Source organism: Streptomyces mauvecolor, assembly GCF_039532965.1.
Taxonomy (GTDB): Bacteria; Actinomycetota; Actinomycetes; order Streptomycetales; family Streptomycetaceae; genus Streptomyces; species Streptomyces violascens.
The window spans coordinates 398,165-455,110 of the sequence record NZ_BAAASQ010000023.1 but is presented as its reverse complement, the minus strand read 5'-3'; the positions used below and the strand labels follow the sequence as shown (position 1 = coordinate 455,110).

The window sequence follows — 56,946 nt, the reverse complement described above, 5'->3', positions numbered from 1 at the left end:
TCGACGGGGACCTCGATGGGCGCACCGCCCACGTACCAGCCCACGGAATCGGACCACTTGGACTTGACCCGGGTGTGGAAGGGGACGACGGCGCGGTAGACGGGCTGTCCGCCGATCTCGTTGACGATGAGGCTGGTGGCGGCCAGCATGCCGACGAGGCTGCCGCCGAAGGGCCGGCAGTAGGCCTCGAACGCCGCGACGGAGTCCGCGTCGACGAGCATCTCGCTCATGAGCTTCTGTGTGGGCAGCGGGCCACCGGGCTCCAGGCCGAGCGGGACGGGGAAGTTGGGCAGTTTCCCGTTGCACCGCTTGATGAACTCCCGCCAGCGGCCCACGATCGCGTGGTTGCCGTCGATCCGGTCCGCGTCCGCCCGCTCGATCTCGCAGAAGTCGACGTAACTGCTGACCGGCGACTGCTTGGCCGGGCGGCCCTCGACGGCGGCGGCATAGAGCTCGCTCATCTCGGCGGGGATGCGCTGGATGGAGTAGGAGTCGACGTTGCTGTGGTCGAAGGCGATGTACACGCTGGTGCAGTCGTCCCGGATGACCGCCGCATAGAGGAAGTTGGGCCAGCGCAGCGCGTTCGCGACGGTGTCGAAACGGTTCTGGAGATGCTCGACGAGCTGCTCCGCGTCGGGGAAGTCTCCGATGTCCTCGCGCTGGAGCGACACGGCCTCGGTGTCGAGCGTGAACCGGCGCATCTCGTCGCCGTCCCAGCGGAAGCCGCTGCGCAGCGTCTCGTGCCTCAGCGTCCAGCCGCGCAGCGCGTCCTGCAGCGCGTCGAGGTCGACCGTGCCCGGGATGTCGAATGCCGTACCGATCCAGGTCGGCACGAACAGGCCGTCCTCGTGCACCGATTGGGCGGTCCTGATGTGCGACTCCTGGAGGTACGCGGGGGGCCGCGGGTCCTCCGGAAGGTCCGCCGCCGCGGCGACGGTCGCCGGACTGAGCGCCCACTCGACGAGCCGTCCGGGCCGGACCTCGCAACGCTGGATGTCGGTGATTCGCACGGGCGTCTCCGTTCGCAGTTGGAGCCCGGATCGGGCGGACCCGTTCAAGGGAAAGCCGCGAGCGCGAACGGAGGCACCCGGAACATGATGTGTTACCACTTTTGAGTGGATTGAGTGATCGGCGGATGTGAGCCAATCGGTCCACCGGGCATCCGGCGGGACCGGCCGACAAGTCTCGGCCCAGGGGCGGTCCGGGGTCGACGGCGTCGCGTTGTTCGAGTGCACGCAGAGTCATTGTCGGCGAGAGGGCGCACCCTCTGGGGAGATGCATCGTTACTGTTTGTGTTCAACCGGTAACGGTGGGCAATCAACCTCGATGTACAGGCAATGGAGGACCGAGGTTCCATGCGTAAGTTTCAGCAGGCCATGATCGCAGCAGTGGCGGCGGCTGGCGGCCTGGCCGCAGTCGGCGCCGGCGCCGGTACCGCCTCCGCCAATGAAGGCGTGCACCAGAACGACCACTACCGCCCCTACCAGGAGTGCAGCCCGCAGGCGGGGGCCGAGGCCAACACCCCGCTCAGCGTGCTCGGTCTCTCCGACACCTTGGGCACCACCTGCGGCCAGTTCAACAACGCGTTCACCAGGTGAGGTCGGTGGCGTAAGCGAGCCCGACGCTTTCCGCGGGCCCCTTCGGGGTCACCCCCGAGGGGGCCCGTTCCTGTGCGGCCACCCGGAGCGTGAGGCCGCCGACTGCAGTAACCGTGCCTGCAATAGGCAAGCCCTTCACTTCGTAAGCGAAACGGACCCGAACGTCCCGGACATGGGTCGGACGCTGGAGCCCGGCTCTCCGGCCTGCCCAGGGCCCGGCGCGGACGGTTCGCGGCGCCCCGGCGCCCCTCACAAAGGAAAACGCATCACATGTTCAGTGCGAAGAAGATCGCGGCCGTCTCGGGGCTTCTCGGCGGCCTCGTCGTGACCTGCGCCGGCGCCACTCAGGCGTACGCCGCGGAGGGGGCGGGCGTGTGCAGCCACGACTCCCAGGGCAGCACCACCTGCATCCAGCGGTTCGTCGGCAGCGCGCCCGACGGTGGCGGGTACATCCTCCGCCAGGCGCAGGGCTGCGTGCCGACCGAGCCCCTGTCGCTGCCCGTCGTGGGCCTGCTGAACCGCGGGAACATGCAGATCGGCCCCCAGGTGACCTGTTCCCCCAACAACCCGGGGCCCGAAAGGGGCGAGGAGCCGGGCATCAATCCCCTTGGCCTGATGAGCTGAGTGCGGAGTCGGAATCCTCCGACGCCTTCCTCGCTTTCTCGACAGCTTTTCGACGGCGGATGGCCGGACCGGGCGACCGGGTCCGGCCATCCGCCGTTTCCGGTCCGGCGGGCAAACGAGTGACCGTCCTCCGCTGCCCGTGACTCACCCCCGGGGAAATGTCGTTTCCCGGGGGAGCGGTGAGCGCGACCGAGCTCCCTCAATTCCCTTCGTCCGGGGTGGACGAAGGGCGCCTTGCCATGGCCGACACGGCTCACAGAAAGGGGCCAAAGATCCCAGATGACCACACTCCGTGTGTATATGCTCACATTAAGTAGTCCGGTCAGGGCTTCACACCCAGATAAGGAAGAGTCGAATTATGCGCAAGTTTCAGCGGGCTGCGGCCGTAGCCGCAGCGGTAGCGGGGCTGTCCATCCTCGGTGCCGGCGTCAGCTTCGCCCACGACGGCGGGGTCACCGCGGTCGCTTCCTCGCAGGCCAATGCGGTGGCCAACAACGGTGGCGGCGGCTGGGACGGCGACGAGCACCACGGCCGGGGCAGCGGGCCGGTGTTCGCCCCGGAGAACGGTGCCGGCGTCAGCTACGGCCAGGACCACGGCGACCACGGTGGGGACCACGACGGTGGCGACCACGGCCCGGACGGCGAAGGTCAGTAAAGAAATTCCCCGAGCTCGGTGCGCACATTTCGGGGAGCTGCGGCCGTAGCCGCAGCGGTGGCGGGTCGGGACATTCCCTGCCCCGCGCCGCACTGAGCCCCACAAGGCGTATCGATATCCGGCAGAACACCGCAATGCGGGTCGCGCGATTCGAATGTCCGTCTCCTGGACCGGCTCGAATTGCTCGACGGTGTGCCGGACAACACCCTCAACGGCAAGGGCAGCCCGGACGCGCAACAAACCCACCAGGGTGCGCGCCCGGGCTGCACCGCTGCCGTCGCCGCATTTCGAATTCCCCCAAGGCTCGGGTGCACGCCACATCCATGGCGCAGGCGCCCGGGCCTCGACTGCAAAGGAACGCAGCACATGTTCAGTCGGCAGAAGATCGCAACCGTCTCGGGGCTCATCGGAAGTCTCGCCGTGATCTGCGTCGGAGCCACGCAGGCGCACGCCGAGCCGCCCAAGCCCAAGGGTGAGTGCAAGACCTCCCCCGCGGGTGAGACCACCTGCATCCACAAGAGCGAGACCGTTCACATCGACAAGAAGAACGGCAGCTACAGCATCAAGCAGACGCAGGAATGCTCGACGACCGACCGGCCGAACGTGGTGATGCCCGGGGACGCCAAGGTGAACCAGGCCACCATGCAGGTCGGGCCGACCGTGGACTGCTCCAACAACGTGAAGCTGCCCAAGGGCGTCAAGGTGCCGCACTTCGAGTTCTGAGGCGCCGCCGGTGAAGGGTGCGGCTCCGCTGCGAGGGAGCGGACGCGGACGTCGGTTCCCCTCGCACCGGCAACCGCCCGGTAGGAGGGGTTCCGGGGGAGGCCCCGGGCGGGCACTCTGGGGGGTGGCACTCACCGGTAACCCCCTAGGCGGTGACAGGCGCATGGTGCGGTTCGATCCGGGGCGGATCTGTCTGGATCTGCTGGCGACCGGGGCGTACGAGAGGGAACAGCTCGACAGCACCGCACAGTTGGGCCAGTGGCTGCTCCGCTCCGGTCTGGTCCCGTGCGGCACACCGCTCACCGGGCTGGGCCGCGACTGGCCGGTCCGATTCATCGAACTCCGGTGCTGCATCAGCCGGTTGATCCACGCCGAACTCGGCGGCCCCGCCGACGGCGCGCCCGCTGCCCTCGACCGCGTCAACGCACTAGCGGCCGCCGCGCCCCCGGGCGTCCGCGCGATCCGGGGCGCCGACGGCGGACTCGTACGCACCCTGAACCGCGCCCCCGAATGCGGCGCACTGCTCGCCGCGGTCGCCCGGGACGCCGTCGACCTGCTCACCGACCCCGAGGCCCGGGCCCGGCTCCGCCAGTGCGAGGGCGACAACTGCCGGCTGCTCTACCTCGACACCTCGCGCGGGCGCCGGCGCCGCTGGTGCTCCAGCGAGGTGTGCGGAAACCGCGAGCGGGTGGCCCGGCACCGGCGCCGCGTCGCCGCGCCTTGAGGGACCCGCGCGAAGAAAGTCGTCCCGCGTTTGAATGGATCCCGACAACCGCCCGTATGGAGAGATGAACCGGCTCGCAGCCGCGCGCCGGGATGGTCTCGACCTGGAGGTGCCGGTTGCGCAAGGATGCCGCCGTGGCCGATGACCGTCCTCGCGGGGCCAAGCACCGCTCCGTGCCCGACGAGGAGCTGATGCGGGCGCTGTACCGCGAGCACGCGGGGCCGCTGCTCGGGTACGTCATGCGCCTCGTCGCCGGCGACCGGCAGCGGGCCGAGGACGTCGTGCAGGAGACGCTCATCCGTGCCTGGAAGAACGCCGGTCAGCTCAATCGGGCCACCGGTTCGGTCCGCCCCTGGCTGGTGACGGTCGCGCGCCGCATCGTCATCGACGGCCACCGCAGCCGGCAGGCCCGGCCGCAGGAGGTCGATCCGTCGCCGCTGGAGGTCATGCCCGCGGAGGACGAGATCGACAAGGCGTTGTGGCTGATGACCCTCTCCGATGCGCTCGACGACCTCACCCCGGCCCACCGGGAGGCCCTCGTCGAGACGTACTTCAAGGGACGTACGGTCAATGAGGCGGCCCAGGCGCTCGGCGTACCCAGCGGGACCGTGCGGTCCCGCGTCTTCTACGCCCTGCGCTCCATGAAACTCGCACTGGAGGAACGGGGGGTGACGACATGACGACCGGGGACTACGCGGAAGGCTCGCTGCACGAGGCTGTCGGCGCGTACGCGCTCGGCATCCTGGACGACGCCGAGGCCACCGCCTTCGAAGCGCACCTCGCGGGCTGCGACCTGTGTGCCGCGGAACTCGACGGCCTGGCCGGCATGGAGCCGATGCTGGCCACCCTCAAGGAGTTCCCGGGCCCCGCCGCCCAGCCGCTGCGCCCGGCGCCGCCCAGCATGACCACGACCCTGATCAACGAGGTCGCGGCCCAGCGCGCCAAGCGCCGCCGGCGCACCACGTACCTGGTGGCGGCCGCGGCCGCGCTGATCGTCGGCGGCCCGGCGATCGCGGTGGTGGCGACCTCCGGCGACACCGGCACCCACCAGAGCGCCGAGGCGCACCCGACCAGCCCGGCCGAGGACGCCTTCTTCAACCACATGACCCAGAAGGTCTCCGCGACCGACCCGAAGACCGACGTCACCGCGACCGTCGGCACCGAGGCGAAGGCGTGGGGCACCCACACCGTCCTGGAGCTCAAGAACGTCAAGGGCCCGCTCAAGTGCAGCCTGATCGCGGTCGGCAAGAACGGAGACCAGGAGACCGTCACGTCCTGGGCGGTGCCCAACTGGGGCTACGGGATCAAGGACAGCCCGCACGAGTCGGCGAAGTATCCGCTGTATGTGCACGGCGGCACCGCGATGAACCGCGACCAGATCGACCACTTCGAGGTCCGTACGTTCGACGGGAAGGCGCTCGTGGACGTCCCGGCCTGAGCCGTGCGGCGGGACGACCGTCCCGACATGCGGTTCGGCACCAAATTGTGGCCTGACATCGGGTCCCCCTTCGCGTACGGTTGACGGCTGCCCAATGCACGTCAGAAGGGGGCCTCGGTGGCCGCGCAGGATGCCGCTGTCGATACCGCTTCCGGTACCGCCGAATCCGCTGTGGATTCGGTCCGGGAACGCGAGATCGCTGGGGAACAGGTACATCTCGACCAGGTGTACCGCCGCCTGGAGGAGAAGATCCACGAGGCGGAGTTCCTGATGAACGACGCCGCCAAGCGCGGGCAGGTCGGCACGCCCGGCGCGCTCGCCGAACGCGATGCCCAGGTCTTCCGGGCGGGGGTCCACCTCAACCGGCTCAACAACGAGTTCGAGGACTTCCTCTTCGGCCGGATCGACCTGCTGCTCGGCAAGGACGGCAAGAAGGGCCCGGACGGCGCGTACACCTCGGTCGACCCGGCCGAGGACGCCGTGCGCCCCGACGGCACGGCCGACATCGCCGAGACCCTGCACATCGGCCGGATCGGCGTCCTGGACGCCGACTACTCGCCGCTGGTGATCGACTGGCGGGCGCCGGCCGCGGCGCCCTTCTACCGCTCGACGCCGGTCGACCCGGGCCGTGTCGTACGCCGCCGGGTCATCCGCTCCAAGGGCCGCAAGGTGCTCGGCGTCGAGGACGACCTGATGCGCCCGGAGCTCAGGGCGACCCTGAACGGCGCCGAGCTGCCCGTGATCGGCGACGGCGCCCTGATGGCCGCGCTCGGCCAGGCCCGCAGCCACACCATGCGGGACATCGTCGCCTCCATCCAGGCCGAGCAGGACCTGGTCATCCGCGCGCCCGCCGCTTCGGTGACGTACGTCGAGGGCGGTCCCGGCACCGGCAAGACGGCGGTCGCGCTGCACCGCGCGGCCTACCTCCTCTACCAGGACCGGCGCCGCTACGCGGGCGGCATCCTGATCGTCTCGCCGACGCCGCTGCTCGTCGCCTACACCGAGGGCGTGCTGCCCTCGCTCGGCGAGGAGGGCCAGGTCGCGATCCGCGCGGTCGGCAACCTCGTGGACGGCGCGGAGGCCACCGAGTACGACGACCCGGCGGTTGCCAGGATCAAGGGCTCGTCCCGCATGCTCCACGTCCTGCGCAGGGCCGCCAGGGGCGCCCTGGAAGGGCAGGGGGAGCAGCCCAGGCGCTCCCGTCGCCGCGGCGGGGAGCAGCTCGCTCTCGGTGGTGACGAGGCGCCCGCCCAGCAGCCCGCCCAGCGGCTGCGCGTCGTCGCCTTCGGTGCGCGCATCGAGCTGGAGGGCGAGGAGCTGCGGCGCATCCGCCAGAACGTGCTCGGCGGCACCGCTCCCGTCAACCTGCTGCGCCCGCGCGCCCGCAGGCTGCTGCTCGACGCCCTGTGGTCGAAGTCGGGCGCGAACGGACGGCACACGGACCCCGAGCTGGCCGCCGAGCTGCGCTCCTCCTTCGACGACGACATCGCCTCCGAGGACTCCTTCGTCACCTTCCTCGACGCGTGGTGGCCCGAGCTCACCCCGCGCGGGGTGCTCGCCGCGATGGCCGACGAGAAGCGCCTGTCGCGCTGGGCCCGCCGGGTCCTCAACCAGGGCGAGGTGCGGCGCCTGGCCCGCTCGCTCGCGCGCACCGCCGACGGTGCCTTCTCCGTGCACGACGTGGCCCTGCTCGACGAGCTGGAGACGCTGCTCGGCGCCCCGGCCCGGCCGAAGAAGAAGCGCGAGTACGACCCGCTCGACGCGCTCACCGGCCTCGAAGAGCTGATGCCGCACCGCGAGGAGACCCAGCGCGAACGCGCCGAGCGGCTCGCCCAGGAACGTACCGAGTACGCGCACGTCATCGTCGACGAGGCGCAGGACCTGACCCCCATGCAGTGGCGGATGGTCGGCCGGCGCGGGCGCACCGCCACCTGGACGGTCGTGGGCGACCCGGCGCAGTCCTCGTGGTCCGACCCGGACGAGGCCGCCGAGGCCCGCGACGAGGCGCTGGGCAGCCGCCCGCGCCGCCGTTTCGAGTTGACCGTCAACTACCGCAATCCGGCCGAGATCGCCGAACTGGCCGCCAAGGTGCTGGCGTTGGCGATGCCCGGCATGAAGTCCCCGGCCGCCGTCCGCTCGACGGGAGTCCAGCCGCGGTTCGCGGTCGTACGCGACGGGGACCTCGCCCGCTCCGTGCGGGAGGAGGCGGCGCGGCTGCTCGACCAGGTGGACGGAACGGTCGGCGTGGTCGTCGCGATGCGCCGCCGCGAACAGGCCGCGCGCTGGCTCGCGGGGCTCGGCGACAGGGTGGTGGCGCTGGGCAGCCTGGAGGCCAAGGGCCTGGAGTACGACGCCACGGTGGTCGTCTCCCCGGCCGAGATCGCGGACGAGTCCCCGGCCGGACTGCGGGTGCTGTACGTGGCGTTGACCCGGGCGACGCAGCAGCTCACGGTCGTCTCCGGCGAGCGGGACGAGCCCGACACGGACGGGGTGCCCGACCTGCTCCGGGATTAAATTCGGGGTCAACTCGCGATGCGGGGATCACTTGCCGGGGTGGTTTGTTAGCCTGGGTGTGGCACCGGCTCGATCCAAGCCCCCGGGCCCAACCTTAGTCGCTCAGAGCGACCACTTGCCGCGAGGCGAGCATGGCGGGTCGGTGTCATTAACGTGAGCGACAGGCCCACGTCATCTTCGGATGGCGTGGGCCTGTTGTCGTTGGTGCGGGCGCCCGCAGGTCTCCGGAAGGGTCTTCCGCCGGACCGTGACTTTCTCGTATGGTGGAAACAACTTTCCGAAAGGGGTCGTCCATTATCGGCTACCAGCCAGTAGGTGCGACCATCGGATGGCACCGCCGCGCCACAGCCGGGGCGGTGCTAGCAACGAAGCTAGGGAAAGCAGAGGAACACGGTCATGGCAACGGCGCCCAGCGTCTCGTACTCGATGACGGTCCGTCTTGAGGTGCCCGCCAGCGGCACGGCGGTCTCCCAGCTCACCACCGCCGTGGAGTCCTCCGGCGGGTCGGTGACCGGCCTCGACGTGACCGCCTCCGGCCACGAGAAGCTGCGGATCGACGTCACCATCGCGGCCACCTCCACCGCGCACGCCGACGAGATCGTCGAGGAGTTGCGCGGCATCGAGGGCGTCACCCTCGGCAAGGTCTCCGACCGTACGTTCCTGATGCACCTCGGCGGCAAGATCGAGATGCAGTCGAAGCACCCCATCCGCAACCGTGACGACCTCTCCATGATCTACACCCCGGGCGTGGCCCGCGTGTGCATGGCGATCGCCGAGAACCCCGAGGACGCCCGGCGCCTCACCATCAAGCGCAACTCCGTCGCAGTCGTGACGGACGGCTCCGCGGTACTCGGCCTCGGCAACATCGGCCCGATGGCCGCGCTGCCCGTCATGGAGGGCAAGGCGGCCCTCTTCAAGCGCTTCGCCGGCATCGACGCGTGGCCCATCTGCCTGGACACCCAGGACACCGACGCCATCGTCGAGATCGTCAAGGCGATCGCCCCCGGCTTCGCGGGCATCAACCTCGAAGACATCTCCGCGCCCCGCTGCTTCGAGATCGAGGCCCGCCTGCGCGAGGCCCTCGACATCCCCGTCTTCCACGACGACCAGCACGGCACCGCGATCGTGGTGCTCGCCTCGCTGACCAACGCACTTCGCGTGGTGGGCAAGGGAATTGGCGACGTACGCGTCGTCATGTCCGGCGCCGGCGCGGCCGGTACCGCCATCCTCAAGCTGCTGCTCGCGGCCGGTGTCAAGAACGCCGTCGTCGCCGACATCCACGGCGTGGTGCACGCCGGGCGCGACGATCTGATCAGCGCGAGCCCCGAGTCCGCGCTGCGCTGGATCGCCGACAACACCAACCCCGAGGGCCTGACCGGCACGCTCAAGGAGGCCGTGGTCGGCGCCGACGTCTTCATCGGCGTCTCCGCCCCCAACGTCCTTGGCGGGGACGACGTCGCGGCGATGGCCGACGGCGCGATCGTGTTCGCGCTCGCGAACCCGGACCCGGAGGTCGACCCAGCGATCGCCCGCCAGAGCGCGGCAGTTGTGGCCACCGGCCGCTCGGACTTCCCCAACCAGATCAACAACGTGCTGGTCTTCCCGGGCGTCTTCCGGGGCCTCCTGGACGCCCAGTCCCGCACGGTCAACACCGAGATGATGCTGGCCGCGGCCGGCGCGCTCGCGGACGTCGTCGCCGAGGACGAGCTCAACGCGAACTACATCATCCCGTCGGTCTTCAACGACAAGGTCGCCGGAGCGGTCGCGGGAGCCGTCCGCAACGCCGCCAAGGCCGCCGGGGGCGCTGTGACGGCGCCCACGTCGGCCTGAGCTCCGGCGCGTCGCGGGATGCGGGCCAAGTAACGCCCCCTTAGGGTGACGGACCATGACCCGCATCCGCACCGGCCCCGGCCCGGGAGTTCTCACCCTGTCGACGGAGCGTCACCTCGATGAGGCAGTGGCGCTTTTCGTGTGACTCAGGGTGACTCGGGAGGGTGCCGGATTGGCTTTCCCGCCGTAGGTGGGGGCAGGATGCTTCCCCAAGGACTTCGTCCAGGGGGGACCCCCATGGACGCGAGGGTCGTGACCCGGGTGCGGGGACTGTCCGAGGGCCCTGGCAGCATCGGCTTCGCTGTACCCAACATGCGGCTTCCGCCGCGTGGCACGCCTCACAGGCAAGAAGAACACGGGAGTAAGAACATGAACCGCAGTGAGCTGGTGGCCGCGCTGGCCGACCGCGCCGAGGTGACCCGCAAGGACGCCGACGCCGTGCTGGCCGCTCTCGCCGAGACCGTCGGCGAGATCGTCGCCAAGGGCGACGAGAAGGTCACCATCCCCGGCTTCCTGACCTTCGAGCGCACCCACCGTGCCGCTCGTACCGCTCGTAACCCGCAGACCGGCGACCCGATCAACATCCCGGCCGGCTACAGCGTGAAGGTCTCCGCGGGCTCGAAGCTCAAGGAAGCCGCCAAGGGCAAGTAAGCGTTCCTTGCTCTGCAAGGCCGCTTGGCAGCAACGCTGAGGGCGGCCACCCTGGGAACAGGGTGGCCGCCCTTTTGCGTGCGTATCGCTCCGCGGGAAGCGAGGGGTTTCGACCGCGGGCCGTCGGTGGCTGGTCGCGCAGTTCCCCGCGCCCCTGGCGGGATGCACCCTGCCAGGGGCGATACGGGGCCTGGGGCAATCCCCGGGCGGAGATCAGACCAGCGAACCGTTGGGGAGCTCGACCTTTGCCCCGAGACTCTCCAGCTTCTCCATGAAGTTCTCGTAGCCGCGGTTGATCAGGTCGATGCCATGGACGCGGGACGTGCCCTGGGCCGCCAGGGCGGCGATGAGGTACGAGAAGCCGCCCCGGAGGTCCGGGATGATCAGGTCGGCGCCCTGGAGCTTCGTGGGGCCGCTCACGACCGCGGAGTGCAGGAAGTTGCGCTGGCCGAAGCGGCAGTCCGAGCCGCCCAGGCACTCGCGGTACAGCTGGATGTGCGCGCCCATCTGGTTCAGCGCCGAGGTGAAGCCGAGCCGCGACTCGTACACCGTCTCGTGGACGATGGACAGGCCGGTGGCCTGGGTGAGGGCGACGACCAGCGGCTGCTGCCAGTCGGTCTGGAAGCCGGGGTGCACGTCCGTTTCGAGGGCGATGGACTTGAGCGAGCCGCCGGGGTGCCAGAAGCGGATGCCCTCGTCGTCGATCTCGAAGGCGCCGCCGACCTTCCGGTAGGTGTTCAGGAACGTCATCATCGAGCGCTGCTGGGCGCCGCGGACGTAGATGTTGCCCTCGGTCGCCAGCGCGGCGGACGCCCACGAGGCGGCCTCCAGGCGGTCCGAGAGGGCGCGGTGGGTGTAGCCGCCGAGCTTGTCGACACCGGTGACGCGGATGGTCCGGTCGGTGTCCATGGCGATGATCGCGCCCATCTTCTGCAGGACGCAGATGAGGTCCTCGATCTCCGGCTCGACCGCGGCGTTGGAGAGCTCGGTCACACCCTCCGCGAGCACCGCGGTGAGCAGCACCTGCTCGGTCGCGCCGACCGAGGGGTAGGGCAGCCGGATCTTGCAGCCGCGAAGGCGCTGGGGGGCCTCCAGGTACTGGCCGTCCGCGCGCTTCTCGATGGTCGCGCCGAACTGGCGCAGCACCTCGAAGTGGAAGTCGATGGGCCGGCCGCCGATGTCGCAGCCGCCGAGGCCCGGGATGAAGGCGTGGCCCAGCCGGTGCAGAAGCGGGCCGCACAGCAGGATCGGGATCCGCGAGGAACCCGCGTGCGCGTCGATGTCGGCGACGTTGGCGGACTCGACGTGGGACGGGTCGAGGATCAGCTCGCCCGGCTCGTCGCCTGGGCGGACGGTGACGCCGTGCAGCTGCAGCAGGCCCCGTACGACGCGCACGTCGCGGATGTCGGGCACATTGCGCAGTCTGCTCGGGCCGCTGCCGAGAAGGGCGGCGACCATCGCCTTCGGCACGAGGTTCTTCGCGCCGCGGACGCGGATCTCGCCCTCGAGCGGGGTTCCGCCGTGGACAAGCAGTACATCGTCTGTGCCGGTCATGAATCTCGCGTTCCGGAGTGGTCGGGCAAGGGGCAGGGATAAAGGGTAAGGGGCTTTCACCCCTGCCCCGTAAGGCCGAGGAGGGTTCACGAAGGTAATGAATTCGCTACAGCACGCTCCGCGCAGGGAGTTCAGCGCAGCGTCACCTGTCCCGGTGCTCTTCCGGGGGCGCACGAGGGAAGACGCCCTCCTGCTGCCGTGCGCCCTCGTGTCACCCGGCCGCTGCCCCTCAACGTCGCGCTTCGCCCGGCGCCTTCCTATCCGAACGGCCCACTTATGCGGGATCATGTCCGCATGACCGAGGTGTCCTCGCTCACCGGGCGGCTGCTCGTCGCGACCCCCGCGCTCGCGGATCCGAACTTCGACCGCGCGGTGGTGCTGCTCCTCGACCACGACGAGGAGGGCACGCTCGGCGTGGTCCTGAACCGGCCGACCCCGGTCGGCGTCGGCGACATCCTGGAGCCCTGGGCGGGACTGGCCGGCGAGCCCGGTGTGGTCTTCCAGGGCGGCCCGGTCTCGCTCGACTCGGCCCTCGGCGTGGCCGTCATCCCCGGCGACGAGGGCCCGCTGGGCTGGCGGCGGGTGTACGGGGCGATCGGCCTGGTCGACCTGGAGGCGCCGCCCGAACTGCTCGCCGCCGCCCTCGGCTCGCTGCGGATCTTCGCCGGGTACGCGGGCTGGGGCCCCGGCCAGCTGGAGGACGAGCTCACCGACGGCGCCTGGTACGTGGTCGAGTCGGAGCCCGGTGACGTCTCGTCCCCGGAACCCGAGAGCCTGTGGCGGGCGGTGCTGCGCCGCCAGCGCAGCGAGCTCGCGATGATCGCCACCTATCCGGACGATCCCTCACTCAATTGACGCCCCGGCGACGCGCCTCCACTCAATCCGGTTGCCTTCAGTACCCTTGGTGGTTATGAGCACTCTTGAGCCCGAGCGCGGGGCAGGTACGGGGACCCTCGTAGAGCCGACACCCCAGGTGTCGAACGGCGACGGCGACCACGAGCGCTTCGCCCACTACGTCCAGAAGGACAAGATCATGGCGAGCGCGCTGGACGGCACGCCCGTCGTCGCGCTCTGCGGCAAGGTCTGGGTGCCGGGGCGCGACCCGAAGAAGTACCCGGTCTGCCCGATGTGCAAGGAGATCTACGAGTCCATGGGCGCCGGTGGCGACAAGGACAAGGGCGGCAAGGACAAGAAGTAGCCTCCGGACCGGATGGCCTCAGCGGCCCCCTGGGTGTGCGTGACGCACACCCAGGGGGCCGTTTTGTGTGTGCCGGGTTGTCCAGACCTCTTGCCGGGGGCTTTGCCTCCGCCATAACCTCCTCCCTGTTGTGCAGTATGCGAAACGCGCGTTGCGTATGTTGCAACGGCCATGGGGAGGATCTCTGCCGTGAAGCTCACTGCCCGAACCGCCCGAACCACCCGAGCCGCTCTGACCGCCCTGCCAGTGGCGGCACTCGCCCTCGCCGGCCTGGCCGCCTGCGCCCCGCAGACGTCCGACAACAGCGCCAGGAGCGACGACAAGAGCGGCACCCTGCGGGTCTGGCTCTTCCAGGAGGTGAGCAACGGCCCCAAACAACAGGTGGTGGACAAGGCCGTGGCCGCCTTCGAAAAGGCGCACAAGGGCGCCGACGTGCAGGTCGAGTACATACCCGTCGACACCCGCGCCCAGAAGATCAAGGCCGCCTTCAACGACCCCGCCTCCGCGCCCGACCTGATCGAGTACGGCAACACCGACACGGCCGGCTATGTGAAGGACGGCGGACTCGCCGATGTGAGCGCCGAGTTCGCCGCCTGGACCGAGGCGAAGGACACCGACCCGACGGCGAAGCAGTCCGTCACCGTGGGCGGAAAGGTCTACGGTGCCCCGCTGTTCGTGGGCGTACGCGCCCTCTACTACCGCACCGACGTCCTCAAGGACCTCGGCCTCGCCGTGCCCGGAACCCAGGACGAACTGATCGCGACCGCGAAGAAGATCCACCAGGCGAAGCCCGACCTCTACGGGCTGGCGGTGGGCGGCGCCTACACGTACGGCGCGCTGCCGTTCCTGTGGGCCGACGGTGGCGAACTGGCCACCGAGAACGGCGGAAAATACACCTCGGCGATCGACGGCGAAGCCTCCCGCAAGGGCATCGCGGCCTACACCTCGCTCTTCGGCGACGCCAACTGCCCCGCCGCCAAGTGCGCGCAGATGGGCGGCAACGCCACCGTCACCGCCTTCGCGAACGGCAAGGCGGCCATGGCGATCGGCGGCGACTTCAACCACGCGGCCGTCGAGGCGGGCACCGTCAAGGGCAAATACGCGGTCGTGCCGCTGCCGGGCATCGCGCCGGGCTCGGTCGCCCCGGCCTTCGCGGGCGGCAACAACATCGGCGTACTGAAGAGCAGTTCGCACCGCACGCTCGCGGTCGGGCTCATGGAGCAGCTCGCCGGCAAGGCCACCCAGCGCGAGCTGTTCGACGCGATGGGCTTCCTGCCGACGTACACCGACGTACGGGCGGAGGTCGCGAAGAAGCAGCCGTTCGTCGAGCCGTTCGTACGCAGCCTGGCGGCGGGCGCCAAGTTCGTTCCCGCGTCGCCCGGTTGGGGCCAGATCGACTCCTCGCTCGTGCTGCCGACGATGTTCCAGGAGATCGTCAGCGGCAAGAAGGACGTCGCGAAGGCGTCGGCGGACGCGGCGAAGAAGATGAACGACGTGTTCGGGGCGGCGGGTTGAGCCCCGCGACCGCCACCCGGGACGCCGTACGGATGCCGGTGGCGAAGTCGGCGCCGGGCCGCCGCTCGCACCGGCAGGCGGGTTGGACCCCATGGCTCTACCTGGCCCCGGCCCTCGCCGTCCTCGGCGCGCTGCTCGTCTACCCGATCTACCAACTCGGCCTGATCTCCTTCCTGGAGTACACCCAGGCCCAGGTCAGCGGCGGTGAGCCGACCAGCTTCCAGGGCCTTGGCAACTACTCCGCGCTCTTCTCGGACAGCCAGTTCTGGTCGGTGCTGCTCGCCACGGTCGTCTTCGCGGCGGCCTGCGTGCTGAGCACTCTCGCGGTGGGCTGCGCGCTCGCGGTGCTGCTCACACGCGTACGGGCGCTGCCCCGGCTCGCGCTGATGCTGGCCGCGCTCGGCGCGTGGGCGACGCCCGCGATCACCGGCTCGACGGTGTGGATGTTCCTGTTCGACCCGGACTTCGGCCCGGTCAACCGGGTCCTGGGCCTCGGCGACCACTCGTGGACGTACGGCCGCTACAGCGCGTTCCTGCTCGTGCTGCTCGAAGTGGTGTGGTGCTCCTTCCCGTTCGTGATGGTCACGGTGTACGCCGGGATCCGCGCGATCCCGGGCGAGGTCCTGGAGGCGGCCGCGCTCGACGGGGCCTCGCAGTGGCGGATCTGGCGGTCCGTCATGGTCCCGATGCTGCGACCGATCCTCACGGTCGTCACGATCCAGTCCGTGATCTGGGACTTCAAGGTGTTCACGCAGATCTACGTCATGACGAACGGGGGCGGGATCGCGGGCCAGAACCTGGTCCTGAACGTGTACGCGTACCAGAAGGCGTTCGCGTCCTCGCAGTACAGCCTCGGCTCGGCGATCGGCGTGGTGATGCTGCTCATCCTGCTGGCGGCGACGCTGGTGTATCTGCGGGTGCTGCGCGGGCGGGGGGAGGAGCTGTGAGCTTCGTACGTGTTCAACGTGTGCGACGTGTGTCAAGTGCCCGCAGTGCGCGCTGTCTTCCACGGGCTCCGCGTGCTCTACGTGTTCGCCGGCCGGGGCGGCTGGCTGCCGAGGCGGTGGCGCTGGTGGCGGCCGTGGTGGTCGCCTTCCCCCTGTACTGGATGGTGCTGTCGGCCTTCAAACCGGCGGGGGAGGTGCAGTCGGCGCACCCCAGGCCCTGGACGCTGTCCCCCTCCCTCGACTCCTTCCGCCGGGTCTTCACGCAGCAGGACTTCGGGCGGTACTTCCTCAACAGCCTGGTGGTGGCGGGCTCGGTGGTGCTGCTCTCGGCCCTGATCGCCTTCCTGGCGGCGACGGCGGTGACGCGCTTCCGGTTCAGGTTCCGCACCACGCTGCTGATCATGTTCCTGGTGGCGCAGATGGTGCCGGTCGAGGCGCTGACGATCCCGCTGTTCTTCCTGATGCGGGACCTGGGCCAGCTCAACACCCTCGGCTCGCTGATCCTGCCGCACCTGGCCTTCTCGCTGCCCTTCGCGATCTGGATGCTGCGGGGGTTCGTGAAGGGGGTGCCGGTGGCGCTGGAGGAGGCGGCGGCGCTGGACGGGGCGAGCCGGACGCGGTTCCTCTGGCAGATCCTGTTCCCGCTGGTTTTTCCGGGGCTGGTGGCGACGAGCGTTTTCTCCTTCATCTCCGCCTGGAACGACTTCCTGTTCGCGAAGTCGTTCATCATCAGCGACACGTCGCAGTCCACGCTGCCCATGGCGCTGCTCGTCTTCTTCAAGCCGGACGAGAACGACTGGGGCGGGATCATGGCGGCGTCGACGGTGATGACGCTGCCGGTGCTGGTGTTCTTCGTGCTGGTGCAGCGGAGGCTGGTTTCGGGGGTGGGGGGTGCGGTCAAGTGACGCTTGGCTCCGCCGGTTTCGGAGGATGGGCGGGTCGGGCTGGGCCCCCGTTGCCCAGCGTGGAAGGTGCTGGCTTTCTGGGGCTGCGCCCCGGGCCCCCGGGGTTTGCCCGCCCGCCCGTGCCCCGGCCCTGGAAGGCCCGGCTCCGCGGGGCTCCGCCCCGGACCCCGGGGGCGCTGGCCCACCCACCCGGCCGTGCAGGGGATTGGACGGTCCGGCTCCTGGGGCTGCGCCCCGGACCCCCGCGGGGACTTCGTCCCCTGCACCCCTTTCGCGGACTCCGCCCCGGACCCCAGGGTGCGCTGACCCACCGCCTGTGGCAGGGGAGAGGCTGAGTCTCCTGGGGGTTGCGCCCCAGAGCCCTGCGGGGGACTCCGCCCCTTGCCCCCACTCGGAGGCTCTGGCTCACCGGCTCAGGTGTGACGAGGGTGGAGAGCGTTCAGCTCTGGGGCTGTGCCTCAGGCCCAGATTCCGCCGTAACGGCGCGTTCGTCCTCGCCTGCCGGACAGGCTGGGTATGCCGCCATGGGCAGCGCGAGATGGGCTGGGAGGGGGCGAGGTGGGTGCGCCTGTGTCGGGCTGGTGACCTCGTCCCGCCAGGGGCGCGGGGAACTGCGCGACCAGGGCCCCACGAGCCGCCGCCCATGAACTCACCCAGCCCCTCCCGCGTTTGAGGAGCAGGGCCGCCGGCCTGTCAGCCACGCTGAATCCCCCCGGGAGGGTCTCGGGAAGGGGCGGGGTGGGGAAGGACAAAAGCCGCACCGTACGCACAACGCATGCACCGCATCGCCCCGCACTACACCGCACCACACCCGCACGAAAGGAACCCCATGGACAGCGCCCCGGACACGGACAGCCCCGACAGCCCCCACTGCCTCATCCCCGCCCCCACCAGTACCAGCACCCCCCACACGCCCCAAGGCCCCCCCACCCGCCACCCCCTGCACCCCCACACCACCCTCCACACCACCCCCGGCACCGAACCCCTCGCCGCCCTTCTGCGAGGGGGTATCGGGGCCGCCACCGGGCTGGCGCTCCCCGACGGCTCCGTCGGGCGGGACCGCATCGTGCTGCGGACCAGCCCGGAGGTCGCGGGGCGGCACGGCCCGGAGGGATACCGGCTCTCCACGGACCGATCCGTCGACGACGTCGCCGTACTCATCGAGGGCGGCAGCGCGGCCGGCGTGTTCCGGGGGATGCAGACGCTCCGTCAGCTGCTCGGGCCGGACGCCTTTCGCCGGGCCCCACTGGAGAGCACCCGGCAGTGGGACCTCCCCGGGGTCACCGTCGAAGACGGGCCCCGCTTCGCCTGGCGCGGGCTCATGCTCGACGTCTCGCGGCACTTCATGCCCAAGGACGGCGTGCTGCGCTACCTCGATCTCATCGCCGCCCACAAGCTCAATGTCTTCCACTTCCACCTGACGGACGATCAGGGGTGGCGGATCGAGATCAAGCGGTATCCGCGGCTCACCGACGTCGGAGCCTGGCGCAGTCGTACCAAGTGGGGGCATCGCGCATCGCCCCTGTGGGACGAGAAGCCGCACGGGGGCTACTACACCCAGGAGGACATCCGCGAGATCGTCGCGTACGCCGCCGAGCGGCATATCCGCGTGGTCCCCGAGATCGACATCCCGGGACACTCGCAGGCCGCCATCGCCGCGTACCCCGAACTCGGCAACACCGACGTCATCGACACCGCCTCCCTCTCCGTCTGGGACACCTGGGGCGTCAATCCGAACGTACTCGCCCCCACTGACAACACCCTCCGCTTCTACGAAGGGGTGCTGGAGGAGGTCCTCGAGATGTTCCCCGAGGAGACCTCGCCGTTCATTCACATCGGCGGGGACGAGTGCCCCAAGGAGCAGTGGCAGAAGTCCGACCTCGTACAGGAGCGGATCCGCGAGCTCGGGCTCGCCGGTGAGAACGAGCTCCAGTCCTGGCTCATCCGGCACTTCGACAGCTGGCTGAGCGCGCGCGGGCGGCGGCTCATCGGGTGGGACGAGATCCTGGAGGGCGGCCTCGCGCCCGGCGCCGCCGTGTCGTCCTGGCGGGGCTACGGCGCCGGGATCGCGGCCGCCGAGGCCGGCCACGACGTCGTGATGTGCCCCGAGCAGCACGTCTACCTGGACCACCGCCAGGCCGGCGGCGAGGACGAGCCCATGCCCATCGGATACGTACGCACCCTGGAGGACGTCTACCGGTTCGAGCCCGTGCCGCCGCAGCTCGGCGCCGAGGCCGCCGCCCACATCCTCGGCACCCAGGCCAACGTGTGGACCGAGGTGATGGAGAACCAGTCGCGCGTCGACTACCAGGTGTTCCCCCGGCTCGCCGCCTTCGCCGAGGTGGCCTGGAGCGCCCTGCCCGCCCCCGCCGACCGCGACTTCGCCGATTTCGATCGGCGAATGACCGCCCACTACAAGCGACTTGACGCGCTCGGCGTCGACTACCGTCCGCCCACCGGCCCGTTGCCGTGGCAACAGCGCCCAGGTGTGCTCGGACGCCCGATCGAGGGGGCGCCCCCAAACAGGTGAGCCCTGGCCCAAGGGGGTGCTCGGAGGCCGTGTCCCTGGGAGCGTGACCCCAGGTCACGGCCGCCCCGGCCGCGTCCGGCTGCGAGGAAGACCGCTGTGACGAACACCCGGCGTGCGGAACAAGGCGTACCGCATAAGTCGTACAAGGCTTTCCAAACCGGAACATTCCCCAGGTCGGGGACGGAAGCGTGCTTCGCGGACCCTCCCGTCGGCCGGTCCGGAAGATGTGCCAGAGTTGCCACGTCCGGGCTGTGAGCACGTACGGTACGGCCATCAGCAGGTGGCTACAGACGGCACAGTCGGTACGGCCGGGACACCGGGAAGGGGCAGCTGGGTTGACCACGCACGCACCGCAGGCGGCGCAGTCCGTGACGCTGCCTGCCTCACTGGACGAGGCCGTGGCGGCGCTCGCGGCCATGCCTGCCGCCGTGCCCGTCGCGGGCGGCACCGATCTGATGGCGGCCGTGAACCGGGGCCTGCTGCGCCCCGCGGGCCTGGTCGGACTCGGCCGGATCAACGAGATCCGCGGCTGGCAGTACCAGGACGGCCACGCCCTGCTCGGCGCCGGTCTCACCCACGCCCGTATGGGGCGCCCGGACTTCGCGGCGCTCATTCCGGCGCTCGCCGCGGCCGCGCGCGCCGCGGGCCCCCCGCAGATCCGCAACGCGGGCACCCTGGGCGGCAACATCGCCTCCGCCGCCCCGACCGGTGACGCGCTGCCCGTGCTCGCCGCGCTCGAAGCCACCCTCGTCATCGCGGGCCCGGACGGCGCCCGGCGGGAAATCCCCGTGTCGCACCTGCTGGCCGGCCGGGACATGCTCGCCCCGGCCGAGTTGATCGGATATGTCCGGGTGCCGCTGCTGCACGCTCCCCAAGTTTTCCTCAAGGCGACCGGCCGCACCGGCCCCGGCCGCGCCACCGCCTCGGTCGCCGTCGTCCTGGACCCGGCCCGGCGCGGGGTGCGCTGCGCGGTCGGCGCCATCGCGCCGATGCCGCTGCGGCCCCTGGAGGCCGAGCGCTGGATCGCCTCGCTCATCGACTGGGACGGCGAGCGCGCGGCGCTGGCCCCGGAGGCGCTCGGCGCGTTCGGCGAGTACGTGGCCGCCGCCTGCATCCCGGACCCGGCGCCATCCGAGGACGGCACACCGCCACCGCCCCTCTCGCCGGCCGTACTGCATCTGCGGCGCACCGTCGCCGCGTTGGCCCGACGAGCACTGGGGAGGGCGCTGTCGTGACCGACCAGAACAACGAGCACGAGCCCGAGCGCGGACACGAGCACGGCTACGGCCAGGTGCCCCGGCACGGCGGCTGGGAGCCCGTTCCGCACGGCGGCGAGTACGAGCCCGACGCCACGGCCTTCGTCCAGCTCCCCCCGGACATGGACATGATGGGCGCCCCGCTGGCCGCCCCCGGCCACGGCTACGTACCGCCGATGATCGTGCCGCTCACCCCGGCCGCCGCGACGGACCCGGGCGCGACCGGCGTCTGGCGCATCCCGACCGAGCTCACCGGGCAGCCCACCCCCGACGCCGACCCCGCGCCGGGTGCGCAGACCGTGGTGTGGCCGGAGCCCGCCGCGCCCGCCCCCGCGCCCGCGACCCCGACGGGGCCCGCCCACGACCCGGCCGCCACGGCCCAGTGGAACTTCGCCGACGAGCCCTCCCTCGCGGGCACCGGCCAGTGGACCATCCCGGTCGCCGAGGGCGAACTCCCGGAAGAATCAGGTGAGTTCACGACCTCCTCGCTGATCGAGCAGTGGGGCTCGACCCCGCCCGCCACCCTCCCCGGCGGCGCGCCCGCCCCCTGGGCGAACCAGCTGCCCGAGGCCCGGCAGCCCGAGCGCCGGCCCGAGATCCAGGAGCCCGCGGCCCAGGAGCCCCCGCCGCCCGCCGCTGACATTCCGGATGTACGGGACGTATCGGATGTCGCCGGGCCGGCGGGCGGCGCCGCCCGGCAGCCGCACCCGCAGTCGCATCCGGAACCGCAGCCGCAGTCGCATCCGGAACCGCAGCCGCGGCCGGAACCGGAAGCCGTGCGAGCGCCCGAGCCCCTGCCGGAAGCATCCGCCGCCGAGCCCGTACCCGAAACGGCCGAAGCGCCCGGAACGCCTGAAGCGGCCAAGTCGCTCGAAGCGCCTGAAACGCGCGAAGCGCTCGAAGTGCCCGAATCGGCCGAACTCCCCGCGCCCCAGACCGAAGCCGAGCCCGAGCCGGGTTCCCGGCTCGCGCCCGAGGCCGCCGCCGACCCCGGGACCGTCGCCGACCCCGCCCCCGAGCCCGTCGTGGAAGCGGCGCCCGCGCCCGACCTCGAACACCCCCGCGCCTCCTACGTGCTGCGCGTCAACGGTGCCGACCGGCCCGTCACCGAGGCCTGGGTCGGGGAGTCGCTGCTCTACGTGCTGCGCGAGCGGCTCGGGCTCGCCGGGGCCAAGGACGGGTGCTCACAGGGCGAGTGCGGGGCCTGCAACGTCCAGGTGGACGGGCGGCTCGTCGCCTCCTGCCTGGTGCCCGCGGCGACCACCGCCGGCAGCGAGGTCCGTACCGTCGAGGGGCTCGCCACCAACGGCGAACCCTCCGACGTCCAGCGGGCCCTCGCCGAGAGCCGCGCCGTGCAGTGCGGCTTCTGCATCCCCGGCATGGCCATGACCGTGCATGACCTGCTCGAAGGCAACCACGCCCCCACCGAGCTCGAAACCCGCCAGGCGCTCTGCGGCAACCTGTGCCGCTGTTCCGGCTACCGTGGCGTCCTCGATGCGGTGAAGGATGTCGTGGCGGGCCGCGAGGCGGCCGGTGCGGCCCCCGCCGAAGAGGCCCGCATCCCGCACCAGGCACCCCCCGGGGCCGGCAGCGCCAAGCCCCCGCACACGCACGACGGAGGCATGGCGTGAGCAACGACGCAGCCACCGCGACGGTCGACGGCGCCATCCCGGCGGCGGCGCCGGAGCAGCAGGCGCCCGCGCACGGGATCGGCGCGTCGCTCGCGCCCGTCGACGCGCGCGCCAAGACCGAGGGCACCTTCCCCTACGCGGCCGACCTGTGGGCCGAGGGCCTGCTGTGGGCGGCCGTGCTGCGCGCCCCGCACGCCTGCGCCCGCATCGTCTCGATCGACACCTCGGCCGCCGTCGCCATGCCGGGCGTACGGTCCGTGGTGACCCACGCCGACGTGCCGGGCGACCCGGCGTTCGGCCGACGCGTCGCCGACCGGCCCGTCTTCGCCGCCGAGTTCGTACGCCACCACGGCGAGCCCATCGCCGCCGTGGCCGCCGACCACCCGGACACCGCGCGCCTCGCGGCCGCCGCGATCGCCGTCGAGTACGAGGTGCTCGAACCGGTCACCGACCCGGAGAAGGCGTTCGCGGCCGAACCGCTGCACCCCGACGGCAACCTGATCCGGCACATCCCGCTCCAGTACGGCGACCCCGAGGTCACCGGCGACGTCGTCGTCGAGGGCCTGTACCGGATCGGCCGCCAGGACCCGGCCCCGATCGGCGCCGAGGCGGGCCTCGCGGTGCCCCGGCCCGACGGCGGCGTCGAGCTGTACACCGCCTCGACCGACCCGCACAGCGACCGCGATCTGGCCGCCGCCTGCTTCGGCCTGGAGCCGGACCGCGTCAAGGTCGTCGTCACCGGCGTGCCCGGCGCGACCGGCGACCGCGAGGACCTCGGCTTCCAACTGCCGCTGGGGCTCCTGGCGTTGAGGACGGGCTGCCCGGTCAAGCTGACCGCGACCCGTGAGGAGTCCTTCCTCGGCCACGCCCACCGCCACCCCACCCTCCTCCGCTACCGCCACCACGCGGACACCGAGGGCCGCCTCGTCAAGGTCGAGGCGCAGATCCTGCTCGACGCGGGCGCGTACGCCGAGGCCTCCTCCGAATCCCTGGCCGCCGCCGTCGCGTTCGCGTGCGGCCCGTACGTCGTGCCGCACGCCTTCGTCGAGGGCTGGGCGGTGCGCACCAACAACCCGCCGTCCGGACACGTCCGGGGCGAGGGCGCCATGCAGGTGTGCGCGGCGTACGAGGGCCAAATGGACAAGCTGGCAGCGAAGCTGGGCCTCGACCCGGCCGAGCTGCGCATGCGCAACGCGCTGGCGACCGGCGACCTGCTGCCCACCGGCCAGACGGTCACCTGTCCGGCCCCGGTGGCCGAACTCCTCGCCGCCGTACGGGACTTCCCGCTCCCGACCCTCCCCAAGGACGCCCCCGAGGACGACTGGCTGCTGCCGGGCGGACCCGAGGGCGCGGGCGAGCCGGACGCGGTCCGGCGCGGCGTCGGCTACGCGCTGGGCATGGTCCACATGCTCGGCGCGGAGGGCACCGACGAGGTCTCCACGGCCACCGTCAAGGTCCAGGACGGCGTCGCCACGGTCATCTGCGCGGCCGTCGAGACCGGCCAGGGCTTCACCACACTCGCCCGCCAGATCGTCCAGGAGACCCTGGGCATCGACGAGGTCCACGTCGCCCCCGTCGACACCGACCAGCCCCCGGCGGGCCCCGCCACCCACGGCCGCCACACCTGGGTGTCCGGCGGCGCGGTCGAGCGGGCGGCCAAGATGGTCCGCACCCAGCTGCTCCAGCCCCTTGCGCACAAGTTCGGCATGTCCACGGAGCTGCTCCAGATCGCCGACGGCAAGATCACCTCGTACGACGGCGTGCTGTCCACGACGGTGACCGAGGCGATGGACGGCAAGGAACTCTGGGCCACCGCCCAGTGCCGCCCGCACCCCACCGAGCCGCTGGACGAGACGGGCCAGGGCGACGCGTTCGTGGGCCTCGCGTTCTGCGCGATCCGCGCGGTGGTCGACGTCGACATCGAGCTCGGCTCGGTCCGCGTCGTCGAACTCGCCGTGGCCCAGGACGTCGGCCGCATCCTCAACCCCCGCCAGCTCGCGGCCCGGATCGAGGCCGGTGTGACCCAGGGCGTGGGCGCGGCCCTCACCGAGAACCTCCGTACGGTACGCGGCCAGATCCGCCACCCCGACCTCACGGGCTACGCCCTGCCGACCGCGCTCGACGCCCCCGACATCCGCATCGTGAAACTGGTCGAGGAGCGCGACGTGGTGGCCCCCTTCGGCGCGAAGGCGGCGAGTGCCGTCCCGGTGGTCACCTCGCCGGCCGCGATCGCCTCCGCGGTCCGCGCCGCGACCGGCCGCCCGGTCAACCGCCTCCCGATCCGCCCCCAGGCGGCGGTGGTCCAGCAGGGCTAGCGGGTTCGGTCAGCGCGCGAGGAGGTCGACGACGCCGGTCAGGTCCTCATCGCCGCCGCCTTCGTCGAGGCGCCGTCGCATCAACGCGAAGTACGGAACGAGCAGTTCGGGGCTGACGCCCTGCTGCTCGGCGGTGTCGAGGAAGGTCGGGGTGCCGGCCACCTGCATGCCGAGGTTGGAGACGACCCCCTTGGTGTAGTCGCCGCTCTTCAGGTGGTCGGCCGTCCGGTGCACCGACGGCGCCATCGCGACGAGCCAGTCGGCGAGCAGTGTGGCGAGCGAGGCGGGGTCGATGTCCTCGTTACGGATCAGGGCGAAGGCGTGCGCGGCCCCCGCGAACATCCCGTACATGGCGCTGAGCAGCGCCACGTCGTGCAGCGCGGCGAAGCCCGCGTCCTCGCCGACGTAGGTGGTGCCGGCCGGAACGGCCAGTGTCTCCCGGTGCCGCTCGAACAGCTCGGGCGAGCCGCTGTAGAAGACGTAACCGCCCGCTTCGGGTACGCCGATCATCGGCGGTACGGCCATGATCGTGCCGTCCAGGTAGCGCCCGCCGCGCTCGCGCGCCCACGCGGCGCGAGCCCGGGCCTGGGCCGGGGTGCTGGTGGTCAGATTGACGAGGTCCTTGCCGTCCAGATCGGTTCCGGCGAGCGCCTCACCGACGGAGTCGTCGTCCAACAGGCAGGCAATGACAAGGGAGTTGGCCGCCAAGGCCTCGGCGGCGCTGCCGGCGACCCGCGCGCCTTCGGCGGCGAGCGCGGCGGCGCGGGCGGGGCTGCGGTTCCAGACGGTGAGCGGGTGACCGGCGGCCAGCCAGGTGCGGGCGAGCGCGGAGCCCATGGCGCCGAGGCCGAGGAGCGCGAGGGAGGGCTTCTCGGGGTGATGGGGGTGATCGGGGTGCTGTGTCATGCGGTTCAGGCTCGTCGTGGCCTGACGCATGATCAAGTACGCACTTGCAAGTGGGTGGTTACCCTGGGGTGAGTGAGCAGGTCGGGGCTTTCGCAAGGGGGTGGGTCGGGGCATGGCGACGCTGAACCGGCCGGGCGCGCCGGACGGGCACATCTGCGGGATCGACACCGCGATGGAGGTGATCGGCGGCAAGTGGAAGGTGCTGATCCTCTGGGCCCTCCATGAACACCCCTGTCGCCGCTTCGGCGAGCTGCGCCGACTGCTGCCCGGGATCACCGAGAAGGTCCTCGCCTCGCACCTGCGCGAGATGGAGGCGGACGGCGTGGTGAGCCGCATCTCGTACGACGAGGTGCCGCCCCGCGTCGAGTACGCGCTGACCGAGGACGGGGCGCGCCTCAACGAGGCGCTCGAGCCGCTGGCGGCGTGGGGCCGCGAGCGGGCGACCGGCCCGGCCGAGGTGAGTCCCGGGACATGAGTACGGCCGCCGATTCACCCCTGGGTGCCCGCTGACGCGGAATCCGTGCGGCTCCTTCCCGTACGCTGACGGCAAAGATTCCGTAATGCGCGTGCACAGAACGGGAGTTGGGGATGGCGTTAGGGGCGGCGGCGCAGGGTTCGGGCGGCGGGGATCTCGTCGCGCACGCCGATGATCTCGGGGTGATCGGCTCGGACGCGTACAAGCTGTACGACGGATTCCGGCGCGACGGCGACCATGCGAGAGCGGCCACGTTCGAGGCGGCGCGGGCGCTCGGCGCGGACAACTTCACCAGTGGCGCCGCCCTGATGAAGGTCCACGACACCTGGCAGAGTCAGTACACGACGCTCCGCGACGCCTGCGCGCAGATCTCGAACCACCTCGACTATTCGGCCGCCCGGCACGGGAAGGACGACGCGCGCGTGCAGGGCGACCTGGCGGCCGTCTCCGTGATCAGTAACTACATCAACTAGTCGACGGGGGACGGCAGTTGCTGAAATACGCGGATGTGGTGAACGCCCCGGTCGACAAGCTCAAAACGGCGGTGGACGACTGGTCGGACATGGCGCGCAGGCTGAAGAGGCTGTCCGACGAGGCGCACGACGGCATGCGGGTGCACGCCGAGACGGCCAGGTGGGCCGGGGTGAACGCGGGGGTCACCCGCGAGTTCGTCCGCAAGACGGTGAAGGAGTTCGCGGACGCCGAGCAGGAGGCAGAGGGTGTGCACCGGCTCCTGCTCGACGCGTACACGGAGTTCAAGAAGGCGAAGGACGGGCTGCGGGCCATCCTCGACGGCGCGGAGCAGAACGGCATCGCGGTCGACGCGAAGGGCCGGGTCGTGGCCCGCCACCCGGTCGTGGACGACGCTGCCAGGCGCCACGACCCCGCGTACGCCGACCTGGCGAAGGACATGAAGGCCGAGCAGGAGCATGTCGCGGCCTGGCAGCGCAGGGTGGACGCGCTGATCGCCGCGTGTGACGCGGCGGACGAGTCGCTGCGCCTGGCCCTGACGGCGAACGTCCCGCACGAACACGACTTCAGCGCGCCGCGGTTCGCCTCCCTGGACGACGAGGAGGCCGCGCGGGCGGTCGACCTGGCGAAGCGCGTCACGGGCGAGGGCGGCACGGCCCGCAACGTGGAGGAGCTCAAGCGGCTCCAGACCCTGCTGGACGCGAACGCCCAGGACCCCGAGTTCTCGACGTCCTTCTACCGGCGGCTCGGCCCGCAGGGAACGCTGGAGTTCTACACCCGGCTCTCCCTCGACGCGACGGGCCTCGGCCCGGCGGGCCTGGACCGGGCGGCGATGGTCCGCCACGTCCAGGACGACCTGGGCCCGATGCTGGGCCTCGCCACGAACCGGCACACCCCCGGCCACCTCGACGGCCCCTGGACGACCGACCTGATGCGGGCGGGCCGCCGCCCGATCGACGTCAGCGGTTTCGCGGGCGCGGGGGCGAAGGTGTACGGGTACCAGGCGCTGGGGGCGATGCTGCGGCACGGCACGTACGACAAGGAGTTCCTGCTGCCGGTCGCCCGCGACATGGTGGGGTTCGAGCACCAGAACCCGAAGATCTTCGAGCAGGGCGTACCGCAGGTCCCGGGCATGGCCCTGAACCTCGACCCGTCGGGCGGCCGGGGCTTCGACCCGCTGACCGGCCTCATGTCGGCGATGTCCAACAACCCTGAGTCGTCAGCGCAGTTCTTCAACGAGCCGGTCCGTGCGGACAGCGACGGCAACGGCCTGGTGACGGCGGACGACGTGGCGGTCCGGGCCCCCGGGGGCGGCGAGCTCAGCATGGTCGACCACCTCCTGGACAAGCCCCCCACGGACGACCGCTACGACACCCTCCCCGACGCCCGCACCCCCTACCAGTCCGCCCTGGGCAACGCCCTGGAAGCAGCGGCCACGGGCCGCGTCCCGGGCGACGATTCGGCGAAGCCGGTGGAGCACACGGCGGCGATGGCGAGCGTGATGGAAAAGGTGGTCGCGAAGATCGGCGCGGATCCGTCGTTGATCCTGGGCGAGGACGACGCACCGGGGAAGCTGGAGGGGCTTTCGGGGAACTTTGGGAATATGGCTGCGGAGTATATGGCCGACATTCAGGCGCGGGTCGAGAACGGGGCGGATCAGGCCAAGCCCTTCGGGGTGCTGGCGAAGTTCGCCGACGCCGGCCAGCTGGTCCACTTCCTGGGAGCCGTGGCCCAGGACCCTGATGCGTATGGCGCGATCACGAATGCGCAACAGGCTTACACCACGCTGCTGGTACGCGACGTGTTCGCCCACCCAGAGAACCACGGCTCCGATGTGGGGGAGGCCATTCGCAATGCGGTGTACCCGGGGGGTGAGATCGCGGGGATTATGACCCAGGCGCGCGTCGAGGCGATTTATGAGAAGCATTCGGCAGCGGATGCCCAGTTCAACACCGCTGTCGAGGAGAACGTCGAATGGACGAACCGTATCATCGACGCGGTGGGCGCGAAATACGTGGAGATGATTCCGGTCGGGGGCGACGCCGTGGAATGGCTAAAGGAGGAAATCTCCAAGTCTTCCCTTGAGAACGCTCAGCAGGACTCCTCGGCGTTGGCGGCCCAAGAGGCGGCGACCGCGTACTCGCAGGCTGAGGAGAAGGTCAAGCGATCCGCGGCGGACGCCGTGTCGACCGCCGGCAGGAGCGCGGGTGTTGCGGGGCATGACGTCCAGGAGTACCGGGGCACGGCTTCCACCGGTGCCGCGGCGGGCCATGTCGTGGGCCGCAGCGTCATGGCCAGCTCGACCGCCCCCGGCGGAGGAAAATGACCCGCCGTCAGCGGGGCTCGCGTTCCGTGGGCCTCACCCGTGGAGGCAGGAAGATCAGGACGGCAGCGATATCGCTCGCCTTCGCGCTGATCGCGATACCGGCGCTCGGCGGATGCTCGGGCGGTTCGGAGGCGGGCGACCACGTCATAGCCGCGCTGCCGCCGAAGGTCTGCTGGCGAGCGTTCGACGGGACCGCGGTTGCCGCTCTGCTGCCGAAGGCCAAAGACCCGAACGCGGAGATCAAGGGTGACCCGGTCTTCGACCTCTACGGGCGCTTCAAGTCCGTCGGCTGTCAGATCCATGTCGACGGGGAATCTCGGTTCACCGCTTGGGGAGACCGCTCGTGGTCGGCGGGAAGCGATCTGGAGAAGCACGTCTGGAGCTCGCTGACACAGCTCGGGCCAACGCCCATTGCGGCGGGGGACAAGGGCATTGTCTTCCGCGGCGGCGCCAGGGCCTACTTCCGCTGCGAGCGCCCCGGCCTGCCACCGTCACCGAGCAATGTCTCCTCGGCAGAGATCGAGATCGTCGAGCTGGGCTTGAGCGCGAACAGTGCACCCAGCACGCAGCATGTCACGGTCGGACTGACCACCCTGATGAAGCAGTACGTCCAGTTCGCCAAGCGAGAGCTCAAGTGCCGGAAGTGATCCGGCTGTTGGAGGCCGTGACCGGAATCGAACCGGCGTAACTCGCTTTGCAGGCGAGCCCCTCAACCACTCGGGCACACGGCCATGTGCTGGTGCGTTGTGACGACCGTAGGGGCGGGGAAGCGGGGAGGGGAAGGGGAGGGCGGGGGCTGCAATGTGACTGCCATGTGGTGTTCACGGGGGTTCATGGGACTACGACCATCGACGTAGCCGCACTCCCTTCTTTTGACAGGGGTCAGTGCGCGGTACGCCTCTTACTCTGGGCGGATGAGTGCCCTTGAATCCTCCGAACCCCGTACGGATGCCCCGACCGCCGACCTCCCCGGCGGGGGCGCCGAAGGGGGGATTCTGGGGCGCGAGTACCGCGCGCTGAGCTTCGGGATCGTCACTGTCGTGCTGCTCATCGCCTTCGAGGCGACCGCCGTGGGGACGGCCATGCCTGTCGCGGCGCGGGAGCTCGACGGGGTTTCGCTGTACGCCTTCGCCTTCTCCGCGTACTTCACGACGAGCCTGTTCGGGATGGTCGTCGCGGGGCAGTGGGCCGACCGGCGCGGGCCGCTCGGGGCGCTCGGGGTCGGGATGTCGGGGTTCGCGGCGGGGCTGCTGATGTCCGGGACCGCGCTGAACATGTGGACGTTCATCGCGGGGCGGGCTGTGCAGGGGCTCGGCGGCGGGCTTGTGATCGTCGCGCTGTACGTCGTCATCGGGCGGGCCTACCCCGCACGGCTCCAGCCGACGATCATGGCGGCGTTCGCGGCGGGCTGGGTGGTGCCCTCGGTGGTGGGCCCGCTCGTGGCGGGGACGGCCACCGAACAGCTGGGCTGGCGCTGGGTGTTCATCGGGATTCCGGCGCTCGTCGTGTTCCCGCTGGCACTGGCGCTGCCCGCGACGCGGCGGATGGCGTCGGGGCCCGCCGATCCGGCGGCGCCCGTCGAGCCCTTCGACCGGCGCCGGATCAAGCTGGCGCTGGGGATCTCGGTCGGCGCCGGGCTGCTGCAGTACGCGGGGCAGGAGCTGAGGTGGCTGTCCGTGCTGCCGTTCGTGGCAGGCGTGGCCCTGCTCGCCCCGGCGGTCGCGGGACGGCGCGCCCTGCTGCCGCACGGCACCTGGCGGGCGGCGCGCGGGCTGCCCGCGGTGGTGCTGCTGCGCGGGGTGGCGGCGGGGTCGTTCATCGCGGCGGAGTCGTTCGTGCCGCTGATGCTGGTCACCCAGCGCGGGCTCACGCCGACGATGGCCGGGCTCTCGCTGGCCGTGGGAGGGGCGACCTGGGCGCTGGGTTCGTATGTGCAGGCCCGGCCCCGGATGGAGGCGTACCGGGAGCGGCTGATGGTGGCCGGGATGGTCCTTGTGGCCCTCGCGATCGCCGCCGCGCCGAGCGTGCTCGTCGCGGCGGTGCCGGTGTGGGTGGTCGGCGTCGCATGGGGCGTGGGCTGCTTCGGCATGGGCATGGTGATCGCCTCGACCAGCGTGCTGCTCCTGAAACTGTCGGCCCCCAAGGAGGCCGGCGCGAACTCCGCCGCCCTTCAGATCTCGGACGGCCTGTCCAACGTGCTGCTGCTCGCGGCGGGCGGGGCGGGGTTCGCGGCGCTGGGCGGCGGCGCCGTCTCGGGTGCGACGGCCTCGCACCCGGGGGCGTTCCTGGTGGTGTTCCTGCCGATGGCGGTGGTGGCGCTGAGCGGGGCGTTCGTGGCGGGGCGGGTGGGGGAGCGCGGCTGAGCGGGGGAGGGAGGGGCCCCACCCCTCCTGTGAGGCGGGTCTCAACCCCGGCCCGCCGGGAGGCATTCCGCCGGGGTCCGCCGGCCCGCGCCGGTAAGGTGGCCCGGTTGTCGTACGTAAGCGCCGGTGTCCGAACCCGCCCCGGCCCGCCGATCCGGACGGAGTTCAGCCTCAGCCCCAAGCCGGCCGGTGCCGATCCGGACGGAGCCCAGCCCCGAACCCGCCCGAACCATGCTCGGGCGCCCGCTCACAAGCCAGCTCCCCCGGGCTCCGCCCCGGATGCCCCTGACCCCGTACCACCGAGAGCCCCGAACCGGAGACCGTGACTACTACCGCCTCCCACCACCTCTCACCCGCCTTCCCCGGCCGCGCCCCCTGGGGCACCGCCAACAAGCTGCGTGCCTGGCAGCAGGGTGCCCTGGAGAGGTACGTCCAGGAGCAGCCGCGCGACTTCCTCGCCGTCGCGACGCCCGGCGCCGGCAAGACGACCTTCGCGCTGACGCTCGCGTCGTGGCTGCTGCACCACCACGTGGTCCAGCAGATCACCGTCGTCGCGCCGACCGAGCACCTCAAGAAGCAGTGGGCGGACGCGGCGGCCCGCGTCGGCATCAAGCTCGACCCGGACTACAGCGCCGGGCCGCTGAGCCGCGAGTACCACGGCGTCGCCGTCACCTACGCCGGTGTCGGCGTGCGCCCCATGCTGCACCGCAACCGCTGCGAGCAGCGCAAGACCCTGGTGATTCTGGACGAGATCCACCACGCGGGGGACAGCAAGTCGTGGGGCGAGGCCTGCCTCGAAGCCTTCGACCCCGCCACCCGGCGGCTCGCGCTCACCGGTACGCCCTTCCGGTCCGACACCAACCCCATCCCGTTCGTCACGTACGAGGAGGGGAACGACGGCATCCGGCGGTCCTCCGCCGACTACACGTACGGATACGGCAACGCGCTCGCCGACGGGGTCGTGCGGCCCGTCATATTCATGAGCTACAGCGGCAACATGCGCTGGCGCACCAAGGCCGGTGACGAGATCGCGGCCCGGCTCGGCGAGCCCATGACGAAGGACGCCGTCTCGCAGGCCTGGCGCACCGCGCTCGACCCGCGCGGCGACTGGATGCCCAACGTGCTGCGGGCCGCCGACCAGCGGCTCACCGAGGTCAGGAAGGCCATTCCGGACGCCGGGGCGCTCGTCATCGCCTCCGATCAGGACTCCGCCCGCGCCTACGCCAAGCTGATCCGCGAGATCACCGGTACGAAGGCCACCGTCGTGCTCTCCGACGACACCGGCGCCTCCAAGCGGATCGACGAGTTCAGCGAGGGCGACTCCCGGTGGATGGTCGCCGTCCGCATGGTGTCCGAGGGCGTCGACGTGCCGCGCCTGGCCGTCGGCGTGTACGCCACCACCATCTCCACCCCCCTCTTCTTCGCCCAGGCCGTCGGCCGTTTCGTGCGATCAAGGCGGCGCGGTGAGACCGCTTCCGTTTTCCTCCCCACCATTCCGATGCTCCTCGGCTTCGCCAATGAGATGGAGGTCGAGCGCGACCACGTGCTCGACAAGCCGAAGAAGGACGGCGAGGAAGAAGACCCGTACGCCGAGTCCGAACAGGAAATGGACGACGCGAACAAGCAGCAGGACGAGGACACCGGGGACGACATGCTCCCCTTCGAGGCCCTCGAATCCGATGCCGTCTTCGACCGGGTCATGTACAACGGCGCCGAATTCGGCATGCAGGCCCACCCGGGAAGCGAGGAGGAGCAGGACTATCTCGGGATTCCCGGGCTCCTCGAACCCGACCAGGTGCAGATGCTGCTGCAGAAGCGGCAGGCCCGGCAGATCGCGCACAGCCGCCAGAAGCCGGCCGAGCAGGCCGATCTCCTCGAAATGCCCGCCGAGCGGCGCCCCGTCGTCTCGCACAAGGAGCTGCTCGAACTGCGCAAGTCGCTGAACACGATGGTCGGCGCGTACGTCCATCAGAGCGGCAAGCCGCACGGTGTCATCCACACCGAGCTGCGCCGGGTGTGCGGCGGGCCGCCGAGCGCGGAGGCCACGGCCGGCCAGCTCCGCGAGCGGATCAAGAAGGTCCAGGAGTGGGCGACCCGCATGAAGTAGCGGGTGCACACAGCGAACGGGGCCCGGCGTGCGTTGCCGGGCCCCGTTCGATCCCATGGATACGGGATGCGTACGAGGACCGGCCCCCACGGACGCCCCTCGGACGACTGCCACAGTAATGTCCCGGTAAATCCATTCCGGTCGCCCAAGGTCCTCGCCAAGACGGACTTAGGTCCTGAACGTGATCGAACGGGGATCAAATTCGTCCTCCGCGGACGCCCACGGACATTATTTGTCCATCTGTTGGGGATGGTTCGCCCATTCCATGGGGCTCGGAATTCTGATCGCGCCCGGATTCTGGACGAGGTCTTCCGCTGAGCGGTGTCCGCTCGCTACTGTCCCGGCCATGCAAACGCCCCGTGGCAGCGTCGCCGCGGAGCGCAGCCGGTGCCTTGGCCTCGCCGGCGGGCTCTGCGCGCGATGCCGATGGGACCGGCGCCGCGAACCACGTGAGAGTGCCGCCGCGACTCACCACTTAAGGAGTGGGTGTCGTGACCGCGGAGACCTCCCAGACGCTCGACCGGGGACTACGCGTCCTCAAGCTGCTCGCCGACACCGACCACGGTCTGACGGTCACCGAGTTGTCCAACAAACTCGGCGTCAACCGCACGGTCGTCTACCGCCTGCTCGCCACCCTGGAGCAGCACGCCCTGGTCCGACGTGACCTGGGCGGCCGCGCCCGGGTCGGGCTCGGGGTGCTGCGCCTGGGCCGCCAGGTGCATCCCCTGGTCCGCGAGGCCGCGCTGCCCGCGCTGCGCTCGCTCGCCGAGGACATAGGCGCCACCGCCCACCTCACCCTCGTCGACGGTTCGGACGCGCTCGCGGTCGCCGTGGTCGAGCCGACCTGGACCGACTACCACGTGGCCTACCGGGCCGGGTTCCGTCACCCCCTCGACAAGGGCGCCGCGGGCCGGGCGATCCTCGCGGCCCGCCAGGCCGGGGGCCTCGCCGAGCCCGGATTCACCCTCACCCACGGCGAGCTGGAGGCAGGCGCGAGCGGGGCCGCGGCGCCGCTGGTCGGGGTCACCGGGATAGAGGGGAGCGTCGGCGTGGTGATGCTCGCCGACGCCGTGCCCGAACGGGTCGGGCCCCGCGTCGTGGACGCGGCGAGGGAAGTCGCCGACGCCCTGCGCTGAGCCGACGCCCTGCGCCGAGCGGAACCCTGCGCCGGGCCGGGAGCCCCGTGCCGAGCCGACGCCCCGGCCCCTTGTGCGGACCCGGCCGCCCGGGCCCGTGCCCGGGGCCGGCGGGTGGGTACGGATAGATTGGGGCCGTGCTCACTCGTCACCCCCGCCTCCGCAACCTCGCCATCGGCGCCGCTCCGGTCGTGGCGCTGCTCGCCGTCGCCTGCTTCGCGCCGCTGCCGTTCGCGGTGGCGCAGCCGGGGCCGACCGCGAACGTACTCGGCGACGACGAGGGCAAGCCGGTGATCACCATCTCCGGCGCGCCCACCCGCCCCACCAGCGGGCAGCTGCGGATGACCACCATCGTGGCGACCGGGCCCAACGCGGACGTCGGCATCTCCGACGTCGTCGACGGCTGGTTCCGTACCGACCGGGCCGTGATGCCGCGCGACTCGGTCTATCCGGGCGGCGGCAGCGAGAAGGAGATCTCCGAGCACAACCAGGCCCAGATGAAGCAGTCGCAGGACGCCGCGTCCGTCGCGGCCCTCGGCTACCTCGGCCTCAGCCCCGACAGGGTCAAGGTCGACCTCCACCTCGCCGACGTCGGCGGGCCGAGCGCGGGCCTGCTCTTCACGCTCGGCATCATCGACAAGCTGAACGGCAACGGCTCCGGCGGCGACCTCACCGGCGGCCGCACCATCGCCGGTACGGGGACGATCACGGGCGACGGTGACGTCGGCGCGGTCGGCGGGGTCGCGCTCAAGACGCAGGCCGCGGCCCGGGACGGGGCGACCGTCTTCCTCGTACCGAAGGCGGAGTGCTCGGACGCGCAGTCCGAACTGCCCAAGGGGCTGCGCCTGATCCCCGTGACTACGCTGAAGGGTGCGGTGTCCGCGCTCCAGGCGCTGCAGAAGGGCGCCCCGGTTCCGTCCTGCTGACGGCGCCCGCGTCCATGTCCTTCCACGCCGGGAACACCAGCGGGCTCAGCGTCGCGAGCAGATAGACCCCGCCGACCGCGAGCAGCGCGCCGCGCACCCCGGCCGCCTCCACGAGGAAGCCGGCGGCGAGCCCGCCGAGCGGCATCGCCAGTTCGCAGCCCGCCGTGAGCACCCCGGCGACCCGGCTGCGCAGCTCGTCCGGCACCTTTTCGTAGATCACCGTGGTCAGGATCGGGTTGAGCGCGCCGCTCGCCAGCCCGGCGACCAGCATCGTGACGGCCAGCGGCAGGGTGGTGCCGGTCAGCGCGGCGACCGCGTACCGGGGCGCCCCGCACAGCAGCACGCAGACCGTGAAGACCGTACGGCGCGAGAAGCGGTGGCCGACCAGGCCGTACAGGAGCGCGCCGGACAGGCCGCCCGCCCCGAACAGGGCGGCGAGCAGGCCGAGTCGGGTCGCGCCGCCCAGCTCCTGCTCGGCGTGGACGGGGAGCAGTACGGCGGTCCAGCCCTGGTCGGTGCCGTTCATCAGCATCACCATGGTGACCACCGCGAGCAGCAGCCGGGTACGCGCCAAGTAGCCGTATCCCTCGCGGAGTTCGGCCTTGTAGGTGCGCAGGGAGACCGGTGGCGCGTCGCGCCGGGGGCGGCCCTCGCGAACCCCGCGCAGGCCGGTGGCGACCAGCACCGCCGAGACGGCGAAGGTCGCGCCGTCGATGAGGAGTACGTCGCCGGCGCCGGTGAGCGCGATGAGCACGCCGGCCAGGGCCGCGCCGGTCATCCGGGAGCCGCGCGCGACGGCGTCGTACACGCTGGCCGCGCGCGCCAGGGTCGTACCCGACTGGCGGGCGAGGTCCGGGAGCAGGACGTAGCGGGCGGTGACGCCCGGGGTGTGGGCGAGGCCGCCGAGCGCCATCAGGGCGCACAGCATCCAGAACGCGAGGAGCCCGGTGTGGTGCAGGAGCGGGATCGCGGCGACCGCGAGCCCGCAGACGACATCGGAGCCGACCGAGACCCGGCGGCGGCCGATGCGGTCGATGACCGGGCCGCCGATCAGGGCCGAGACCACGATCGGCAGCGTCGCACAGAAGGCGACGACCCCGGCCCGGCCCGCGCTGCCGGTGGTCTCAAGGACGAACCACGGCACCCCGATCAGGGTGAGTGAACTGCCGGCCGCCGAAACGGCGTTGGCGGTCAGTACGGCCGCGAGCGGCCTTCTGTCGCGGTGTCCCCCCGGCCCGCTCATGCGAGGCGGGCTTGCCGGTGCGGCGCCTGCTGGGTCAGGCGGAGGCCCAACTCGACCAATATCCAGCCCAGTTGGGCCCGGAGGGCGCGGGGCTCGCGGGGGAGCGCGGTGCGGGACTCGGCCGCCAGCTCGGCGGCGCGCAGGTGGTGCAGCAGGAGGTGGGTGTCGCTGTGCACGGCGGCGGTCCTTTCAGCGGGACGGGTGGGAGCGCGGGAAGGAGTGGAGATGGACGCGGACCTGCGCGGCGTCGGCGGTGTCGTCCGGGGTGATGGTGCGGTACGTCTCCACGACCGCGTGCAGCTTCTCGTTGAGCTCGTGCAGCTGGGCCGCGGTGAGGTTCAGCGTGAAGTCGCTCAGGTCGCCGCTGGTGGACCAGGGCTCGGGCCAGTCGTGCATGGTGGCGAGCCAGGTCGAGAGTTCCTGGGTGTGGATGCCGGCGATCTCGTGCAGGAACAGGTTGGCCGCGCCCCGCACCTCCGGGTCGGTGCTGGTGTGCAGGTCGTCGGCGAACGAGGTGCCGTTGTGCACGGCCTTCCACCAGCGCTCGCGGCCCTTGCCGCGGCCGGGGTCGTCCTCGACGAAGCCGTGCGCGGCGAGCTGGCGCAGGTGATAGCTGGTCGCGCCGCTGGACTCACCGAGCCGCTCGCCGAGCTGGGAGGCGGTGGCCGGGCCGTCGTGGCGCAGCGACTTCAGGATCCGGATGCGCAGGGGGTGGGCGAGGCCGCGCAGGGAGCGCGCGTCGAGGATGCGCTCCCCGGCCGCGTTCAGGGCGGGGGCGGCGCCGGGGCCGGGCTCCGGGGCGGGCTGCTTGTTCTCGGGCATGTTCCCAAGGTAGCTATGCAAAGAGAATGTTGCAACGTTTTCTTTGCATCAACCTCTTTGCATGGGGTTCTTTGTAAGTCGCCCGCGGTCCCGGCCCGCTCACCCCTTCTCGGTGGACCCCGGGACGGAGTCCTGGGCCGCCTGCTCCACCAGCGGGATGATCCGCAGCGGGACCGGGTTCTCCATGACGATCGCCGTGGAGGCCCGGACGATGCCGTCGAAACCGACAACCCGGTCGATCACCCGCTGGAGATCGGCATTGGAGCGGGCCACCAGACGGCACAGCATGTCGCCGTGACCGGTGGTCGTGTGCAGCTCCAGGACCTCGGGCACGGTCGCCAGATGGGCCCGTACGTCCGCCCCCTGGCCCTGTTTGATCTCCAGGGTGGCGAAGGCGGTGACCGGGTAGCCGAGCGCGGCCGGATCGACGTCCGGGCCGAAGCCCCGGATGACTCCATTCGACTGGAGCCGGTCGAGCCGCGCCTGGACCGTGCCGCGCGCGACCCCGAGCCGCCGCGACGCCTCCAGGACCCCGATCCGGGGCTCGCGTGCGAGCAGCACGATCAGCCGCCCGTCCAGATGATCGATCGACATCGTGGCCTCCGGATGGTCATCATGTACAGAACGCCCTCCCATACTGGCCAGTCGCTGCACACATTGACCAGTGAAAACGCGAACTATTGCGCAGCTTGCGGTACGGAGGGAATCTCCTCGCATGACTGAGACCATCCATCACACCCCCGAATCCGCGCGGCAGGCCGACCCCTTCCCGGTGAAGGGCATGGACGCGGTCGTCTTCGCCGTGGGCAACGCCAAGCAGGCCGCGCACTACTACTCGACGGCCTTCGGCATGAAGCTCGTCGCCTACTCCGGACCGGAGAACGGCAGCCGCGAGACCGCCAGTTACGTGCTGACCAGCGGCGCCGCCCGCTTCGTGTTCACCTCCGTCATCAAGACCGCCACCGACCGCGGCCGGTTCCTGGCCGAGCACGTCGCCGAGCACGGCGACGGCGTGGTGGACCTCGCCATCGAGGTGCCGGACGCCCGCGCCGCGTACAAGTACGCCACCGAGCACGGCGCCACGGGCATCGAGGAGCCGCACGAGGTCTCCGACGAGCACGGCACCGTCGTCCTGGCCGCGATCGCCACGTACGGCAAGACCCGGCACACCCTGGTCGAGCGCAGCGACTACACCGGCCCCTACCTGCCGGGCTTCGCCGCGGCCGAGCCGATGGTCGAGACGCCCAAGAGGTTCTTCCAGGCGATCGACCACTGTGTCGGCAACGTCGAGCTCGGCAAGATGAACGAGTGGGTGGCGTTCTACAACAACGTCATGGGCTTCACCAACATGAAGGAGTTCGTGGGCGACGACATCGCCACCGAGTACTCCGCGCTCATGTCGAAGGTCGTCGCCGACGGCACCCTCAAGGTGAAGTTCCCGCTCAACGAGCCGGCCATCGCCAAGAAGAAGTCGCAGATCGACGAGTACCTGGAGTTCTACGGCGGCCCCGGCGTCCAGCACATCGCGCTCGCCACCAACGACATCGTCGCCTCCGTGAAGGCCATGCGGGCCGCGGGCGTGCAGTTCCTGGACACCCCCGACTCGTACTACGACACCCTCGGCGAGTGGGCCGGCGAGACCCGGGTGCCGGTCGAGACGCTGCGCGAGCTGAAGATCCTGGTCGACCGCGACGAGGACGGCTACCTGCTGCAGATCTTCACCAAGCCGGTCCAGGACCGCCCCACCGTCTTCTTCGAGATGATCGAACGACACGGTTCGATGGGCTTCGGCAAGGGCAACTTCAAGGCGCTCTTCGAGGCGATCGAGCGCGAGCAGGAGAAGCGCGGCAACCTCTGACCTGCAACTGGTCACGTTCGTGCGGTAATTGAGTTACCGTCATCAGTCTGCGGCCCCACGGACCTGACCCGTGGGGCCGCGACTCTTTTCCGCGTGCCTCCGCGTGCCTCCGCGAGGCTCAGTGGCGCCGCCTGGCGGGCTTGCGCGGCTTGACCGGGCGCTTCGGCCCGGAGTTCGAGCTCGTCCCCGAACCGGACGAGGAGGAGCTCGTGCTGGAAGAACCGGATCCCGAGCCGGATCCCGAGCCCGAGCCCGAGTCCGACCCCGTGTCGGAGCCCGAACCCGCCTGGGCCGCGGCCGCCACATAGCCGTACATGTCCCTCGGGCCGCCCTCCGGCGGCTCGCCGAGCGCCGTGAGCGCCTCCCTCGCCTTCGGCGCGAGCACCGGAGAGAAGTACGGGTTGGTGCGCAGCGCGTCCTGCAGGTGGCGGCGGGCGGCGCCCGACTGGCCGAGCTCCCGCTCGATGATGGCCTGGTGGTAGGAGAACAGGGCGTCGCGCACCCCGGAGTCGGTCGCCTTGCGGGCGTGGATCAGCGCCTCCTCCGATTCGCCCGCCCGGTACATCGCCCAGCCGAGCGCGTCCTCGGTCGCCGCGCTGGGATGCACCCTCCACTCGGCTTCGAGCCGGTCGAGCGCCGCGTGCGCGGCACCGTGATCGGTCTCGAACCGGCCGAGCACCAGGGCGTCGTCCACCCCGTTGGCACCGTCCCGCGCGGCGAGCTCGCGCAGCTTGTCGAACCAGGTCCGCGCGTCGCCGTCCAGGCCCTGCGACTCGTACAACTCGCCCAGTTCCAGAAGGTATTCGGGACGCGGCAGGACGGAGATCGCAGCCTGGTAGTCGCGCTGGGCATCCGCCTTCTGGTCGAGCGAGGCCTTGGCCCGGGCCCGGCGTGCGAGCGCCGCGTGTGCGCCCGGATCGGTGCGCAGCGCCGCGTCGTAGTGGGTGATCGCCGTCTGCGGCTCGCCCCGCTCCCACGCGAGATCGCCCACCGCCACCAGCGCGGCCGCCTTCTGAGCGGGCGTTGTGGCGTGCCCGACCGCCTCGTCGAGGGCGGCCGAGGCGTCCTCGCGCCAGCCGTGCTCGCGGTAGACCTCGGCCGCCTGGGTCAACGCGGCGAAACCGCCCCGGAGTTCGAGCAGCTGCTCCACCGCCGTGGCCGCGGACTTCGGGTCGCCGAGCCCGTTGTACGCCTCGATCAGCGCGGGGTAGAGCGTCCACCGGTTCGCCTTGCGGGCGCGTACGCCCTCGGCCAGGGTGCGTGCCGCCGCGTAGTCGTGCCGGGCGTTGGCGAGCGCCGCGAGCCCGGTCTCGGCGTCCAGGTTGTCCTTCGGACGCACCTGGAGCGAGCGCTTGAGCGCCGACTCGGCGCGCGGGTAGAAGGAGGAGTCGGCGGCCCGCACGCCCTGCTCCAGATAGGCGGAGCCGAGCACCGCCCACGACGCGTCGTCCGTGGGGTGGGTGCGCACCCACTCGGACCGGTCGGTGATGAGCGCCGTCAGATCGCCCAGCGAGGCCGGCGCCCCGGCCGTGACCGCCGACAGGGCCCGCGCGGCCGGACCCGGGGCGGGCGGCGGCGCCTTCGCCACCTCGCCCTCGGGCATGATCAGCAGCACACCCCCGATCAGCACGGCCGCGGCCAGCGCCACCAGGCCGGCCCGCTTCAGGGCACGCGGCGGCCCGGACGGCGGCGAGGTCCGCTGGGCCGCGGCCGAGGCGGCCAGCCAGGCCGCCCGGCGTGCCGCGTCCACATCCTGTTCGGTCTTCGCGATCTCCATGGCGCTCACTGTGCGTCAATAGGAAGAGCGCACCCGGTCCCGCCCGACCGACCGGGGAAAGGGTTCACACCGATGGCCCCCGGGTGCCAGGCTGAAGGCATGGACGATCTTCTCGAACGGCTGCGCGAGGAACTCCCGGCGGACGCCGTCATCACCGACCCCGACATCACCGGTTCGTACGCCCACGACATGGCGAGCTTCTGCGCCGCGGGCAGCCCGGCGGTGGTCGTGCTGCCCCGCACCGTCGAGCAGGTCCAGCACGTGATGCGCACGGCGACGGCGCTGCGCGTGCCCGTCGTGCCGCAGGGCGCCCGCACCGGCCTGTCCGGCGCGGCCAACGCGAGCGAGGGCTGCATCGTCCTGTCCCTGGTCAAGATGGACCGCATCCTGGAGATCAACCCGGTCGACCGGGTCGCGGTCGTCGAACCCGGCGTCGTCAACGCCGTACTGTCGCGCCAAGTCCACGAACTCGGGCTCTACTACCCGCCGGATCCCTCCAGTTGGGAGATGTGCACCATCGGCGGGAACATCGGGACCGCGTCCGGCGGCCTGTGCTGTGTGAAGTACGGGGTGACCGCGGAGTACGTCCTCGGCCTGGAGGTCGTGCTCGCCGACGGACGGCTCATGAGCACCGGGCGGCGCACCGCCAAGGGCGTCGCCGGATACGACCTGACCCGGCTGTTCGTCGGCTCCGAGGGCAGCCTCGGCATCGTCGTGAAGGCGGTCCTCGCCCTGCGCCCCGCGCCGCCGCCGCAGCTCGCGCTCGCCGCCGAGTTCTCCTCGGCCGCTGCCGCCTGCGACGCCGTCGTACGGATCATGGAGCGCGGCCACACCCCGTCGCTCCTCGAACTCATGGACCGCACCACCATCGAGGCCGTGAACCGCATGGCCAACATGGGTCTGCCCGACAGCACCGAGGCTCTGCTGCTCGCCGCCTTCGACACCCCGGACGCGGCCGCCGATCTCGCGGCCGTCGGCGAGCTGTGCACCGCCGCGGGCGCCACCCAGGTCGTCCCGGCGGAGGACGTCGCCGAGTCCGAACTGCTGCTCCAGGCGCGGCGGTTGTCGCTCACCGCACTGGAGACGATCAAGTCGGCCACGATGATCGACGACGTGTGCGTGCCGCGCTCCCGGCTCGCCGCGATGCTGGAGGGCACCTCCGCGATCGCCGCCAAGTACGGCCTGACCATCGGCGTCTGCGCGCACGCCGGAGACGGCAACACCCACCCCGTGGTCTGCTTCGACGCCGCCGACGAGGACGAGTCGCGGCGCGCCCGCGAGTCGTTCGACGAGATCATGGCGCTCGGACTGGAACTGGGCGGCACCATCACCGGCGAACACGGCGTCGGCGTACTCAAGAAGGAATGGCTGGCCCGCGAGCTCGGTCCGGTGGGTATCGAGATGCAGCGCGCGGTGAAGCACGCCTTCGACCCGCTCGGCCTGCTCAACCCGGGCAAGCTGTTCTGAGCCGGGCCCCTCACGCGCCCTCCTCCGGACGGGACTCGTCGGAGGGCCACGGGTCGTTCAGCCACAGCTCGTCCGCGCGGCCGGTGGCCGGTGCGAGCAGCTCGGCCAGGCCGTCGTCGATGCCGAGCTGTTCGGTCTCGGAGCCGGGCGGCACCACCCGCAGCGTCCGCTCCAGCCACGCCGAGACCTGCACGGACGGCGCTTCGAGCAGCGCGTCGCCGTCCGGCGAACTGAGCGCCATCAGGACCACGCTGCGGCCCTCGACCTTGGTCGGCCAGATCCGCACATCGCCGTGCCCGCACGCCCGGAACACCCCCTCGACCAGGAGCTCGCGCGCGAACGTCCAGTCGACGGGGGTCTGTGAGCCGATGTGGAAGGTGATGTGCACGGCGTACGGGTCGTCGGTCCGGTAGGTCAGCCGGGCCGGCACGGGGATGCTGCGCTCGGGCGACAGCACCAGTTTGAGCTCCAGTTCGCGTTCCACCACGGTGTGCATGAGGGGTCTCTCTTCCCTTTCCCTGTACGGGTTCGCGGGACGAACCCGTACGTGCGGTACGGGGCCCGGGGGCGGGCCGTACAGGGTGAGAGCGCGTTCCCCCGCGGGCATGACGCGACTTCGGGAAGTTTTTCCGAAGAACTTTTTTGAGCGCCGCGGCGGGCCGGGGTTTCCCGGGCCCCGGCTCGTCCTACGGCGGGCCCGAGCCATTGAGCCAGCTCGCGCCGTACACCGCCGAGCCGAGCGCGAGGACGGCGACCACCCCCGCCGCCCGCGCCACCCGCACCCGGGACAGCGCCAGCGCCACCGGGAGCAGCAGCGGGAAGGCGGGCAGGAGCAGGCGGGGCTTGGAGCCGAAGTAGCCCGATGAGCAGAGCGCCAGGGCCATCACGATGCCGGTGTAGACGAGCAGCGGGAGCGGCTGGCGCTGCCGCACACACGCCCCGTACGCCCAGAGCGCGAGCGCCGTGCCCGCGATCAGGCCGATCCCGGCGAGCGCGACGGGCCAGCCGCCGAGGTGGGCCACGATGAACTTCCCGTACGCCAGGCCCCCGTCGAAGCCGTTGCCCCACTCGGCCTGGACGTCGAGATAGGCCAGCGGGCTGCCCCGGCGCAGGCCCACCCACAGGATGTAGCCCGCCGCGCCGAGCGGGGCGATCATCGCGCCGGTCAGCATCCGGGCCCCGACGTGCCGGGTGCGCCGCGCCTCGACGGCGGCCCCCGCCCACAGCGCGGCCGCGACCGCGAGCCCCACCGGGCGGGTCAGCCCCGCGAGCGACGCGAGGAGCCCGGCCTCGATCCAGCGGTGCCCGAGGACGGCGTACAGCGCCCACGCGGCGAGCGCGACGAAGAGGGCCTCGCTGTACGCCATCGACTCGACGATCCCGACCGGCACCGCCGCCCACAGCGTCACCAGGAGGAGGCCGGCCCGATGACCGTGGAGCTGATGGCCTATCAGATACATGCCCCAGGCGGCGGCGACCCCCGCGAGGCCGCTGATCAGCAGTCCCGCGTCGCCCGGGCCGAGCGGGCTCACCGCGGCGACGGCCTGCTCCAGCCAGGGGAGCAGCGGGAAGAACGCCATGTCGGACAGGACCCGGCCGTCCGGCGCGGTCAGGGTGAAGTCGTACCCCGACTCGGCGACCCGCACGTACCAGAGCGAGTCCCAGCGCGCGGAGAGCAGCTCATGGGCGTCGCTGTCGTTGACGCGGGACCAGAGGGCGAGGACCAGCAGACCCAGCGCGCGGACCGCCGCGAAGGCCGCGACCGCCGTCCAGGCCCGCCGTAACGCGGATGCCTGTGCCAGGGAACCGTCGGCCGGTTCGTCGTGACCGGTTCGGCCGGGCCCCACGCGCATTGCTCACTCACTTTCCTGACCGGCCGGGCAGGGTGCACCAGTTCGATCCGCCACGACTTTACGCACTGGCAGGACCCTGGGGCGCAGCCCGCTCCCCGGCCGCGCCGCGCCGTGTCCCCGTCGCCCGTACGCAGGCTTCCTCCGCGGCTTCTTCCTAAGGAGCCGGGGTTCTTGGCTAATGTCCTCCTGGGACAAGCGGAAGCGGCCGGTCGGCGTCAGGGCCGGGTGGCGTACCGCGGTAGAGATCAAGAGTGCTGGATCGGAACGGAGTTGGGGACATGGCGACGGTTCCTCCTGACGGCGGCGGGAGCGTAGCCCGGGAAGGGTATTACCCGGACCCCTCCATTCCCGGATATGTCCGGTACTGGAACGGGGCCTCCTGGGTGCCCGGCACGAGCCGGCCCGCCCCCGCCGCGGGTGAGGCGCAGCCCACCCCGCCGCCGGGCGCCGCCCCCGCGCCGGCCCCCTCCCTCGCGTCCGCGCCGCCGGTCACTCCGGCGCCCGCCGAGGAGACGGGCCCGGTCTTCCTCGACGAGCCCGAGGCCTCGCCCCCGCCCGCCGCGCGGGGCCAGGGCGCCCGGCCCCAGCCGGCCTGGCACGCGGACGCTGCCCATCAGTCCGGCTTCGGCGGCGACCAGGACCGCCGGGTCTCCTGGGGCCGGCCGGTCGATCCGCGCGGCCTGCCCGAGGCGGCCGACCCGCGTCGCCTCCCCGACCCCCGGCGGCCCGAACCCGTACAGCCGACGCCCCCGGCGGCACCCGCGCGGCCCGGCGGCTCGGTGCCGCAGCAGCAGTCCGGGCGGCTCCCGGGGGCGATGCCGCCCGCCGCCGTCGAACCGCCGCCCGCGCGGCCCCAACTCCCCGCCCCGGCCGACCCGGTCCGCCCGGCGACGCCGCCCGGCCGCGTGGACGGCGGCTACGCCGCGCCCGCCCAGGCGCAGCCGCCGCAGCTGCCGCCCGCCCGGCTCATGCAGCCGGGCGCCGCGCAGCCCGCTCCGCTGCCGCCGCACCCCGCGCAGCCGCACGCCGCCGTGCCCGGGTCGCCCATGACGGCGGGGCCCGGGGGAGGCGCCGCGTCCTGGGCGCAGCAGGTGCACCAGCTCGCCCAGCCCGAGCCGCAGGCAAACCAACCGGTCGTGCCGTGGAAGCCGCCGGTCGCCGACCCGTTCCTCCAGGCCGCCCAGGCCCAGGCCGCGGCCAGGCCCGCCGGTCTCGGCAGGCGGCTGACCGCGCGGCTCGTCGACACCGTGCTGCTCGGCGGCGCCGTCGCGGGTCTCGCCGTGCCGCTGCTCCCGGGCGTCACCGACCACATCCAGGACAAGATCGACGCGGCGAAGCTGTCGGGGAAGACGGTCACCGTCTACCTCCTCGACGGCACGACCGCGGGCTTCCTCGGCATCGTGTTCGGCGCCTTCCTCGTCCTCGGCCTGCTGTACGAGGCGCTGCCCACCGCCAAGTGGGGTCGCACGCTCGGCAAGAAGCTGTGCGGGGTGCAGGTGCGCGGCATCGAGTCGTACGAGCCGCCGACGTTCGGTCAGGCGGCGCGCCGCTGGCTGGTCCACGGGGTGCTCGGGCTGCTCGCGGTGGGCGTCGTCAACGTGGCGTGGTGCCTGTTCGACCGTCCGTGGCGCCAGTGCTGGCACGACAAGGCGGCCCGTACGTTCGTCGCGCAGGGCTGAGGTCCGGCGGATTCCGCCCGGCCCGTCCCCCGAACGGCGTCCGTACCGTTGCGGGGGTCTCGCGCGCGCTGTGCACTACCGGCATGAGCACCGATCAGCCGCCGCCCGGTCAGCCGCCCGAGGACGATCCGTTCCTCAAGAAGCCGTCAGAGCCTCCGCAGAGCGGTTCTCCCTACGGCGGCTCGGAGCCGCCGCCCGGTGATTCGCCGTACGGCACGGGCCCGCCGCCCAGCGGCGCGGGCCCCTACGGCACGCCCCCGCCCCCGGTCGGCTCGGGCGCAGGCGGCGCGTACGGCGGGCCGCCTCCCCCCGGTGGCGGCTCGCCGTACGGCAGCGCCCCGCCACCGCCCTCCGACCCCTACGGGGGCGGGTACGGCGGTGTCGACCCGCTGGCCGGGATGCCGCCGCTCGCCGACTACGGCAAGCGGTTCCTGGCCCGGTTCATCGACTTCCTCATCATCGCGATCCCGCTCGGCCTGATCGAGTGGGGGACCAGCAACCGGATCGTCATCTCCACGAACGACAGCGACTCCGGCACCGAGGTGATCAGCAAGGCGTACTCCGGCAGCGGGCTGCTGTGGCTTCTGATCTCGCTCGTCGCCTACATCGGCTACGACACCCTGATGGTGTCCAAGTCCGGCCAGACGCTCGGCAAGAAGTGGCTGGGGCTGCGGGTCGCGATGCTCAACGACGGCAGTGTGCCCACCACCAACGCGGCGCTCGCCCGGGCCGCCGTGCTGTGGGCGCCGTTCGTGATCTGCTGCTACTGCCTGTGGGACATCATCCTGATCATCACGATCGTGGCGGACAAGCCGTACCGGCAGGGCTGGCACGACAAGGCCGGCAAGACGGTGGTGGTCTCAACCACGCAGTGAGTGCTCGCGCTCGGGAACCCGCAGCGCGGCGGACGTCTCGACGACGGCCGCACGGTTCACCGGTGCCGCACCAGCGGCCAGGACCGTGCGGTCGTCGGCGTTCGCGCGCGTCCGGCGGGGCAGCGGCATGGGGACGGTGACGGCGACGAGCAGGCCGAGCAGGAGCGCCGCGAGCACGATGACGGCCACGCCGACCCCGGACTCGGTGCGCGAGAGCAGCAGCATGGCGACGGTCGAGAAGACGACGGTGGCCGAACCGTAGGAGAGCTGTGCGGCAGTGGGACGCGGCATGGCGTTATCCGTCCTCATGGTTCGGATAGGGGTGGGCCTCTCAACCGTTCTCAACCGGCGGACCTGGCAGCCGGATCGCACTGTCAAGCGACTCTACGACGGTCCATGCCCGAGCGGAACTGTTGGTAAGCGTGACCTAACCCACGGTGCCGGTGCACAGGGGGCGCACGGAGTCATTCGGCGAGGTGGCCCCGTCCGAATGGTGAGACATGCGCACCGCTTGTCCCGGTCTGTTAGCACAACTGTCACGTTCGGATAGCGGAACTCGCCTTCTGCATAATGTACTTGGCACGAACAAGTCAAGATCTGTCTTTTCTTTGGCAACTCCGGTCCAATGTCGTCACTTGAGACGCGTGTCGCGCACCGGAACCAGCCCCTCACCCCCCGGTTCCTGCCGGCCGCGGGGGAGGAAAACATCAAGTGACCAGCAGCAGGAAGGCGGCAAGAGCCGCCGCCGTGCTCGTGGCTCTCGCCACGGCCGGCGCCACGGGCTCGGCATACGCCACGGCCCAGGCGGACTCGAAGGCTCCGGCACCCGTCGTCCGCCAAGACCCGTCCACGGCCAAGGGTCAGGAGCACAACCTCAAGGGCCCGTTCAGCGACCAGCAGGCCCAGCAGCGCCAGGCGGCGCTGGAGCAGGTCATCTCCGGCAAGAAGAAGGTCGAGAAGAAGGACGGCTCCGACGTCGTCAAGCTCGACGACAACAAGTACGTCGAGCTCGGCCGGCAGAAGACCGACAAGATCTTCACGATCCTCGTGGAGTTCGGCGACCAGGTCGACAACACCACGATGTACGACCCGGACGGCCCGGACGGCCCCAAGCCGCCCCAGCCCAAGTACGGGGGCACCCCCGGCCCGGCGCACAACCAGATAGCCAAGCCCGACCGGGCGAAGGACAACTCCACGGCCTGGCAGGCCGACTACAACCAGAAGCACTACCAGGACCTGTACTTCGGTACGGGCCAGGGCGTCAACTCGCTGAAGACGTACTACGAGAAGACCTCCTCGGGGCGCTACTCGGTCGACGGCCAGGTCACCGACTGGGTCAAGATCCCGTACAACGAGGCCCGTTACGGCTCCAACTACTGCGGCCAGACCAACTGCGCCAGCGTGTGGGACACCGTCCGCGACGGCGTCAATGCCTGGGTCGCCGACCAGAAGGCCAAGGGCCAGACGGACGCGCAGATCAAGGCGACCCTGGGTCAGTACGACCAGTGGGATCGCAACGACTACAACAACAACGGCAACTTCAACGAGCCCGACGGCTACATCGACCACTTCCAGATCGTGCACGCCGGCGAGGACGAGTCGGCGGGCGGCGGTGCCCAGGGCACCAACGCCCTGTGGGCGCACCGCTGGTACGCGTACGGCACGGACGCGGGCAAGACCGGCCCGGCCAACAACAAGGCCGGCGGCACGCAGATCGGTGACACCGGGATGTGGGTCGGCGACTACACGATGCAGCCGGAGAACGGCGGCCTCGGTGTCTTCGCCCACGAGTACGGCCACGACCTCGGTCTGCCGGACCTCTACGACACCACCAACACCGCCGAGAACTCGGTCGGTTTCTGGTCGCTGATGTCGGCGGGCTCCTGGCTCGGCACCGGCAAGGACTCCATCGGGGACATGCCCGGCGACATGACCGCCTGGGACAAGCTCCAGCTCGGCTGGCTCAACGCCGAGACGGTGAAGGCCGGTACGGACAAGACGGTCAAGCTGGGTGTCTCCGAGTACAACACCAACGACAAGCAGGCGCTTGTCGTGGAGCTGCCCAAGAAGGAAGTCACCACCACCGTCGTGAAGCCCGCCGAGGGCTCCAAGCAGTGGTGGAGCGGCATGGGTGACAACCTCAACAACACCCTGACCCGCAGCCTCGACCTGACCGGCAAGTCCAAGGCGTCCCTGGACCTCTCGGGCTGGTGGGACATCGAGAAGGACTACGACTTCCTGTACACCGAGGTCTCCACGGACAACGGCGCCAGCTGGAACGCGATCGACGGCACCGCCGACGGCAAGGCCATCACCCGCGACTCCAGCGACAAGCCGGCCCTGACCGACGCCTCGGGCGCGTACAAGAAGCTGTCGTTCCCGCTCGACAAGTACGCGGGCCAGAAGATCCAGCTCCGCTTCCGCTACCAGACGGACGGCGGCGCGGGCGGCAAGGGCTTCACGGCCGACGCGATCACCGTCACCGCTGACGGCGCGGCCGTCGTGACCGACGGCGCCGAGGGCGACGACAACGGCTGGACGGCGAAGAACTTCACCCGCATCGGCGAGTCGTTCACCAACGACTACCCGCAGTACTACATCGCGGAGAACCGCCAGTACGTCTCGTTCGACCAGACCCTCAAGGTCGGCCCGTACAACTTCGGTTTCTCGGGCACCCGTCCCAGCTGGGTCGAGCACTACCCGTACCAGAAGGGCCTGCTCATCTGGCTCTGGGACACCTCGCAGAAGGACAACAACGTCTCGGCCCACCCGGGCCAGGGCCTGATCCTGCCGATCGACGCGCACGCCAAGCCCCTCAAGTGGGCCGACGGCACGATGCTCCGCAACAAGGTCCAGCCCTTCGACGCGCCCTTCAGCTGGTACCCGACGGACAGCTTCACGCTGCACAAGGCGGACGTCGCCACGAAGATCAAGTCCCAGATGGGCGTGCCGATCTTCGACGACCACCACGGCACCTACTGGTACGCCGAGAACCCGACCGGGAGCGTCAAGGTTCCTGACACCAAGACCCGGATCTCGATCGTCAACCAGCCGCTGGACGGCTCGACGGTCACCGTGAAGGTCGGCTCCTCGATCAAGTAATTCTAAAAACCGCAGGTCAAACCATGATCGGCCGTCGCCCTCTAGCGGGGCGGCGGCCGGTCGTGTTTAGGTGCGTCCTACGAGTCCTTATTGACAGCGGGTCCAACGCGTCGTCTTACAGGGGGAGTGGTCCGGCATGCCCGGCGGAGGTTATTGCAAGCTGCCAGGGGGCAGCGTGGTCGTCGCGCTCACGCTGCCGAACCCGGCCGCACCCGGCACGAACGTGCGCGTCCTGGTGCACGCCGTCAACCGAGCCCGCGCCCTGACCAGGCTGCGGAACCTCGGTCTGCGGGCGGTCTATCTGCGCGGCCAGACCGAGCCGCCCACGCTGGACGAGATCACCGCCGTCCTGCACCATCCGGACGGCCTGCTGTGGCGCACGGCCCCGGAGACGACGGAAGAGCTCTGGCACCCGATACGCGCGCTGCTCAGGTAGGCCCTAGACGACCGGCTTGCCCGACAGCTCGACCCCGGCCGCCCGCATCTCGTCCAGGGCCGACGAGGTGGTGTGCTCCGCCACCCCCGCCGTCAGGTCGAGCAGCACATGCGTGGCGAACCCGGCCCGCACCGCGTCGAGCGCGGTCGCCCGCACGCAGTGGTCGGTGGCGATGCCCACCACGTCGACCTCGGTGACCTGGCGGGCCCGCAGCCAGTCGGCCAGCGAGACGCCGTTCTCGTCGAGCCCCTCGAAGCCGCTGTACGCGGCCGCGTAGGCGCCCTTGTCGAAGACCGCGTCGATCGCCCCGCAGGCGACCGCCGGTGCGAAGTTGGGGTGGAAGCCCACGCCCTCCGTGCCGGCGACGCAGTGCGGCGGCCAGGAGTGCTCGAAGTCGGGGGCGTCCGAGAAGTGCGCGCCCGGGTCGATGTGGTGGTCACGGGTCGCCACCACGTGGCGGTAGGCGGACCCGGCCGCCTGGCCCACCAGGTCGGTGATCGCGGCGGCGACGTCCGAGCCGCCCGCGACCGCGAGGGAGCCGCCCTCGCAGAAGTCGTTCTGGACGTCCACGACGATCAAGGCGCGGTGCATGTCGGCTGTCCTTCGGTCTGCGGGCCCGGTGAGCTGTTCTTCGAGCGGGCTGTTCTTCGAGCGTAGAGACTTCGATCGGCGCGCGGCAGGGGGCAAACGGGGGCGGAAACCCTGCCGCGCGCTTGAGCCGTACGGCTCGGATGCCCTCAGACGTACTCGGTCGGGATGACCGGCTCGCCGCGCGAGAGCTGGCTCGCGGACATCGGCAGCGCGGCCAGCGCGTCGATGTGCCGCTCCCGGGCGCTCTCCAGCGGCTCGCGAGCCACCACCGAGCCGCCCTTGACCAGCTCGACCAGGAGCTGGCGGTCGGCGAGCGCGGTGGGTACGGCACCGGTGCCGATGACCTCGGCCTCGGCGATCCCGTACGCGTCCGAGCGGCGCGCGGCCCACTTGCGGCCGCCGATCGAGGTCTTCGCCCCGAGCGACTTCTTGGCGACGGGGATCAGCGGGGCCTTCGGGTCGGCGGACTGGGCGCGGGCGACCAGCTTGTAGACCATCGAGCAGGTCGGGTGCCCGGAGCCGGTGACCAGCTGGGTGCCGACCCCGTACGCGTCCACGGGGGCCGCCGCCAGTGAGGCGATGGCGTACTCGTCGAGGTCGGAGGTCACCACGATCTTGGTGTTGGTCGCGCCCAGCTCGTCGAGCTGCTGGCGCACCCGGTGGGCGACCAGGAGCAGGTCGCCGGAGTCGATGCGGACCGCGCCGAGCTCGGGCCCGGCGATCTCGACGGCGGTGCGCACGGCCTCGGCGACGTCGTACGTGTCGACCAGGAGGGTCGTGCCGCGGCCGAGCGAGTCGACCTGGGCCCGGAAGGCGTCCCGCTCGCTGTCGTGGAGCAGGGTGAAGGCGTGCGCGCTGGTGCCGACGGTCGGGATGCCGTAGCGGAAGCCGGCCGCGAGGTCCGAGGTGGAGCTGAAGCCGCCGACGTAGGCGGCCCGCGAGGAGGCGACCGCGGACAGCTCGTGGGTGCGGCGCGCGCCCATCTCGATGAGCGGGCGCCCGCCGGCCGCGGCCGACATCCGCGAGGCCGCGGCCGCGATCGCCGAGTCGTGGTTGAGGATCGAGAGGATCACGGTTTCGAGCAGCACGCACTCGGCGAAGGAGCCCTCGACGCGCAGGACCGGCGAGCCCGGGAAGTAGACCTCGCCCTCGGGGTAGCCCCAGATGTCGCCGCTGAAGCGGTACGAGGAGAGCCAGTGCAGGGTGGGCTCGTCGACGATCTTGTTCTCGCGCAGGAAGCCGAGCACGCCCGCGTCGAAGCGGAAGTTCTCGACGGCGTCCAGGACGCGCCCGGTGCCGCCGACCACGCCGTACCGGCGGCCCTCGGGCAGGCGGCGGGTGAAGACCTCGAAGACCGAGCGCCGCCCGGCCGTGCCGGCCTTCAGGGCGGCCTGGAGCATCGTGAACTCGTACTGGTCGGTGAAGAGCGCGGTCGACGGCACGTCCACCGGCAGCCCGAGGTCCGGGGCATTCACAGCGAGCCACCTCGCACTTTCGTCCGGGCCGGGCACACTCCGGCCGGGGGTTTCGGGGACCGCCCCCGAAAGAGGGGGCATGTGGGGGATGCTACCCCGAATACTCGTCACTTTGACGATTTCTAGGGGCCCGTTTGTGCGATGACCCGCCCCGGGTGGCAGCATGGAGGCCGTGGCTGTGATTTCCGGGGGTGCCCCCGGACCACTGGCAGAAGAGACGAAGGTCGCCCAGAGCCGTGAGTGTTGCCCCCGTAGAGATCGAACGCCCCGAGTCGGCGGAGCAGAGCCGGCCCGTCGCCGAACCCGACGTGCCCTGGGTGACGCTCGTGCACAACGACCCCGTCAACCTCATGAGTTATGTGCAGTACGTCTTCCAGTCCTACTTCGGCTACTCGAAGGACAAGGCCCACAAGCTGATGCTCGACGTGCACCACAAGGGACGGGCCGTGGTCTCCAGCGGCAGCCGCGAGGAGATGGAGCGCGACGTGCAGGCGATGCACGGCTACGGGCTCTGGGCGACGCTCACCCAGGACCGCGGCTGATGGCCGGTCACTTCGAGGCCCTGCCCCGCGGCGGCGCCGCCGTCGCGCTCGACGAGGTCGAGATCGCCATCCTGCGCTCGCTCGCCGTCCAGCTGCTCGAACTCATCGGGCCCGGCGACGAACCGGCCGAGGACGCGGACCCGCTGGCCGCCCTGTTCGCCGAGGGCCCGAGCGAGCCGCCCGCCGACCCGGCGCTCGCCCGCCTCTTCCCCGAGGCGTACGCGAGCGAGGAGAGCGACGAACTGCGCGCCAAATCGGCGGAGTTCAGGCGCTTCACCGAGAACGACCTGCGCGCCCGCAAGCGCACCGACGCCCTCGCGGTCGTGCACGGCCTCGACGCGCTGAGCCCCAAGGGCGACGGCGGAGCCGTCCTCAAGCTGACCGCCGAGGATTCACAGCACTGGCTGGGCGCGCTCAACGACCTGCGCCTGACCATCGGCACCCGCCTCGACGTCACCGACGAGGAGGAGAGCGAAGAGCTGTACCGGCTGCCGGACGACGATCCGCGCAAGCCGATGGTGATGGCTTATTTGTGGCTGGGTGTGCTCCAGGAAACACTCATCGAGACGCTCATGCCCTGACCGATCGTCCGGCGGATGGCCGTTCGCTCAGCGGACGCTCAAATCCGTATAACGATCCTGTCACCACAACGACCTGCTTTGTGGCGCAAAGGGACCTTTGTCCGCTTCTTCCTGTGGTGTGCGCCACAGTGGCCGATAGGGATCACCCATAAGGCCGTGATAAATCTTCACGACCACCCGGGGACGCCACCCATGTCCCCGGGGGCGCTTTGACCGGCTGACCGCCGGTGGCACTCCATCCACATCCGGGGGGATCAGGACCTGATCCGTCGCTTCGTGACCGAGGCGGACGGGTCAGCATGGAGAAAGGCGCACCACCATGACCTCAGCGCAGGTCGACAAGCACGACGACCGTCCTGCCGGCAATGAGGCCGCGGGGACCGCCCACAGTTCGAGCGAGGGCTCGGGCGAGGGATACCAGCGGGGCCTCGGGGCCCGGCAGATCCAGATGATCGCGATCGGCGGTGCCATCGGCACCGGCCTCTTCCTCGGCGCGGGCAAGGCCATCTCGAAGGCCGGCCCCAGCCTCATCCTGGCCTACGCCATCGCCGGCCTGGTCATCTTCTTCATCATGCGCGCCCTCGGCGAGCTGCTCATGTACCGCCCGGTGTCGGGCTCCTTCTCGGAGTACGCCCGGGAGTTCGTCGGCCCGTTCTGGGGCTTCGTCACCGGCTGGACGTACTGGCTCTTCTGGGTCGTCACCGGCATCACCGAAGTCACCGCGGCCGCCCAGTACATGGCCTTCTGGACCCACAGCAACGTCCCGCAATGGCTGTACGCGCTGGTCTTCACGCTCATCCTGTACGCCGTGAACCTCATCTCCGTGAAGCTCTTCGGTGAGCTGGAGTTCTGGTTCTCCATGGTCAAGGTGACCGCCATCGTCGGCATGATCCTGATCTGCGCCGGCATCCTGACCGTCGGCTTCTCCGACGCCGCGGACACCGCCACCGTCGCCAACCTGTGGAACGACCACGGCTTCTTCCCCAAGGGCATCGGCGGCACGCTGATGACCCTGCAGATCGTCATGTTCGCCTTCCTCGCCGTCGAGCTGGTCGGTGTGACCGCGGGCGAGTCCAAGGACCCCGAGAAGACCCTGCCCAAGGCCATCAACACCGTGCCGTGGCGCATCGCCGTCTTCTACATCGGCGCCCTGATCATGATCCTGTCGGTCGTCCCGTGGCACGAGTTCCAGCCGGGCGTCAGCCCCTTCGTCGCGGCCTTCGAGAAGATGGGCCTCGGCGTCGGCGCCGCCATCGTCAACTTCGTCGTCCTCACCGCGGCGCTCTCCTCCTGCAACTCGGGCATGTACTCCACCGGCCGCATGCTGCGCGACCTCGCGCTCAACGGCCAGGGCCCGAAGGTCTTCACCAAGCTCACCAAGAGCGGCACCCCGCTGGTCGGCACCACGGTCTCCGCGGCGCTCATGCTGGTCGGCGTGTGGATCAACTACGTGGCGCCCGGCAAGGCCTTCGACTACGTGGTCTCCTTCGCCACCATCTCCGGCATGTGGGCCTGGATCATGATCCTGGTCTGCCAGATCCGCTACCGCCGCCTGTCGGACACCGGCGCCCTGCCGCAGTCCAGCTTCCGCGCCCCCGGCGCCCCGTACACCAGCTGGTTCGCGCTGATCTTCATCTTCATGGTCATCGTGATGATGGGCATCGACAAGGACTCCCGTGTCTCCCTGTACTGCGCGCCGCTGTGGGGCCTGATCCTGGGCGTCTCCTACCTGGTCCTGAAGGCCAAGAACCCCGAGAACAAGGCGTTCGAGAAGCGCAGCTAATGCTCTGACCTGGGCGTTCTCACCATTCGGGCCGGTACGTATCGACTGTCGATACGGACCGGCCCGTCTGCTTATCCTTGCCGACATGCTGACCATCACCCAGGCCCTGTACGACCAGCTCGTGGCGCACGCCCGCGCCGACCACCCCGACGAGGCGTGCGGTGTGGTCGCGGGCCCGGCGGGCACCGGCCGCGCCGAGCGCTTCATCCCGATGCTGAACGCGGCCCGCTCGCCCACGTTCTACGAGTTCGACTCGCAGGACCTGCTGAAGCTGTACCGCGAGATGGACGACCGCGACGAGGAGCCGGTGATCGTCTACCACTCCCACACCGCGACCGAGGCGTACCCCTCCCGCACGGACGTGACGTACGCGAACGAGCCCGGCGCGCACTACGTCCTGGTCTCGACGGCGGACACGGACGGGGCGGGGGAGTTCCAGTTCCGCTCGTACCGGATCGTGGACGGCGTGATCACGGAGGAAGACGTGAAGGTGGTAGAGGCGTACTGACCCTCAGGGGTCGACCCGTACCATCTATACGCAATCTCGAACATTCGGGCGGCAGGACCCAGGAAGCCGGTGTGAATCCGGCACGGTCCCGCCACTGTGACCGGCCCCGTGGAAACCCGCGGGGCCGGAAGCCAGGAACTGACCTGCCGCCTTCTCCCGACGACAGGGGACGTGGAAATCCCCTTGGAGGAGCTCAGCCATGCTCTGGCGCCGCGCGGCCCTGGCCGCCGCCCTGCTGTTCCCACTGGCCGCCTGCACGACACAGGCGCGGCCCGAGGCCCAGGGCCGCTCGGCCCCCGGCTTCCCCTACACGGTCACCAACTGCGGCGTGACGACGGCCTTCACCGCCCCGCCGAAGCGAGCCGTGACGATGAACCAGCACGCCACGGAGGTGATGCTGGAGCTGGGCCTCGCCAAGTCCCTGGTGGGCATGGCCTACCTGGACGACAAGGTCCTCCCGGAATACGAGCAGGCATACCGCTCGGTCCCCGTCCTGGCGAAGGAATACCCCTCCTACGAAAAGCTCCTCTCGGCCAATCCGGACTACGTGTACGGCGGCTACGCGTCCGCCTTCGCGGCGAACGAGGGCCGGGGCCGCGAGGCTCTGGCCAAGAGCGGCATCAAGTCCCGCCTGAACGTGGAGAACTGCCCCAAGGGCGCCGCGACGACGATGAACGAGGTGTACGACGAAGTCCGCGAGGTGGGCCGGACGTTCGGCGTGCCGGAGCGGGCGGAGTCGTGGGTGAAGGCGGCGGAGGCCACGAACGCGCGGACACAGGCGGCCCGCAAGGGCGCGGCCCCCGTCCCGGTCTTCGTCTACGACAGCGGGGACAAGACGGCGTTCACGGTCGGCGGCAAGGGCATCGGCAACGACATCGTGACGCGGGCCGGCGGCCGCAACGTCTTCGCGGACGACCTCAAGGACACGTCCTTCGGCGACGCGAGCTGGGAAAACGTGGTCGCCCGCGCGCCGGAGGCGATCCTGATCCTGGACTACGGCGGCACGAGCGTGGAAGCGAAGAAGCAGCGCCTGCGC

General features: G+C 71.0%; 51 protein-coding genes, 1 tRNA gene and 1 riboswitch (2 of these 53 only partly in view). Of the genes, 38 read left to right on the top strand and 14 right to left on the bottom strand.

What is annotated here, in order from left to right:
- On the bottom strand, positions 1-1,010 hold the 5' portion of the coding sequence (locus ABD346_RS29625) for a condensation domain-containing protein (RefSeq protein WP_344379057.1). 415 nt of this gene lie to the left of the window's left edge; 1,010 of the gene's 1,425 nt are visible here — the first part of the coding sequence; the start codon lies at positions 1,008-1,010; the stop codon falls past the left edge of the window.
- A gap of 345 nt (positions 1,011-1,355) precedes the next feature.
- Here ABD346_RS29625 and ABD346_RS29620 point away from each other — a divergent pair, with 345 nt between their 5' ends.
- The 10 genes from ABD346_RS29620 to ABD346_RS29575 all read left to right on the top strand — a co-directional run bounded on the left by ABD346_RS29620 (position 1,356) and on the right by ABD346_RS29575 (position 10,757).
- The gene (locus ABD346_RS29620) at positions 1,356-1,598 is read left to right on the top strand and encodes a hypothetical protein (protein WP_189966155.1); all 243 of its coding nucleotides are present in this window, start codon (positions 1,356-1,358) and stop codon (positions 1,596-1,598) included.
- A gap of 270 nt (positions 1,599-1,868) precedes the next feature.
- The gene (locus tag ABD346_RS29615) at positions 1,869-2,222 is read left to right on the top strand and encodes a hypothetical protein (protein ID WP_344379056.1); all 354 of its coding nucleotides are present in this window, start codon (positions 1,869-1,871) and stop codon (positions 2,220-2,222) included.
- Between the two features lie 358 nt (positions 2,223-2,580).
- Entirely contained in the window at positions 2,581-2,877 is a 297-nt protein-coding gene (locus ABD346_RS29610; RefSeq protein ID WP_344379055.1) for a hypothetical protein, read from the top strand.
- 366 nt (positions 2,878-3,243) lie between these two features.
- Positions 3,244-3,600 (top strand): hypothetical protein, encoded by a 357-nt coding sequence (locus ABD346_RS29605; RefSeq protein WP_344379054.1) that lies wholly within the window; start codon positions 3,244-3,246, stop codon positions 3,598-3,600.
- Positions 3,601-3,763: 163 nt separating this feature from the next.
- Positions 3,764-4,324 carry a CGNR zinc finger domain-containing protein gene (locus tag ABD346_RS29600; RefSeq protein WP_344379053.1) on the top strand — a complete coding sequence of 187 codons (561 nt, stop codon included), beginning with the start codon at positions 3,764-3,766 and terminating at the stop codon, positions 4,322-4,324.
- Positions 4,325-4,416: 92 nt separating this feature from the next.
- Positions 4,417-5,004: a sigma-70 family RNA polymerase sigma factor gene (locus tag ABD346_RS29595; protein ID WP_078966511.1), complete on the top strand. Its 588-nt coding sequence runs from the start codon at positions 4,417-4,419 to the stop codon at positions 5,002-5,004.
- Positions 5,001-5,762 (top strand): anti-sigma factor family protein, encoded by a 762-nt coding sequence (locus ABD346_RS29590; protein WP_344379052.1) that lies wholly within the window; start codon positions 5,001-5,003, stop codon positions 5,760-5,762. Before ABD346_RS29595 ends, ABD346_RS29590 begins: the two co-directional genes overlap by 4 nt.
- 117 nt (positions 5,763-5,879) lie before the next feature.
- On the top strand, positions 5,880-8,276 hold the full coding sequence (locus ABD346_RS29585) for a HelD family protein (protein WP_344379050.1): 2,397 nt from the start codon (positions 5,880-5,882) through the stop codon (positions 8,274-8,276).
- A 396-nt stretch (positions 8,277-8,672) separates the two neighbouring features.
- Complete coding sequence (locus ABD346_RS29580; protein WP_344379049.1) at positions 8,673-10,106, top strand: NAD-dependent malic enzyme; 1,434 nt, start codon at positions 8,673-8,675, stop codon at positions 10,104-10,106.
- A gap of 369 nt (positions 10,107-10,475) precedes the next feature.
- Positions 10,476-10,757 carry an HU family DNA-binding protein gene (locus tag ABD346_RS29575; protein ID WP_003968811.1) on the top strand — a complete coding sequence of 94 codons (282 nt, stop codon included), beginning with the start codon at positions 10,476-10,478 and terminating at the stop codon, positions 10,755-10,757.
- 213 nt (positions 10,758-10,970) lie between these two features.
- On the opposite strand, the gene murA is transcribed toward ABD346_RS29575, so the two are convergent.
- The gene (gene murA, locus ABD346_RS29570) at positions 10,971-12,311 is read right to left on the bottom strand and encodes a UDP-N-acetylglucosamine 1-carboxyvinyltransferase (RefSeq protein WP_189966167.1); all 1,341 of its coding nucleotides are present in this window, start codon (positions 12,309-12,311) and stop codon (positions 10,971-10,973) included.
- A 294-nt stretch (positions 12,312-12,605) separates the two neighbouring features.
- On the opposite strand from murA, the gene ABD346_RS29565 reads away from it, so the two are divergent.
- The 9 genes from ABD346_RS29565 to ABD346_RS29525 all read left to right on the top strand — a co-directional run bounded on the left by ABD346_RS29565 (position 12,606) and on the right by ABD346_RS29525 (position 24,608).
- On the top strand, positions 12,606-13,166 hold the full coding sequence (locus ABD346_RS29565) for a YqgE/AlgH family protein (protein ID WP_344379047.1): 561 nt from the start codon (positions 12,606-12,608) through the stop codon (positions 13,164-13,166).
- A 55-nt stretch (positions 13,167-13,221) separates the two neighbouring features.
- A complete protein-coding gene (locus ABD346_RS29560; RefSeq protein WP_078966510.1) occupies positions 13,222-13,509 on the top strand; it encodes a DUF3039 domain-containing protein in 288 nt (95 codons plus the stop codon).
- Positions 13,510-13,698: 189 nt separating this feature from the next.
- Positions 13,699-15,024 carry an extracellular solute-binding protein gene (locus ABD346_RS29555; protein WP_344379044.1) on the top strand — a complete coding sequence of 442 codons (1,326 nt, stop codon included), beginning with the start codon at positions 13,699-13,701 and terminating at the stop codon, positions 15,022-15,024.
- Positions 15,025-15,056: 32 nt separating this feature from the next.
- The gene (locus tag ABD346_RS29550; RefSeq protein WP_344379134.1) at positions 15,057-15,971 is read left to right on the top strand and encodes a carbohydrate ABC transporter permease; all 915 of its coding nucleotides are present in this window, start codon (positions 15,057-15,059) and stop codon (positions 15,969-15,971) included.
- Positions 15,972-16,000: 29 nt separating this feature from the next.
- Entirely contained in the window at positions 16,001-16,876 is an 876-nt protein-coding gene (locus ABD346_RS29545; protein ID WP_344379042.1) for a carbohydrate ABC transporter permease, read from the top strand.
- An 829-nt stretch (positions 16,877-17,705) separates the two neighbouring features.
- The gene (locus ABD346_RS29540) at positions 17,706-19,406 is read left to right on the top strand and encodes a beta-N-acetylhexosaminidase (RefSeq protein ID WP_381226966.1); all 1,701 of its coding nucleotides are present in this window, start codon (positions 17,706-17,708) and stop codon (positions 19,404-19,406) included.
- A 335-nt stretch (positions 19,407-19,741) separates the two neighbouring features.
- On the top strand, positions 19,742-20,641 hold the full coding sequence (locus tag ABD346_RS29535) for an FAD binding domain-containing protein (RefSeq protein ID WP_344379039.1): 900 nt from the start codon (positions 19,742-19,744) through the stop codon (positions 20,639-20,641).
- Positions 20,638-22,293: a (2Fe-2S)-binding protein gene (locus tag ABD346_RS29530; protein ID WP_381226901.1), complete on the top strand. Its 1,656-nt coding sequence runs from the start codon at positions 20,638-20,640 to the stop codon at positions 22,291-22,293. Before ABD346_RS29535 ends, ABD346_RS29530 begins: the two co-directional genes overlap by 4 nt.
- Positions 22,290-24,608, top strand: coding sequence for a xanthine dehydrogenase family protein molybdopterin-binding subunit (locus ABD346_RS29525; protein WP_344379037.1), 2,319 nt, complete (start codon positions 22,290-22,292; stop codon positions 24,606-24,608). Before ABD346_RS29530 ends, ABD346_RS29525 begins: the two co-directional genes overlap by 4 nt.
- Positions 24,609-24,617: 9 nt before the next feature.
- On the opposite strand, the gene ABD346_RS29520 is transcribed toward ABD346_RS29525, so the two are convergent.
- Positions 24,618-25,514, bottom strand: a complete 897-nt coding sequence (locus ABD346_RS29520; protein ID WP_344379035.1) for an NAD(P)-dependent oxidoreductase — start codon at positions 25,512-25,514, stop codon at positions 24,618-24,620.
- 112 nt (positions 25,515-25,626) lie between these two features.
- Here ABD346_RS29520 and ABD346_RS29515 point away from each other — a divergent pair, with 112 nt between their 5' ends.
- The 4 genes from ABD346_RS29515 (at position 25,627) to ABD346_RS29500 (ending at position 29,433) form a co-directional block, all read left to right on the top strand.
- Positions 25,627-25,989: a winged helix-turn-helix transcriptional regulator gene (locus tag ABD346_RS29515; protein WP_344379034.1), complete on the top strand. Its 363-nt coding sequence runs from the start codon at positions 25,627-25,629 to the stop codon at positions 25,987-25,989.
- Between the two features lie 113 nt (positions 25,990-26,102).
- A complete protein-coding gene (locus tag ABD346_RS29510) occupies positions 26,103-26,462 on the top strand; it encodes a hypothetical protein (RefSeq protein ID WP_344379032.1) in 360 nt (119 codons plus the stop codon).
- A 17-nt stretch (positions 26,463-26,479) separates the two neighbouring features.
- Complete coding sequence (locus tag ABD346_RS29505; protein ID WP_344379031.1) at positions 26,480-28,786, top strand: DUF6571 family protein; 2,307 nt, start codon at positions 26,480-26,482, stop codon at positions 28,784-28,786.
- A complete protein-coding gene (locus ABD346_RS29500; protein WP_344379030.1) occupies positions 28,783-29,433 on the top strand; it encodes a hypothetical protein in 651 nt (216 codons plus the stop codon). The genes ABD346_RS29505 and ABD346_RS29500 overlap by 4 nt, the downstream gene beginning before the upstream one ends.
- A gap of 9 nt (positions 29,434-29,442) precedes the next feature.
- Here ABD346_RS29500 and ABD346_RS29495 read toward each other — a convergent pair.
- Positions 29,443-29,517: transfer RNA gene (locus ABD346_RS29495), tRNA-Cys, on the bottom strand.
- 183 nt (positions 29,518-29,700) lie between these two features.
- On the opposite strand from ABD346_RS29495, the gene ABD346_RS29490 reads away from it, so the two are divergent.
- From ABD346_RS29490 to ABD346_RS29475, 4 genes are all read left to right on the top strand, one after another.
- A complete protein-coding gene (locus ABD346_RS29490) occupies positions 29,701-31,149 on the top strand; it encodes an MFS transporter (RefSeq protein WP_344379029.1) in 1,449 nt (482 codons plus the stop codon).
- A gap of 322 nt (positions 31,150-31,471) precedes the next feature.
- Positions 31,472-33,256, top strand: coding sequence for a DEAD/DEAH box helicase (locus ABD346_RS29485; RefSeq protein WP_344379028.1), 1,785 nt, complete (start codon positions 31,472-31,474; stop codon positions 33,254-33,256).
- A gap of 491 nt (positions 33,257-33,747) precedes the next feature.
- Positions 33,748-34,392: an IclR family transcriptional regulator gene (locus ABD346_RS29480; protein WP_344379026.1), complete on the top strand. Its 645-nt coding sequence runs from the start codon at positions 33,748-33,750 to the stop codon at positions 34,390-34,392.
- A gap of 137 nt (positions 34,393-34,529) precedes the next feature.
- Complete coding sequence (locus ABD346_RS29475) at positions 34,530-35,318, top strand: S16 family serine protease (protein ID WP_344379024.1); 789 nt, start codon at positions 34,530-34,532, stop codon at positions 35,316-35,318.
- On the opposite strand, the gene ABD346_RS29470 is transcribed toward ABD346_RS29475, so the two are convergent.
- The 4 genes from ABD346_RS29470 to ABD346_RS29455 all read right to left on the bottom strand — a co-directional run bounded on the left by ABD346_RS29470 (position 35,251) and on the right by ABD346_RS29455 (position 37,977).
- The gene (locus tag ABD346_RS29470; RefSeq protein ID WP_344379022.1) at positions 35,251-36,561 is read right to left on the bottom strand and encodes an MFS transporter; all 1,311 of its coding nucleotides are present in this window, start codon (positions 36,559-36,561) and stop codon (positions 35,251-35,253) included. The genes ABD346_RS29475 and ABD346_RS29470 overlap by 68 nt on opposite strands.
- Complete coding sequence (locus ABD346_RS29465) at positions 36,558-36,737, bottom strand: hypothetical protein (protein WP_344379020.1); 180 nt, start codon at positions 36,735-36,737, stop codon at positions 36,558-36,560. The genes ABD346_RS29470 and ABD346_RS29465 overlap by 4 nt, the downstream gene beginning before the upstream one ends.
- A 13-nt stretch (positions 36,738-36,750) precedes the next feature.
- Entirely contained in the window at positions 36,751-37,383 is a 633-nt protein-coding gene (locus ABD346_RS29460) for an ArsR/SmtB family transcription factor (protein ID WP_344379019.1), read from the bottom strand.
- A 99-nt stretch (positions 37,384-37,482) separates the two neighbouring features.
- Positions 37,483-37,977 carry an Lrp/AsnC family transcriptional regulator gene (locus ABD346_RS29455; protein ID WP_344379017.1) on the bottom strand — a complete coding sequence of 165 codons (495 nt, stop codon included), beginning with the start codon at positions 37,975-37,977 and terminating at the stop codon, positions 37,483-37,485.
- A 121-nt stretch (positions 37,978-38,098) separates the two neighbouring features.
- Between ABD346_RS29455 and hppD the strand changes: the two genes are divergently transcribed.
- The gene (gene hppD, locus ABD346_RS29450) at positions 38,099-39,241 is read left to right on the top strand and encodes a 4-hydroxyphenylpyruvate dioxygenase (protein ID WP_344379016.1); all 1,143 of its coding nucleotides are present in this window, start codon (positions 38,099-38,101) and stop codon (positions 39,239-39,241) included.
- 118 nt (positions 39,242-39,359) lie between these two features.
- Here hppD and ABD346_RS29445 read toward each other — a convergent pair whose 3' ends face one another.
- On the bottom strand, positions 39,360-41,018 hold the full coding sequence (locus ABD346_RS29445; RefSeq protein ID WP_344379015.1) for a tetratricopeptide repeat protein: 1,659 nt from the start codon (positions 41,016-41,018) through the stop codon (positions 39,360-39,362).
- 99 nt (positions 41,019-41,117) lie between these two features.
- On the opposite strand from ABD346_RS29445, the gene ABD346_RS29440 reads away from it, so the two are divergent.
- Positions 41,118-42,485, top strand: a complete 1,368-nt coding sequence (locus tag ABD346_RS29440) for an FAD-binding oxidoreductase (RefSeq protein ID WP_344379013.1) — start codon at positions 41,118-41,120, stop codon at positions 42,483-42,485.
- A gap of 10 nt (positions 42,486-42,495) precedes the next feature.
- On the opposite strand, the gene ABD346_RS29435 is transcribed toward ABD346_RS29440, so the two are convergent.
- Both ABD346_RS29435 and ABD346_RS29430 read right to left on the bottom strand, forming a co-directional pair.
- Positions 42,496-42,981 carry an SsgA family sporulation/cell division regulator gene (locus ABD346_RS29435; protein WP_344379012.1) on the bottom strand — a complete coding sequence of 162 codons (486 nt, stop codon included), beginning with the start codon at positions 42,979-42,981 and terminating at the stop codon, positions 42,496-42,498.
- A 190-nt stretch (positions 42,982-43,171) separates the two neighbouring features.
- On the bottom strand, positions 43,172-44,338 hold the full coding sequence (locus ABD346_RS29430) for a hypothetical protein (protein WP_344379010.1): 1,167 nt from the start codon (positions 44,336-44,338) through the stop codon (positions 43,172-43,174).
- 278 nt (positions 44,339-44,616) lie between these two features.
- Here ABD346_RS29430 and ABD346_RS29425 point away from each other — a divergent pair, with 278 nt between their 5' ends.
- Positions 44,617-46,017: an RDD family protein gene (locus ABD346_RS29425; protein WP_344379009.1), complete on the top strand. Its 1,401-nt coding sequence runs from the start codon at positions 44,617-44,619 to the stop codon at positions 46,015-46,017.
- A gap of 83 nt (positions 46,018-46,100) precedes the next feature.
- Positions 46,101-46,892, top strand: coding sequence for an RDD family protein (locus tag ABD346_RS29420; protein ID WP_344379006.1), 792 nt, complete (start codon positions 46,101-46,103; stop codon positions 46,890-46,892).
- Here the strand turns inward: ABD346_RS29420 and ABD346_RS29415 are convergent.
- A complete protein-coding gene (locus ABD346_RS29415; RefSeq protein WP_189966229.1) occupies positions 46,878-47,183 on the bottom strand; it encodes a hypothetical protein in 306 nt (101 codons plus the stop codon). The genes ABD346_RS29420 and ABD346_RS29415 overlap by 15 nt on opposite strands.
- Before the next feature lie 420 nt (positions 47,184-47,603).
- On the opposite strand from ABD346_RS29415, the gene ABD346_RS29410 reads away from it, so the two are divergent.
- Together ABD346_RS29410 and ABD346_RS29405 are read left to right on the top strand one after the other, a co-directional pair.
- On the top strand, positions 47,604-49,994 hold the full coding sequence (locus ABD346_RS29410) for an immune inhibitor A domain-containing protein (RefSeq protein WP_344379003.1): 2,391 nt from the start codon (positions 47,604-47,606) through the stop codon (positions 49,992-49,994).
- 136 nt (positions 49,995-50,130) lie between these two features.
- Entirely contained in the window at positions 50,131-50,430 is a 300-nt protein-coding gene (locus tag ABD346_RS29405; protein ID WP_189966233.1) for a hypothetical protein, read from the top strand.
- A 3-nt stretch (positions 50,431-50,433) separates the two neighbouring features.
- Here ABD346_RS29405 and ABD346_RS29400 read toward each other — a convergent pair whose 3' ends face one another.
- A complete protein-coding gene (locus tag ABD346_RS29400; protein ID WP_344379001.1) occupies positions 50,434-51,021 on the bottom strand; it encodes an isochorismatase family protein in 588 nt (195 codons plus the stop codon).
- Positions 51,022-51,167: 146 nt separating this feature from the next.
- Positions 51,168-52,496, bottom strand: a complete 1,329-nt coding sequence (locus ABD346_RS29395) for a nicotinate phosphoribosyltransferase (RefSeq protein WP_344378999.1) — start codon at positions 52,494-52,496, stop codon at positions 51,168-51,170.
- A 236-nt stretch (positions 52,497-52,732) separates the two neighbouring features.
- Here ABD346_RS29395 and clpS point away from each other — a divergent pair, with 236 nt between their 5' ends.
- The 5 genes from clpS to ABD346_RS29370 form a co-directional block, all read left to right on the top strand.
- Positions 52,733-53,038 carry an ATP-dependent Clp protease adapter ClpS gene (gene clpS, locus ABD346_RS29390; protein WP_189966239.1) on the top strand — a complete coding sequence of 102 codons (306 nt, stop codon included), beginning with the start codon at positions 52,733-52,735 and terminating at the stop codon, positions 53,036-53,038.
- Positions 53,038-53,619 carry a DUF2017 domain-containing protein gene (locus tag ABD346_RS29385; protein WP_344378997.1) on the top strand — a complete coding sequence of 194 codons (582 nt, stop codon included), beginning with the start codon at positions 53,038-53,040 and terminating at the stop codon, positions 53,617-53,619. The genes clpS and ABD346_RS29385 overlap by 1 nt, the downstream gene beginning before the upstream one ends.
- A 319-nt stretch (positions 53,620-53,938) precedes the next feature.
- Entirely contained in the window at positions 53,939-55,402 is a 1,464-nt protein-coding gene (locus ABD346_RS29380; protein ID WP_344378996.1) for an amino acid permease, read from the top strand.
- Between the two features lie 85 nt (positions 55,403-55,487).
- A complete protein-coding gene (locus ABD346_RS29375) occupies positions 55,488-55,910 on the top strand; it encodes a M67 family metallopeptidase (protein ID WP_053729475.1) in 423 nt (140 codons plus the stop codon).
- A 36-nt stretch (positions 55,911-55,946) separates the two neighbouring features.
- Positions 55,947-56,071, top strand: a riboswitch (cobalamin riboswitch).
- A gap of 38 nt (positions 56,072-56,109) precedes the next feature.
- Positions 56,110-56,946, top strand: partial view of an ABC transporter substrate-binding protein gene (locus tag ABD346_RS29370; protein WP_344378994.1) — the 5' portion only. The gene runs 144 nt beyond the window's last position; 837 of the gene's 981 nt are visible here — the first part of the coding sequence; the start codon lies at positions 56,110-56,112; the stop codon falls past the right edge of the window.

What these genes read in the sequence shown, in the direction of transcription:
- ABD346_RS29590 (WP_344379052.1), top strand. Translation starts at nt 5,001, where the DNA reads ATGACGACCGGGGACTACGCGGAAGGCTCGCTGCACGAGGCTGTCGGC.
- ABD346_RS29420 (WP_344379006.1), top strand. Translation starts at nt 46,101, where the DNA reads ATGAGCACCGATCAGCCGCCGCCCGGTCAGCCGCCCGAGGACGATCCG.
- ABD346_RS29375 (WP_053729475.1), top strand. Translation starts at nt 55,488, where the DNA reads ATGCTGACCATCACCCAGGCCCTGTACGACCAGCTCGTGGCGCACGCC.
- ABD346_RS29440 (WP_344379013.1), top strand. Translation starts at nt 41,118, where the DNA reads ATGGACGATCTTCTCGAACGGCTGCGCGAGGAACTCCCGGCGGACGCC.
- ABD346_RS29615 (WP_344379056.1), top strand. Translation starts at nt 1,869, where the DNA reads ATGTTCAGTGCGAAGAAGATCGCGGCCGTCTCGGGGCTTCTCGGCGGC.
- ABD346_RS29610 (WP_344379055.1), top strand. Translation starts at nt 2,581, where the DNA reads ATGCGCAAGTTTCAGCGGGCTGCGGCCGTAGCCGCAGCGGTAGCGGGG.
- ABD346_RS29405 (WP_189966233.1), top strand. Translation starts at nt 50,131, where the DNA reads ATGCCCGGCGGAGGTTATTGCAAGCTGCCAGGGGGCAGCGTGGTCGTC.
- ABD346_RS29565 (WP_344379047.1), top strand. Translation starts at nt 12,606, where the DNA reads ATGACCGAGGTGTCCTCGCTCACCGGGCGGCTGCTCGTCGCGACCCCC.
- ABD346_RS29620 (WP_189966155.1), top strand. Translation starts at nt 1,356, where the DNA reads ATGCGTAAGTTTCAGCAGGCCATGATCGCAGCAGTGGCGGCGGCTGGC.
- ABD346_RS29380 (WP_344378996.1), top strand. Translation starts at nt 53,939, where the DNA reads ATGACCTCAGCGCAGGTCGACAAGCACGACGACCGTCCTGCCGGCAAT.
- ABD346_RS29600 (WP_344379053.1), top strand. Translation starts at nt 3,764, where the DNA reads ATGGTGCGGTTCGATCCGGGGCGGATCTGTCTGGATCTGCTGGCGACC.
- ABD346_RS29580 (WP_344379049.1), top strand. Translation starts at nt 8,673, where the DNA reads ATGGCAACGGCGCCCAGCGTCTCGTACTCGATGACGGTCCGTCTTGAG.
- ABD346_RS29455 (WP_344379017.1), bottom strand. Translation starts at nt 37,977, where the DNA reads ATGTCGATCGATCATCTGGACGGGCGGCTGATCGTGCTGCTCGCACGC.
- ABD346_RS29415 (WP_189966229.1), bottom strand. Translation starts at nt 47,183, where the DNA reads ATGCCGCGTCCCACTGCCGCACAGCTCTCCTACGGTTCGGCCACCGTC.
- ABD346_RS29510 (WP_344379032.1), top strand. Translation starts at nt 26,103, where the DNA reads ATGGCGTTAGGGGCGGCGGCGCAGGGTTCGGGCGGCGGGGATCTCGTC.
- ABD346_RS29445 (WP_344379015.1), bottom strand. Translation starts at nt 41,018, where the DNA reads ATGGAGATCGCGAAGACCGAACAGGATGTGGACGCGGCACGCCGGGCG.
- hppD (WP_344379016.1), top strand. Translation starts at nt 38,099, where the DNA reads ATGACTGAGACCATCCATCACACCCCCGAATCCGCGCGGCAGGCCGAC.
- ABD346_RS29400 (WP_344379001.1), bottom strand. Translation starts at nt 51,021, where the DNA reads ATGCACCGCGCCTTGATCGTCGTGGACGTCCAGAACGACTTCTGCGAG.
- ABD346_RS29515 (WP_344379034.1), top strand. Translation starts at nt 25,627, where the DNA reads ATGGCGACGCTGAACCGGCCGGGCGCGCCGGACGGGCACATCTGCGGG.
- ABD346_RS29430 (WP_344379010.1), bottom strand. Translation starts at nt 44,338, where the DNA reads ATGCGCGTGGGGCCCGGCCGAACCGGTCACGACGAACCGGCCGACGGT.
- ABD346_RS29575 (WP_003968811.1), top strand. Translation starts at nt 10,476, where the DNA reads ATGAACCGCAGTGAGCTGGTGGCCGCGCTGGCCGACCGCGCCGAGGTG.
- ABD346_RS29435 (WP_344379012.1), bottom strand. Translation starts at nt 42,981, where the DNA reads ATGCACACCGTGGTGGAACGCGAACTGGAGCTCAAACTGGTGCTGTCG.
- ABD346_RS29500 (WP_344379030.1), top strand. Translation starts at nt 28,783, where the DNA reads ATGACCCGCCGTCAGCGGGGCTCGCGTTCCGTGGGCCTCACCCGTGGA.
- ABD346_RS29425 (WP_344379009.1), top strand. Translation starts at nt 44,617, where the DNA reads ATGGCGACGGTTCCTCCTGACGGCGGCGGGAGCGTAGCCCGGGAAGGG.
- ABD346_RS29540 (WP_381226966.1), top strand. Translation starts at nt 17,706, where the DNA reads ATGGACAGCGCCCCGGACACGGACAGCCCCGACAGCCCCCACTGCCTC.
- ABD346_RS29605 (WP_344379054.1), top strand. Translation starts at nt 3,244, where the DNA reads ATGTTCAGTCGGCAGAAGATCGCAACCGTCTCGGGGCTCATCGGAAGT.
- ABD346_RS29490 (WP_344379029.1), top strand. Translation starts at nt 29,701, where the DNA reads ATGAGTGCCCTTGAATCCTCCGAACCCCGTACGGATGCCCCGACCGCC.
- murA (WP_189966167.1), bottom strand. Translation starts at nt 12,311, where the DNA reads ATGACCGGCACAGACGATGTACTGCTTGTCCACGGCGGAACCCCGCTC.
- ABD346_RS29460 (WP_344379019.1), bottom strand. Translation starts at nt 37,383, where the DNA reads ATGCCCGAGAACAAGCAGCCCGCCCCGGAGCCCGGCCCCGGCGCCGCC.
- ABD346_RS29470 (WP_344379022.1), bottom strand. Translation starts at nt 36,561, where the DNA reads ATGAGCGGGCCGGGGGGACACCGCGACAGAAGGCCGCTCGCGGCCGTA.
- ABD346_RS29385 (WP_344378997.1), top strand. Translation starts at nt 53,038, where the DNA reads ATGGCCGGTCACTTCGAGGCCCTGCCCCGCGGCGGCGCCGCCGTCGCG.
- ABD346_RS29520 (WP_344379035.1), bottom strand. Translation starts at nt 25,514, where the DNA reads ATGACACAGCACCCCGATCACCCCCATCACCCCGAGAAGCCCTCCCTC.
- ABD346_RS29560 (WP_078966510.1), top strand. Translation starts at nt 13,222, where the DNA reads ATGAGCACTCTTGAGCCCGAGCGCGGGGCAGGTACGGGGACCCTCGTA.
- ABD346_RS29595 (WP_078966511.1), top strand. Translation starts at nt 4,417, where the DNA reads ATGGTCTCGACCTGGAGGTGCCGGTTGCGCAAGGATGCCGCCGTGGCC.
- ABD346_RS29550 (WP_344379134.1), top strand. Translation starts at nt 15,057, where the DNA reads ATGCCGGTGGCGAAGTCGGCGCCGGGCCGCCGCTCGCACCGGCAGGCG.